Source organism: Spirosoma profusum (genome assembly GCF_014699005.1).
In the GTDB taxonomy this organism is placed as follows: domain Bacteria; phylum Bacteroidota; class Bacteroidia; order Cytophagales; family Spirosomataceae; genus Spirosoma; species Spirosoma profusum.
The window spans coordinates 173,015-213,988 of sequence record NZ_JACWZY010000010.1; the positions used below are offsets into that span (position 1 = coordinate 173,015).

The 40,974-nt window shown below is 46.0% G+C and carries 39 protein-coding genes and 1 pseudogene (1 of these 40 running past the window's edge); 27 read left to right on the forward strand and 13 right to left on the reverse strand.

The features are described 5' to 3' along the window. The 3 genes in view from IC229_RS14265 to IC229_RS14275 are tightly spaced (at most 7 nt apart) and all read left to right on the forward strand, a layout consistent with a single transcriptional unit that may run on beyond the window. Positions 1-247: the 3' end of a hypothetical protein gene (locus tag IC229_RS14265; protein WP_190887664.1), read on the forward strand. The gene continues 404 nt to the left of window position 1, outside the view; 247 of the gene's 651 nt are visible here — the last part of the coding sequence; its start codon lies off the left edge, out of view; its stop codon occupies positions 245-247. Further along, entirely contained in the window at positions 223-1,056 is an 834-nt protein-coding gene (locus tag IC229_RS14270) for a sensor histidine kinase (protein ID WP_190887665.1), read from the forward strand. The genes IC229_RS14265 and IC229_RS14270 overlap by 25 nt, the downstream gene beginning before the upstream one ends. A gap of 7 nt (positions 1,057-1,063) precedes the next feature. Further along, positions 1,064-1,510, forward strand: a complete 447-nt coding sequence (locus IC229_RS14275; RefSeq protein WP_190887666.1) for a response regulator — start codon at positions 1,064-1,066, stop codon at positions 1,508-1,510. Positions 1,511-1,615: 105 nt separating this feature from the next. Here IC229_RS14275 and IC229_RS14280 read toward each other — a convergent pair whose 3' ends face one another. Next, positions 1,616-3,214 carry a SusD/RagB family nutrient-binding outer membrane lipoprotein gene (locus tag IC229_RS14280; RefSeq protein ID WP_223833993.1) on the reverse strand — a complete coding sequence of 533 codons (1,599 nt, stop codon included), beginning with the start codon at positions 3,212-3,214 and terminating at the stop codon, positions 1,616-1,618. A gap of 19 nt (positions 3,215-3,233) precedes the next feature. Further along, the gene (locus IC229_RS14285; RefSeq protein WP_190887667.1) at positions 3,234-6,557 is read right to left on the reverse strand and encodes a SusC/RagA family TonB-linked outer membrane protein; all 3,324 of its coding nucleotides are present in this window, start codon (positions 6,555-6,557) and stop codon (positions 3,234-3,236) included. 534 nt (positions 6,558-7,091) lie between these two features. Here IC229_RS14285 and IC229_RS14290 point away from each other — a divergent pair. The 3 genes from IC229_RS14290 (at position 7,092) to IC229_RS14300 (ending at position 11,079) form a co-directional block, all read left to right on the forward strand. After that, a complete protein-coding gene (locus tag IC229_RS14290; RefSeq protein WP_190887668.1) occupies positions 7,092-8,318 on the forward strand; it encodes an ROK family transcriptional regulator in 1,227 nt (408 codons plus the stop codon). Between the two features lie 60 nt (positions 8,319-8,378). Beyond that, on the forward strand, positions 8,379-8,525 hold the full coding sequence (locus tag IC229_RS14295) for a hypothetical protein (protein WP_190887669.1): 147 nt from the start codon (positions 8,379-8,381) through the stop codon (positions 8,523-8,525). 91 nt (positions 8,526-8,616) lie between these two features. Continuing rightward, entirely contained in the window at positions 8,617-11,079 is a 2,463-nt protein-coding gene (locus IC229_RS14300; RefSeq protein ID WP_190887670.1) for a carboxylesterase family protein, read from the forward strand. A gap of 213 nt (positions 11,080-11,292) precedes the next feature. Here the strand turns inward: IC229_RS14300 and porX are convergent, their stop codons facing one another. Together porX and kdsB are read right to left on the reverse strand one after the other, a co-directional pair. Continuing rightward, positions 11,293-12,858 (reverse strand): T9SS response regulator signal transducer PorX, encoded by a 1,566-nt coding sequence (porX, locus tag IC229_RS14305; protein WP_190887671.1) that lies wholly within the window; start codon positions 12,856-12,858, stop codon positions 11,293-11,295. Positions 12,859-12,993: 135 nt separating this feature from the next. Next, positions 12,994-13,734: a 3-deoxy-manno-octulosonate cytidylyltransferase gene (gene kdsB / locus IC229_RS14310; protein ID WP_190887672.1), complete on the reverse strand. Its 741-nt coding sequence runs from the start codon at positions 13,732-13,734 to the stop codon at positions 12,994-12,996. Between the two features lie 288 nt (positions 13,735-14,022). Between kdsB and IC229_RS14315 the strand changes: the two genes are divergently transcribed. From IC229_RS14315 to IC229_RS14325, 3 genes are read left to right on the forward strand one after another with little or no spacing between them, the layout of a single operon-like run. Beyond that, positions 14,023-15,129 carry a LysM peptidoglycan-binding domain-containing protein gene (locus tag IC229_RS14315; RefSeq protein WP_190887673.1) on the forward strand — a complete coding sequence of 369 codons (1,107 nt, stop codon included), beginning with the start codon at positions 14,023-14,025 and terminating at the stop codon, positions 15,127-15,129. A gap of 10 nt (positions 15,130-15,139) precedes the next feature. Next, positions 15,140-15,358 carry a hypothetical protein gene (locus IC229_RS14320; RefSeq protein WP_190887674.1) on the forward strand — a complete coding sequence of 73 codons (219 nt, stop codon included), beginning with the start codon at positions 15,140-15,142 and terminating at the stop codon, positions 15,356-15,358. Then, a complete protein-coding gene (locus IC229_RS14325) occupies positions 15,358-16,152 on the forward strand; it encodes a TIGR02757 family protein (RefSeq protein ID WP_190887675.1) in 795 nt (264 codons plus the stop codon). The genes IC229_RS14320 and IC229_RS14325 overlap by 1 nt, the downstream gene beginning before the upstream one ends. Positions 16,153-16,170: 18 nt before the next feature. Here the strand turns inward: IC229_RS14325 and IC229_RS14330 are convergent, their stop codons facing one another. Continuing rightward, complete coding sequence (locus tag IC229_RS14330) at positions 16,171-17,454, reverse strand: DoxX family protein (protein ID WP_190887676.1); 1,284 nt, start codon at positions 17,452-17,454, stop codon at positions 16,171-16,173. Positions 17,455-17,692: 238 nt separating this feature from the next. Here IC229_RS14330 and IC229_RS14335 point away from each other — a divergent pair, with 238 nt between their 5' ends. Then, positions 17,693-18,742 carry an aldose 1-epimerase gene (locus IC229_RS14335; protein WP_190887677.1) on the forward strand — a complete coding sequence of 350 codons (1,050 nt, stop codon included), beginning with the start codon at positions 17,693-17,695 and terminating at the stop codon, positions 18,740-18,742. A 68-nt stretch (positions 18,743-18,810) separates the two neighbouring features. Then, positions 18,811-19,677, forward strand: a complete 867-nt coding sequence (locus tag IC229_RS14340; protein WP_190887678.1) for a polysaccharide deacetylase family protein — start codon at positions 18,811-18,813, stop codon at positions 19,675-19,677. 84 nt (positions 19,678-19,761) lie between these two features. Here the strand turns inward: IC229_RS14340 and IC229_RS14345 are convergent, their stop codons facing one another. From IC229_RS14345 to amaB, 4 genes are all read right to left on the reverse strand, one after another. Continuing rightward, a complete protein-coding gene (locus IC229_RS14345; protein ID WP_394355942.1) occupies positions 19,762-20,496 on the reverse strand; it encodes a 3-keto-disaccharide hydrolase in 735 nt (244 codons plus the stop codon). Between the two features lie 614 nt (positions 20,497-21,110). Next, positions 21,111-21,566: a hypothetical protein gene (locus IC229_RS14350; RefSeq protein ID WP_190887679.1), complete on the reverse strand. Its 456-nt coding sequence runs from the start codon at positions 21,564-21,566 to the stop codon at positions 21,111-21,113. Next, the gene (locus IC229_RS14355; protein WP_317171574.1) at positions 21,563-21,976 is read right to left on the reverse strand and encodes a hypothetical protein; all 414 of its coding nucleotides are present in this window, start codon (positions 21,974-21,976) and stop codon (positions 21,563-21,565) included. Before IC229_RS14355 ends, IC229_RS14350 begins: the two co-directional genes overlap by 4 nt. 71 nt (positions 21,977-22,047) lie before the next feature. Further along, positions 22,048-23,583 (reverse strand): L-piperidine-6-carboxylate dehydrogenase, encoded by a 1,536-nt coding sequence (gene amaB, locus IC229_RS14360; protein WP_190887680.1) that lies wholly within the window; start codon positions 23,581-23,583, stop codon positions 22,048-22,050. A gap of 135 nt (positions 23,584-23,718) precedes the next feature. On the opposite strand from amaB, the gene IC229_RS14365 reads away from it, so the two are divergent. The 7 genes from IC229_RS14365 (at position 23,719) to IC229_RS14395 (ending at position 33,090) form a co-directional block, all read left to right on the forward strand. Continuing rightward, positions 23,719-24,162 carry a hypothetical protein gene (locus IC229_RS14365; protein ID WP_190887681.1) on the forward strand — a complete coding sequence of 148 codons (444 nt, stop codon included), beginning with the start codon at positions 23,719-23,721 and terminating at the stop codon, positions 24,160-24,162. Between the two features lie 177 nt (positions 24,163-24,339). Continuing rightward, a complete protein-coding gene (locus IC229_RS14370; protein WP_190887682.1) occupies positions 24,340-24,894 on the forward strand; it encodes an RNA polymerase sigma factor in 555 nt (184 codons plus the stop codon). Beyond that, positions 24,891-25,706, forward strand: a complete 816-nt coding sequence (locus IC229_RS14375) for an anti-sigma factor (protein WP_190887683.1) — start codon at positions 24,891-24,893, stop codon at positions 25,704-25,706. Before IC229_RS14370 ends, IC229_RS14375 begins: the two co-directional genes overlap by 4 nt. Before the next feature lie 144 nt (positions 25,707-25,850). Next, the gene (gene msrB, locus IC229_RS14380) at positions 25,851-26,366 is read left to right on the forward strand and encodes a peptide-methionine (R)-S-oxide reductase MsrB (RefSeq protein ID WP_190887684.1); all 516 of its coding nucleotides are present in this window, start codon (positions 25,851-25,853) and stop codon (positions 26,364-26,366) included. A 268-nt stretch (positions 26,367-26,634) separates the two neighbouring features. Next, positions 26,635-29,235, forward strand: a complete 2,601-nt coding sequence (locus tag IC229_RS14385; RefSeq protein WP_190887685.1) for a penicillin-binding protein 1A — start codon at positions 26,635-26,637, stop codon at positions 29,233-29,235. A 346-nt stretch (positions 29,236-29,581) separates the two neighbouring features. Next, positions 29,582-30,307: an outer membrane beta-barrel protein gene (locus IC229_RS14390; protein ID WP_190887686.1), complete on the forward strand. Its 726-nt coding sequence runs from the start codon at positions 29,582-29,584 to the stop codon at positions 30,305-30,307. 296 nt (positions 30,308-30,603) lie between these two features. Beyond that, a complete protein-coding gene (locus IC229_RS14395) occupies positions 30,604-33,090 on the forward strand; it encodes a TonB-dependent receptor (RefSeq protein ID WP_190887687.1) in 2,487 nt (828 codons plus the stop codon). Positions 33,091-33,252: 162 nt separating this feature from the next. Here IC229_RS14395 and IC229_RS14400 read toward each other — a convergent pair whose 3' ends face one another. Next, on the reverse strand, positions 33,253-33,783 hold the full coding sequence (locus tag IC229_RS14400) for a DUF6252 family protein (protein WP_190887688.1): 531 nt from the start codon (positions 33,781-33,783) through the stop codon (positions 33,253-33,255). A 350-nt stretch (positions 33,784-34,133) separates the two neighbouring features. Here IC229_RS14400 and IC229_RS14405 point away from each other — a divergent pair, with 350 nt between their 5' ends. Next, positions 34,134-34,499 (forward strand): hypothetical protein, encoded by a 366-nt coding sequence (locus tag IC229_RS14405; protein WP_190887689.1) that lies wholly within the window; start codon positions 34,134-34,136, stop codon positions 34,497-34,499. A 76-nt stretch (positions 34,500-34,575) separates the two neighbouring features. Here IC229_RS14405 and IC229_RS14410 read toward each other — a convergent pair whose 3' ends face one another. Beyond that, complete coding sequence (locus tag IC229_RS14410; protein ID WP_190887690.1) at positions 34,576-35,037, reverse strand: GNAT family N-acetyltransferase; 462 nt, start codon at positions 35,035-35,037, stop codon at positions 34,576-34,578. A gap of 209 nt (positions 35,038-35,246) precedes the next feature. On the opposite strand from IC229_RS14410, the gene IC229_RS14415 reads away from it, so the two are divergent. Continuing rightward, entirely contained in the window at positions 35,247-35,648 is a 402-nt protein-coding gene (locus IC229_RS14415) for a T9SS type A sorting domain-containing protein (RefSeq protein WP_190887691.1), read from the forward strand. A gap of 541 nt (positions 35,649-36,189) precedes the next feature. On the opposite strand, the gene IC229_RS36085 is transcribed toward IC229_RS14415, so the two are convergent. After that, positions 36,190-37,200 carry an acyltransferase family protein gene (locus IC229_RS36085; protein WP_190887692.1) on the reverse strand — a complete coding sequence of 337 codons (1,011 nt, stop codon included), beginning with the start codon at positions 37,198-37,200 and terminating at the stop codon, positions 36,190-36,192. Positions 37,201-37,842: 642 nt separating this feature from the next. On the opposite strand from IC229_RS36085, the gene IC229_RS14425 reads away from it, so the two are divergent. After that, positions 37,843-38,091 carry a transposase gene (locus IC229_RS14425; RefSeq protein WP_190887693.1) on the forward strand — a complete coding sequence of 83 codons (249 nt, stop codon included), beginning with the start codon at positions 37,843-37,845 and terminating at the stop codon, positions 38,089-38,091. Positions 38,092-38,107: 16 nt separating this feature from the next. Continuing rightward, complete coding sequence (locus IC229_RS14430) at positions 38,108-38,260, forward strand: transposase (RefSeq protein ID WP_394355943.1); 153 nt, start codon at positions 38,108-38,110, stop codon at positions 38,258-38,260. A 73-nt stretch (positions 38,261-38,333) separates the two neighbouring features. On the opposite strand, the gene IC229_RS36090 is transcribed toward IC229_RS14430, so the two are convergent. After that, the gene (locus IC229_RS36090) at positions 38,334-38,474 is read right to left on the reverse strand and encodes an integrase core domain-containing protein (protein WP_190887695.1); all 141 of its coding nucleotides are present in this window, start codon (positions 38,472-38,474) and stop codon (positions 38,334-38,336) included. Positions 38,475-38,503: 29 nt separating this feature from the next. On the opposite strand from IC229_RS36090, the gene IC229_RS14440 reads away from it, so the two are divergent. The 5 genes and pseudogenes from IC229_RS14440 to IC229_RS36105 all read left to right on the forward strand — a co-directional run bounded on the left by IC229_RS14440 (position 38,504) and on the right by IC229_RS36105 (position 40,842). Further along, the gene (locus IC229_RS14440) at positions 38,504-38,962 is read left to right on the forward strand and encodes a helix-turn-helix domain-containing protein (protein ID WP_190887696.1); all 459 of its coding nucleotides are present in this window, start codon (positions 38,504-38,506) and stop codon (positions 38,960-38,962) included. Next, positions 38,938-39,567, forward strand: a pseudogene (locus IC229_RS14445) (IS630 family transposase); the annotation flags it as partial. The gene IC229_RS14440 and the pseudogene IC229_RS14445, both read left to right, overlap by 25 nt. A 108-nt stretch (positions 39,568-39,675) precedes the next feature. Beyond that, on the forward strand, positions 39,676-39,963 hold the full coding sequence (locus IC229_RS36095; protein WP_394355939.1) for a transposase: 288 nt from the start codon (positions 39,676-39,678) through the stop codon (positions 39,961-39,963). Further along, the gene (locus tag IC229_RS36100; protein ID WP_394355944.1) at positions 39,960-40,703 is read left to right on the forward strand and encodes an IS3 family transposase; all 744 of its coding nucleotides are present in this window, start codon (positions 39,960-39,962) and stop codon (positions 40,701-40,703) included. The genes IC229_RS36095 and IC229_RS36100 overlap by 4 nt, the downstream gene beginning before the upstream one ends. Next, positions 40,681-40,842, forward strand: coding sequence for an IS3 family transposase (locus tag IC229_RS36105; protein ID WP_394355940.1), 162 nt, complete (start codon positions 40,681-40,683; stop codon positions 40,840-40,842). Before IC229_RS36100 ends, IC229_RS36105 begins: the two co-directional genes overlap by 23 nt. Positions 40,843-40,974 lie beyond the last annotated feature (132 nt).

Sequence of the window (40,974 nt, forward strand, 5' to 3'; positions counted from 1 at the left end):
CTATTTTAAAGTGCTTTACCAAAAAGATGAATTATTAGCATTATCGAATCAACCGTTATTCTGGCTAAGCATTGGCAATTTTATATTCTGGCCAGGCATTTTTTTTGTCATGGGTTTTACGTCAATTCTTGTCAATATCGATAAAGAACTAAATGCCAAATTATTTCTATTAAATCCATTACTTAATGCGTTTTATTACGGTACGTTCATTGCCGGATTCTTATGCAACAGGACACCCAAAAAATAGTAATTATCGTACTTTTGGGTACACTGCTCTTCATGGTTCAGGGTGGCTTTATTATATTTTACCTGCTTTTCTTCAAACGAAAACAACGCACAAACCAACAGGAGCAAATAGCCATTCGCGCTACGTATGAACGTGAAATTCTGCAATCGCAGATGGAGGTAAGGAATCAGACTTCACAGTATATCGGTGAGGAACTCCACGATAATATTGGCCAACTTCTAACCATTGTGCGACTAAATCTGGGTATATTGGAAGAATCGGATTTAAGGGACGATTATAAACAGACAGTTAAAGACACTAATGAAACACTAGGCACCGCAATCAACGATTTGAGAGCCATCTCTAAAAGTTTAGATAGCGACTCAATTAAAGATTTCGGCCTTCAGAATGGCTTAGCCAATGAAGTGTTACGTATCCAAAAAACTGGAAAATATCAGATCGAATTAAAGAATAATGGTCATTCTTTTTCACTGGGTTTTCAAATCGAAATCGTCCTGTTTAGAATCTGTCAGGAAATTCTCAATAATGCGCTCAAGCATTCAGGAGCCTCGCACATTACCATTCAACTTAGTTACGAACCTGACCTTTTTCAGTTAAGCATTGTCGATAATGGAAAAGGATTTGACTATGCAGGCATAATGAGTGATGTAGATGAAAAACGGGGGTCAGGCCTTCGAAACATTAATCGAAGAGTGAATCTCCTGGATGGGCAAGTCGTATTTCGTTCTAATGCCGGAGCAGGTACTTCCATTATTATTACGTTACCAATTTCGTCAGATTCGTCTAAACATGGCTACGGCACCAATTAATAAAAACATGAAAAAAATTAGCTTAGCCATTGTCGATAACCACCAGTTGGTTGCGCAGGCGTTATCTAAATTGTTAGCTCGATTCGATGAATACTCGGTCTTGTTCGAAGCAGCAAATGGCAAAGAAATGATTAACTACGTTCAGGCGGGGCGTATTCCTGATATCGTTCTGCTTGATGTTAATATGCCCGAAATGAACGGTTTTGAAACGGCCACCTGGTTAAAAAATAATGTGCCTACAACAAAAATATTGGCCTTATCGGTGAATGATAAAGTGGAATCGATTATTGGTATGTTGCGAAACGGGGCCACCGGTTATTTATTAAAAGATAGTCGGCCATCCGCGATTAAAGCAGCGCTGGACGATCTGGTCGAGAAAGGGTATCATTACACTGATTTTGTCGCGAATTGTCTTGTAAAAAACTTGCAGTTGGAAGAATCAGGAGTTCTCTAGAAAATTAATTGTCTGATTTGCTTTGAACGTACGTGTATATAAATCGAAGGGGCAAACCAGTTGGTTTGCCCCTTCGATTTATACTTTATCAAACGACTTCAATAGCTATTTGGTATCCCAGAAAAGCTTGGTTGTCAATTTATCAGTTGCCCGAATTGCTTCATAATTGGCCGTGTTGTAGGTAATTTCATTACCCGGAACGGTCCATTTTACAGGCGGAAGCGTTTGGTTGTTAGCATTATCCGTCTGGAAACTCAGCACTGGATAATCCAGTCGGCGGAGGTCGGCCCAGTTTTCATAGGGCTGAGTCAGGTTATAATGCAGCCATTTCTGCGTGGCAATTAACTTCAGCTTATCTGCCGACGTGGTCGCACTGCTCCAGCTTACTCCTTTTCCTGCTACGTATGCCGTAACGGAAGCTGCCGTTGCAGGAGTGGGTTTCGTTGAAGTAACCCCTGTAGCGTTGGTAAGAGCCAGAATGTCATTATAGAACTGAACCGACTGCGAAATGGCCGTTTCATAAGCCGTTTTTGCCGACGCATCATTACCGGTGCGCAAATAGTACTCTGCTTTAATCAGATTCATTTGCGCAGCATTGATAATTATGCCTGGGAAAAACTGATTATGACTAAAAGTCCACCGGTTGTAGATAGCTATCCGCCCCGCGTTATACAAAGAGGTCTGAGTTGCTTCGGGTGTCGTAGGGTCAATGCCAAGGTATTCACCGGCGGCATTAGCTCCTGGTTCGAAGATAACCTTCAGGCGCGGGTCGTTATTGGTTTTCATGTTGTCAATAATTGCTTTGCCAGCCGTATTGCCAAACCAGTTGCCATCCGACGCAATTCCATCCTTAAACCCTTTCGAGTTGATGTCCGTATTGAGATCAAATACGTTAACCTGAATATTCTGGGCGTTGGTTTCCACAATTGGATACGTAGTAGGATTACCCAGAATTTCAGCGATTTCCGTATTCGAGCGGCTCTGAAAACTGCTTACGTCAGATACCCGATTCAGCATCCGGACACGTAGTGAATTACAGTACCGTTTCCAGGCAGCCAAATCGCCCTTATTTATATAGTCCTGCGTTTGGAATGATTTCTGATAGCCCGCAATCAACGTAATACCGTTGAGTTCAGTGGCGATACTCTTCAAATCATCAAGCATGAACGTATAGATAGACTCCGGCGTATCGAATTTCGCATTGGCAGCAACGTAGTCACCATTTTTAGAACTCAACGTACCAGCTTCAGTGAACGGAATGGCGCCAAATAGATCGACCATTTTCTGGGTTTGATCGTACACGTAAATGGCAGCGGCCAGCATAAAAATTCGACGATCTTTCTGCTCAGTAGCCGGTTTCGACGCATTTATTTTTTGCAGTTCCCGATACTGCGCCATCATGTCGTAATACGCATACCAAAGATCTTCCACGCCCGACGAACCCGGAACGTACTGACCCGACTCATTGATCCAGCCCGTTGCCTGATTATAATGGTTCAGTGAGGTACGTAACGTAACAAAATAATGGCGATAGCCCGGTAATACGTAGTCACGATTGGCATAGAAAATACCCGTAAACTGCTTCTCGATGGTCGTTTCAGCAATCTTAGCCGGATCAGGATACGCTTCTGTGAACTCCGATTCTTTACAGGAAATGTTTCCCAACAGAAGTCCGCCTAAAAGCAGGAAAGTTATTTTTTTCATAGTTATGATGTCGTTAAGATTAGAAACTGCCACGTAGCATTACCCCCATTGTGCGGAAGGCCGGGCCGTTACCAGCATTATTGATGTTTTCGTACCAGCGCGTACTTGCATTCGTCTGTTCAGCATCCAGGTCTTTAATGCTCCGGTACAGGAAGAACAGGTTCCGCCCAAACACCGACAGGGTCAGATTCTGAAGGCCGACTTTACGGGTCAGGTTGCCAGGCAGTTGGTAACCCAGCGATAACTCCCGCATTTTGATGTACGTATTTTCTTTCACGTACAATTCATAGCGGGCATTACCGTACTGAGGGCCACCCCAGTTATACGTAGCGTTATAGTATACGGCTTGAGAAATCACATTGGAATTGGCTTCACCAGTAGCCAGCACACCGTTCATCAGCATACCGTCGTTGTAAACTACTTCGCCGTTGGGGCCAGCCGCTCCCGTTGTCTGAACGCCTTTTCCGCTTGCGTTAATGTAATAGCTGAGGCCGCCATGTTCTTTATCCATCGCGTTAAGGCTCTCTTCGGTCAGGCCGCGCGAGGTCAGCCAGTTGATACCCGTTGGCATAATGTGACCGCCAATCCGGAAATCTGTAACGATATCCAGCGAGAATCCTTTGTACCGCAAGCTATTCAACAGGCCACCGGTCAATTTCGGCATAGCGTTGCCAGCCTTAATCCAGTTATTAGCATCCAACTGATAAAGTCCATTGGGACCTACTACGTTCTGTCCATTCGCATTTTTCAGGATACCGTGTACGTAGATATCGCCCATCGGCTGCCCAACTATCGAACGTATCTGAGCGGCATTACCGTCCAGATCAGAGTGTAGCAGTTCGGTTGAGTTGTTAGCCAGTTTTTCAACTTTGTTTATGTTTCTGGCCAGATTCAGGGTCAGATCCCAGTTTAATCCATTCGGAGACTGTGCTTTTATGGGCGATACGTTCAGGGCCAGTTCTAAACCCTGATTCCGCAACGTACCGATGTTAGCCAGAATCGAGCGGGCACCCGAGCTGGCAGCAATCGTTAACGGCAGAATCTGGTCAACGATTTGGGCGTTGTAATACGAAATGTCGACACTTAAACGATCTCTGAAGAACCGAGTTTCCAGACCGAACTCGAATTCGCGCTTCTGCTCCGGACGAATTTTATCGTTGCCATAGCTGCTGCTGATGGTCGTGTACAATACCGAACTTCCGCCCGTCTGCTGAAGGCTCAGGTTACCCTGGGTATAGGCATTATTGGCCCGGTAAATTTCTGGATAGTTACCCACTACGCCCCACGACGCCCGCAACTTAGCGTAGCTGACAAACGCAGGAAGTTTCAGTAAATCACCGAATACAAAACCCGAATTGACCGACGGATAATAGAACGTATTGTTACCCGGCGCCAACGTAGAAGTCCGGTCGCGACGTAGCGTTCCTTCAACAAATAAGATGTTTTTGTAATCGAAGTTCAACGTACCAAACAAAGCATCACGTATCAGACGAATACGGGAATTGCTACCCCTGGCTGTGTTTACTGAAGCCGATATATCGAAGAAATTCTCGGTGCTCAGTCCACCATCCGTGTTACGTGTCACCAGCGTATTCAATTCTTTCCGAGCTGTATAACCAACAGATGCCGTGAGCTTTACGTCCTCAGTCAGTGGCTGGTCGTAGGTAAGAATGGCATCGCCATACGTATTGTTGTACTGGTTATTCGACATGGAGAAACTGCCTGAATAACCGAACACCAGCGGAGTGGCGCTACGTTGCTTGTCTTCAAGCCGTTCAGAAGTTAAGTCGGCGGCAATCCGGCCTCTAAGTTTCAGATTATCCAGAATATCCCAGTGCTGCGTGAGGCTCGAAATAACCCGGTTGCTGTATTCATCATAGGTGTTGGCGCGGGTGTTCCAGATATAATCACCAATGTCGGTTTTAAAACCATTCCGAATAATGTTCTCGTTCGGCGTAAGGCTTTGGTTAGTTCCCGTCACAAACTTGTAGCCCTGGCTGGTCTGGTATTTATTGAAGTACCAGTCAGCCGCTTCGAAACGGTTCATCATCCCCGTAAAATTGTTGATCATCCGATCAACTTTGAAGGGGCGATTGTGCGTGTACTGATTGATATAATTAACCATCAGATCCGTACGCAACTTTTTACTCGTCGAAAAGCTGGCGTTCAGGTTCATGATGTTCTTTTCATTTTTTGCCGCATAGCTAATCATCCCGTTATCCTGACGGGTGTAGGAAAAACGGATGTTCGAATTTTCAGAAGCTTTTGAAACGGCCAGGTTAATGTTCGACGTACTGGCGCTCTGAAACAGATCAGCGTAGCTGTTGCCCGATGGTGAATACGGCCGGATAACACCGTCGAACGCCATAACCGGCTGTCCATCGAATTTTGGCCCGAAGTTGACCGTAGCGTTCAGCAGACCGCGCGTATCGCCTTTGCCGTCGCCGTTGGTATCATAGGAAATAAAGCCGTTGGCATCCTGCCCGCCATTCGAGTAATTGAGCATATAGCCAGGTCCGCGCACGTTCTGGTAGCGCGGCAGGTACGCAATTTTGTCGACGTTATAACTAGCGCTGAAGTCGACGCCGAATCCTTTCTTACCTTTTCCGCTTTTGGTGGTTACCAGCACAACGCCATTCACGGCCTCCGACCCGTAAAGAGCTGCTGCCGACGCTCCTTTTAGGATAGAAATATTTTCAATATCAGCTGGATTCAAATCCAGTAAGCCATTTCCCCTAATACGTTGGTCGCCCCAGTAATCGCCGTTTCTGGCTTCGCCATTCCGGATTGGCACACCATCCATCACGATCAGTGGCTGCGTATTTCCGGTTATGGAGGCAAATCCGCGAATATTAATACTTACGCCACTGGTAGCACCGCCGGGCGTAGCATTAATGGTAACGCCCGGTGCTTTTCCGTACAGAGCAGTTGCGAAGTTTGTATTTGCCGTTTTAACGAGTTGATCGCTCTTCACCACCGACGTAGCATAGCCAATAGCCCGTTGCTCTTTAGTTATGCCAAGCGCCGTAACGACTACCTCATCAAGGGCATTTTCGTTCTGCTCCAACGTAACATCGATTACCGATTTGTTTTGAATTGCTACTTCAGCCGATTTGTAACCGATAAAGGAGTAAACCAGCGTTTTGGTCCCGGGAGCCGCAATACTATACCGTCCGTCGGCGTCAGTTATCGTACCGGTGTTGGTACCTTTCACAACAATTGACACACCCGGCAATGATTGCCCGTCATTACTTGCTGTGACTCTACCCGAAATCGTCTGCGCGAATGCGGGCGTGGCTAGCACCAGGAAAATGGCAACAAGCCTGAGTAGATTTTTTAGCATACAGAAAGGATTAAGAAAATTTTAAAATTTAACGTTGTTACAATATTAATATTATTTTAATTAATCAGCACTCAAATTAAAATATTTAATAAACTGATTAATGCTATGTTGCTCATTTGATCGAGCGAGGTACTGGTCTTGCCAACAAATCAAGAATAGCGTAATGGTATATAGAGTGATTATCGACTTTAACTTCTGTGGTGCCTTAAGTACTATGCTCGTTACGAAACAAACCTACGGAAACAGGCACAATATATAATTGTTGATTTATTATAAAAACTTTTTAGGTAACAGTATGAGATGAAAGAGTGAATTAATCTGATATTTGCCATAAAATTTTACCAGCCATACAATATTAATAATTTTTTTTACAAATTAATCATATTTAAATGTTTCTTTTTTGAAAGTAGTGGCTATTCTTAAAATGTATGGATATTCATTACGCAAGTAGTTCAATACGTATGCTTACTTTGGAAAATATGTCTTTTCTCACCATTACATTGTCTCCTCGTTAACTTTCCTAACTTAATTCGGATGAATCCTGCCATCGAAGAAGAATTACCTATCCTGCAGTCCGTTGTAGATTACAAGAAGCGGCAAAAGCAGCAAACAATTTTAGCCCATCTGTATTCTGAGGGCACCTGTACACTGGCTCAACTCGCTCGTATTCTGCACAGTAGCGTCCCTTCCGTAACAAGTCTTGTTGAAGAATTAACCGCTGAAGGCTGGGTCACGCCCATTGGTACAGCCACTGGCAGCAATGGCCGACGCCCTGTCCTGTTTGGCCTCAACACGAAACAGAATTATATAGCTGTGCTGGACATAAGCACACACGATACTAAAATCCTGTTGATGAATATCCAGCGCGAGGTCGTCTTTCAGGGTAATTATGATCTGCGGCTGGCCGATAATCCTGTGTTTATGGCTTCATTAATGCAGTATTATACGGAAGCAATAGACCAATCGGGCCTAAAGGACAGTCAGTTGATTGCGGTGGGTGTTTCGATGCCAGGCCTGATTGACGCTCGCCGGGGGCAGAATTTAACGTATAAAAACCTCAATCAGACGAATAAACCGCTCAAGCAATGGCTATCGGAGCAGTTTGGAAAGCCGGTTTATGTGATTAATGATACCAAAGCTACTGTGCTGGGTGAGAGTCGGTTTGGCGGTGGACAGGGTAAAAAACAGGTGCTGGCAATTAACATCGATTGGGGTGTTGGTCTGGGCATCGTCGTTAACGGCGAAGTGTTTAAAGGCGCAAGCGGTTTTGCCGGTGAACTTGGTCATATTCAGGTCGATCCGGAAGGCGAATTGTGTTACTGCGGCAAAATCGGCTGTTTGAATACCATTACGTCGGCTTCGGCACTAGTACGTCGGGTGCAGCGCGACATTCTGGCCGGACAGGTTTCTAAACTCGCTACGTTCAAGGATCGCGTTGACCAGATCGATATTGACGAAATCATCAACGCGGCCCATTACGGCGATTCGTATGCCATTGATATTCTACACGAGACAGGTTTCCAGCTTGGCAAAGGGTTGGCAATCGCCATAAGTCTGTTTAATCCCGAAGTGATTATTGTCGACGGCGTATTGACGCGGGCCGCAGCGTTCATCCTGAACACCATTGAACAGGCGATCAGCAAGTATTGCCTGAGCGATTTTCGAAACGATATGACTATTGAACTCACGCAGCTAAATGGCACGGCCAAGTGGCTGGGTACGCATGCTTACGTAATGGAAGATATTTTCGCGAACTATTGACCAACCTATGCGGTGGCTGGCTAGTTTTTGCGGTGAGGCTACTGTTGTCATTTAGCCCGCATGAACCCTACATACTACGTCCAAATTCTCCAGACCCGGCAACCTACGTACCCTCATTTCTCTGGGTCCCAAATGCCCGAATTGCTGGAAAACCACCCATCGAGTATAGGAAATGGCGAATCGGTATCGGGTGTAGACACAGTTTGAAGCTATCTATCTGACCGTAACTGTTACGTTGGCAGAAGTAAAAGCGTAAGCTGCGTTCTCTGAATGTAAAACCTCCGATACAACCATCATTATGAAACAAATACTATTCCTTTTATTTCTTGGAGTTTTAGCTTACCCAACTCAGGCTCAGTCAGTTTATTCGTTTTCTGCTGGTTTAGGCATTGGTCCCTGCCACCACTACGGCCGCGAGGCACTTTATACCGATCAACTAGCTTATCTGCTGTACCAGAATAAATTGCAGACACCCACCGAAGGCCGTCCGCTATCTGAAAATTCGCCCAAAGACGTTACGTGGCAGGCAATTAGTACTGATAAAGACCGGAAGTTTCGAGGTCGTTCGTTCAATAACGGCTATCTCTACCTTACCTACGATGCAAACCGGGAGCAGGCGGCTATTCTGCACATCACCGGCCACAATATGGTGTATGTGAATGGCGCCCCGCACGCGGGTGACCCATACGCCAGCGGATGGCTTCATATTCCCATCTCGCTCAAAAAAGGACGTAACGAATTTTACGTGCGCACATCGGCCTTCTCGCGTTATCAGGGGTTAATGGCCGAATTGATTTTCCCCGAAAAACCCGTCAGTCTGAATATTGATGACCCAACCTTACCGAACGTAGTGCTTGGAAATCAGGCCGAGCCGTTGTGGGGAGCCATTGTTGTGGTGAATACTACGTCCAAACCTTTAATCGGTCTGCAAATTCAGAGTCAGTTGGCGGGGAATAACCTAGTTACGAACGTACCAACGGTGCCACCACTGACAACCCGTAAAGTTGGTTTTCAAATCAACGTAGCAGGTGTTCAGCAGAAGGGAGATATTAAAGCGCAACTACGTCTGCTACAGAGTACTAAACCACTCGATGAAAAAGAGATTAGTTTATCGGTCGTTGATCCGCTAGGGCACCAGGACCATACGTTTATCAGCCAGCTCGATGGCAGTGTTCAGTATTACGGGGTTGCTCCTCAGCAAAAACCGGATGGCAATGCCCCTGCCCTATTTCTGTCAGTACATGGCGCTGGTGTCGAAGCGGGTGGACAAGCCCGTGCTTATCAGCCCAAAGATTGGGGAGTGTTGGTAGCACCGACAAACCGCAGACCCCGCGGCTTCAATTGGGAAGATTGGGGACGGTTAGATGCACTGGAAGTGTTCGACATTGCGAAAAAACGCTATAAGCCTGACCCACAACGTATTTACTTAACCGGCCACTCGATGGGTGGACATGGTACGTGGTATCTGGGTGCTACGTTGCCCGGCAACTGGGCTGCCATTGCCCCTTGTGCCGGTTATCCTACTCTGGCCGACTATGGCTCACACGACGGTAAAATTCCGACGCAGGGTGGTTCGACAGTCGAAAACATTCTGCTACGTGCCAGCAATCCCAGCAACGTAGTGAAGTTGGCAAATAATTACAAACCGCTGGGTATCTACGTATTGCATGGCGACGCCGACCTAACGGTTTCGGTTGAATACGCCCGTCAGATGCGTAAATTGCTTGGTACGTTCCATCCCGATTTTTCATATTACGAATACCCCGGCGGATCACACTGGTACGGCAGCGAAAGCGTAGACTGGAAACCCTTATTCGACTATTTTCAGGCACACCGCATCCAGGCCGACAGTGCAGCAAACTCCATCGATTTCACTACGTCTAATCCGGCCATTTCATCGACGATACGATGGGTAGGTATTGAGCAGCAGCAACAGCCGTTGCAGTTGAGCCGGGTGCAGCTAAAGCGAAATAAGAAAGCGAAAACCATTACCGGAAAAACCGAAAATATAAGTTTATTGACCGTTGGTCTGCACGATTTCCAACCGGGCGAAACCGTCACCATCACGCTTGATAGTACAAAGTCAATCAGCCATACGGTGAAAGGTTCTGCTGATAAATTGTATCTCGCTCGGAAAAATGGCTGGGAAGTCGGCACCAAACCGGCCCTGACACAGAAAGGGCCGCACCGAAGTGGTACGTTCAAGGAGCCGTTTGCCAACCGAATGGTATTCGTGTATGGTACGTCGGGAACCGCTGACGAAAACAACTGGGCTTATAACAAAGCACGTTACGATGCCGAAACCTGGTATTATCGAGGTAATGGAGCTGTTGACATGGTAACGGATAAAGAATTTCTGGCAGGCCAATACGTCGACCGGGGCGTAATTCTTTACGGAAACTCAACCACCAACCGGGCCTGGAGCAAACTGCTCGCCAACTGTCCCATTCAGGCAAGCCGCGACGTATTGACAATCGGCAGCGACCGCCATATGGGCAGCAATATTGGTGCTTACTTTGTCTGGCCCCGCCCCGACAGTCCTACTGCCTCTGTCGCTGTTATCACCGGAACTGGTTTGACTGGACTGAAAGCCACCGACGCCAATCAGTATTTCGCGGGGGGCAGCGGTTTTCCTGACTTCATGATTTTCGACGTATCGATGCTTCAGGACGGCGTAAAAGGCATCCGGCAAGCTGGCTTTTTCGACAACAACTGGGCGCTCTCGAACGAACAAACGGCCAGCCAGACGACCGTTCCTTGATTCTAACGTTACTTTTTGTCATCCTGACGAAGGAAGGATCTTAATGTTTCCCTACCAGAGCACCAAGAAGCCTTAAGATCCTTCCTTCGTCAGGATGACAAAAAGTAACGTTAATTCTACTGCAGAAACGTAACATTATCAACGTAGCAAAACACAAAGCGCACAACCCTGGAGCCGTGCGCTTTATAAAAGCCTAAAAATTTATTCGTTACGTTACCTTGCCTTGAGATAGGCGAACGGAATAATCATTTCTTCGAGCGAAACGCCCCCGTGCTGGAACGTATTGCGGTAATGATTAACGTAGTAATTGTAATTATTTGGATACGCGAAGAAGTAATCTTCCAACGTAAATACGTAGGCCGTCGATACGTGTGGTTTGGGCAGGAATAACCGCTCTGGTTTGCGTCCGACAAACAAATGATCGTCATCGAAACCGAGATTTTTGCCTTGTTTGTAGCGCAGGTTCGTATTCGTTTCGCGGTAACCAACAATTTTAGCTGGCTTCTGCACCCGAATCATCCCGTGGTCGGTTGTTACGATAAGCCGTCCGCCTTTGGCAGCAATCTTCTGAACGAATTCCAGTAGGGGCGAATGCAGGAACCACGACCGTGTAATCGACCGATACGCCGATTCATCGGGAGCCAATTCCTTAATCATGGCCATGTCGGTGCGGGCGTGCGAAAGCATATCCACAAAGTTGTAAACCACGATATTCAACTGATTCTGCATCAGGTTGTTGAAGTTATCGACCAGCGATTTCCCCTGATTCACATTCAGAATTTTGTGGTACGACATCTTGATATTCAGGCGGCTTTGCTCCAATTGCCGACGCATGAATTCGTCTTCGTGGTTGTTAAGTCCTTCGTCCTCGTTATCATCGTTGACCCACAAATCAGGGTGTTTGCGTTCCATTTCGCTCGGCATCATGCCTGAAAAAATGGCGTTCCGGGCGAAACCCGTTGTGGTTGGCAGAATCGAATAGTACGATGATTCTTCTTCCAGCGTAAAATAATCGGCCAGCAGCGGCTCAATCACTTTCCACTGGTCGTAACGCAGGTTATCGATAAGAATAAAAAACAGTGGCCCCGAATTACCACCCTGATCCAGCAGCGGGAACACTTTTTTGCGCATCAGTTGGTGCGACATCACCGGGCTGCTAGCTTTCGGATCGTTGAGCCAGTCTTCGTAATTGTCGATCACGAACTTGCAGAACTCCGAATTAGCTTCGCTTTTCTGCATGTTCATAACTTCCACCATGCTTTTATCCTGCGAGCTGTCGAGTTCTAACTCCCAATAAATGAGCTTTTTATAAACGTCTGTCCATTCATCAAAATCCATGCGGTCGTTGTATTGCATGGAGATATTCCGAAAATCCTGCTGATAACCGATGTTGGTACGTTCGGTCACGAGCCGTTTGTTATCCAGAATTTTCTTGACCGACAGCAAAATCTGATTCGGGTTGAGTGGTTTAATCAGATAATCCGCGATTTTGGAACCGATGGCTTCTTCCATAATATGTTCCTCTTCGCTTTTGGTAATCATGACCACCGGCAGGTTTGGCCGCATCTGCTTAATCTGCGAAAGCGTTTCAAGGCCAGTCATGCCGGGCATCATTTCATCCAGAAACACGACGTCGTAATTGGCCTGCTCCACCTGATCAAGTGCATCGGCTCCGCTATTAACCGACGTAACGTCGTAGCCTTTGTTTTTCAGGAAAAGAATGTGTGGTTTCAGCAGGTCAATCTCATCGTCGGCCCAAAGTATCGAATAGTTTTGCATGCGTTCAACGGGGTTTATTCACTAAATGAATGGTCGATTTATAAGCCGCCATCCGTTATTTGTTTAACTTCAAACGACCGGTTCTGTTCAGGTGGTTCAGAATTAAGGTTTTTTAACAAGCCGTAATTCAGCGGTTTACCTTTGCTCAGAGCGTATCACACGTTCCAAATCGTCGGGCGTATCGATACCCAAACTCTCCAGATCAGTAACGACTGTACGTATCCGATACCCGTTTTCCAACCAGCGCAATTGTTCCAGACTTTCAGCCCGTTCCAACGACGAAGGCGGTAACTGCGTGATAAGTGCCAATACGTCAGCACGGTAGGCATAGAGGCCAATGTGCCGGTAATATCGGTGCTGCTCAAGCCAGTTTTCGGGCAACTGCCCACGTAGATACGGAATCGGGTGGCGACTAAAATACAACGCTTCATTCGACGTATTGACCACCACTTTAGGGGAGTTTGGATTGAAGAGCGTTTCTACGTCGTCGATAGTTTTTATAAGTGTGGCTAGTTCCGTTGCACCGTCCAGTACTGAGGTTAGCAAATCAATCTGGCGAGGCTTAATATATGGCTCATCTCCCTGAATATTAACCACATAATCGGGCGACATATCTAACAAATCTACTGCTTCCTGACAACGGTCGGTGCCGCTTTGGTGATGCACCGAAGTCATAACTACCTCTCCTCCAAAGTCTGCTACGTGTGACCGAATACGTTCATCGTCAGTAGCCACCACAACACGGCTCAGCGAGCGAGCCTGCGTAGCCTGCTCTACAACGCGTTGGATCATACTTTTGCCGTCAATGCTTACCAAAGCTTTCGCCGGAAATCGTGTCGATGCGTAGCGGGCGGGAATAATTCCAAGAATAGTCAATATTGTTACTGGTTGAATTTTATGGGATAAAACTGGTAATGATAGTTGCTCACTCATTAGATAACGCGCTACGTTGGCATTTCGATAAATGAAATGTATTCAGGAAATACATATTGCCGGAATAAACCTCAAAACGTGCCTGTAATCTAAACGGAAACTATCCTATGGACCGTTTGTGAAAAATCCGCTGTAAATTACGTTAATTTTACGTCGATGGCCGTTTTATGAGCAAGCTGTTCTGAAGCCGGAACAGGCATCATGCCAGTACTTTCGGCTGACTATCAACCCATGAAAAAGAATTTCGCGTACACCGTTTTTTGTTTAGTAACCGGCCTTATTTTCCTTCACCACACGCAGGCTCATCCGCTTTTAACGTATCGGAATACCTTCGACTCCGTTGGTGTCGAGAAAAAAGATGGCAAACGCTTCATCCTGCACCGCGTCGATGAAGGCCAGACGTTATTCGCCATTTCCCGAAAATACAAACGTTCGGTTGCAGAAATAAAAGCCGCGAATCCGAACCTGAAAGATGCGGTGAAGTACGATCAGCTGATACGGATTCCCGTACCGGATGGGGCGCTTAGCCGCAAGGAAGAAAAAGCGATGGATAAAGCCATCCGCAAGCAGGAAAAAGAAGAAAAGAAAGCAGCCAAAGCCGCTACAAAATCTGAGGATAAAAAAAATCAGAAAAGCGAAGCTCTCGACCAATCCGGCATCCACGTAGTAGAAGCTCGTCAGACGCTTTACAGCCTGGCCAATCGCTACGGCGTGTCGCAGGCCGACATCCGCAAATGGAACAACCTGTCTGGCAATAACGTATTGATCGGTCAGGCGCTTATTGTTTCCGAAAAAGCGTATCTTGATCTCACGCCCGCTTCACAGGTGGCGGCCGCCAATAACGCAAAGCCAGCTAAAAAATCCACTACAAATACCCCAACTACTACGTCTCCGCCAGCCCAACGTCCTGCCGAGCAACGTAGCAGCAAACCCCGCCGTGATACGCGTGACACGGCAATAACTAGTCGCCCAACAGCTCCCAATAGCCAGACAGCCAGCGATAAACCCGCCGAAGAAATAGAAAAGCCCAGTCCTGGCAATGATGCGCCCATGCCCACGCAGGGTCGACGTATTTCAGACAGTGGCGTAGCCGAAATGATCAGCAGCAATGATCATTCGAATAAGTTTCTGGCGCTTCATCGGAGTGCTCCGGTTGGTGCCCTGGTGAACGTACGTAACGAGTTTAATAATCAGAGCCTTTGGGTAAAAGTGATTGGTCGATTACCGAATACAGGCGTGAACGACAAGATTCTTATTAAGTTATCGACGCAGGCTTTCGCGAAACTTTCGCCCGAGGATAAGCGTTTTCGGGCTGAGGTCAGTTACATGGTCCGCTAGTAAATCACGTATGGAAAAGGAAACCAAAGAAGAACGTATCGCACGTCGGCACCGCGAGCGCGATGAGCAGATGAAATCGACGCCAGGCTACGTTACGTTCAGCATTATGTTCACGCTTGCTTATCCGTTCATTGCCGTATTCACGTTCATCATGTCGACGGTATTATCCATATTCTCAGGTATTTCGCGGGCAATGGCGTGGGTCGTTAGCGGAGGACGTAGTAAGTGATGAATGATGAACTAGTACGAATAAACAAGTTTGTTTCCATCAGGGATTTTTTAGATGCAAAGGCCGATCAGTACAATCGGCCTTCGTTTATTGAGCGCGATCCGATCAGTATTCCGCATCGCTTCAGCCGGAAACAGGACATCGAAATTATGGGATTCTGGGCGGCAGTACTGGCGTGGGGGCAACGGCCTGTCATTCTGAGAAAAACGAGCGAACTGGTCGACCTCATGGACGGCACTCCCTACGACTTTATCCGCTATCATGAAGAAAGCGATTTGAAGCGATTTCTGGCGTTCAAACACCGCACGTTCAACGCTACCGACGCGCTTTATTTTCTGCATTTTTTCCGGCATTATTATGGGGAAAACGAATCACTGGAAGATGCTTTTCTGACGGATGCTACGTCGGATACGGTCGAAGCATCGCTCATTACGTTCCATGACCGTTTTTGCGGGCTGACCGATTTCTTCCCCGAACGTACGCGCAAACACATCGCTACGCCCGCCCGAAATGCTACGTGCAAGCGATTGCTGATGTTCTTGCGCTGGATGGTACGTAGTGACAATCGGGGCGTTGATTTTGGCTTGTGGACACGCCTGAAACCAAGCCAGTTAGTTATACCGATTGACGTTCATGTGAACCGCGTATCCCGGCAACTCGGTTTGCTGACTCGTCCACAAACTGACTGGAAAGCTGCCATTGAATTGACCGAAATGCTACGTCAGTTTGACCCCATCGACCCGGTACGTTACGATTTCGCGCTGTTTGGCTTGGGGGTTGAAGGCGAGTTGTAGTTTAAGGTTGTGACAAAATCATCTATTAAATGGGTATTCATTGATCCAGTGGAAGCCCCGATTCACGAGCAGAAAGTTGCCTATTTGTTGTTTCTGCAATCGGGCATAAATCGAATCCTGATTGATACGTCCTCGAAGAATTATTGAATTGGTATCAGGCCGGAGATACGTCAGATGATGCTTGTGAGCAGTGTCAAATCGGACGTAGAGCACCGCTTTCGACGTAGCAGAATCGGGTTCAAACTGATAGCGACGCAGCGTATCATTGGCAAATCGGATGGAGAGTGTAGGAGCACCTTTATATCCCGATATAATCACCTGTCGCCAGCGAGTACTATCTGCCACCAGCGAATCGCCATTCACCGCAAACCGGTCGATCCGGTACAAGCCATTCAGAGGTGGTTCAGAAGCTGTATCTCCATAATTTTTCTTTGTGTAATAACTTATCTGAACAGTACCCCAAAGCGAATATAAAATCACTAATGTTTTGACAATAAGTCGGCCAATACGTTGCTGCCGCTCGGGAAAAAATGGGGTTAATTTTCGGTTCGGCACCGGGCGATTAAGTATAAACAAATCGACGAGTCGACCAGCGTCGGGGGCTAGTAGGAACAGCGTTATCGCCAATAAATGCGATGAGAATAATTTGACCGGGATGTCGTAGAAGAAGTTCATTGCTACGATGTTTCCAATCACACCAATCAGCATCAAACACCCCAGCATGATGGTACGTCGAAACAGAAGCAATGCCCCACCAACCACTTCCCCCATTCCCGTAAATATGTTGTAACCCGTCGAATAGCCCATAAACGCCCAGGCTAGCCCCATCGGCGACGATTCGCCATAGGGTTCCATCAGTCGGCTCAGGTTGGGAAATGGGAACTGCGTCTTGAAAACCTTGGCAAAACCATAGCTAAACATTGTAAACGCCAGGTAATAGCGAAGCAGTACGAAAAGCCAGTATAACGCGACATTGTAATTCGGTCGGCGTCGGTCTAGTATCGTCAAGATAATAGTCGTAATCAGGGCCAGAACAGCCAGGCACAGTACGTAAACGTAATTGTACGTTGTGTCACCGCTACCATTCGGAAATACCGTAATTTCATACGGCAAATGCAGGATTGTTTTGCCTACCCAGGGAACAATCAGATGCCACAAATTGGTATAAAATTCCAAACCCAGTCCTGGCACAATACTGATGGGAAATGGGAATGTATATAAGACAAAATAGGCACAAAAAAACCGGAACGCTATCTTGTGACCTACCGACCAGATTGGTGATTCAACAAGCGTATTCTGCATAAGGAAGGTTTAGCATAAGGAATTGGAAATATAGGGTCAATACCTCAAGGACCGATTGAATTATGCATACTTTAAATTGTATTCAAAAATTTTAACAAACAATAATAGAGCAGAACCGATTACAATTATGTGTTTTAGTCATTTATCAGGAGTGCCAGAAGACGTAACTTATTGTTACTGAAGCAACTTTCTCGCGCTCATTGACAGATGGCATACTCCCTACCAGCTCCTTTAAGATATGCCCTTTCAGATTACAACACAGCCGTTCGGCCCGCTCCCAACTGGTGCTGCCCCGCTTACTGAATACATCCTCGAACATACCGAAACCGGCGAATTCATTACGGTGATTCCCGAATACGGGGCCGTACTTCGGCGGCTGGTGCTACGTAAAGGTCCAAATCTGTTTGCCTTGCTGAAAGCGCCCGAGTCGCCCCAGGCATTGCTTTCCGACGAAGGTTACGCCAGCGCTCTACTATACCCGTTTCCAAGCCGGATTCATCACGGCATTTACCACTTTGAAGGCGAAGATTACGCGCTGAAAATGAACGAAGTTCACCGCGACAACGCGATTCATGGATTCGTTCACGGACGTCCTTTTTCGGTAATTGAGCAGGACGTAACCGATACGTATGCGCGGATAACCATGCGCTACGACCATGCTGGCGATACGATTGGCTATCCATTTCCGTTTGCGCTAACTGTTACGTATGAGTTGATTCAGGGAAACGTATTGCTTTACGGTAGTAATCCCGCTGGCGACAAAATGTGCGCGCTTCGAGTTAGTTATTCTGTCGAAAATACGGGGACGTCCCGCAGCCCGATGGCTTTTGGCTGGCATCCCTATTTTATGTTCACCGAAGATCGTGAAGACTCCGCCGAATCGGTCGACAACATGATTATCTCGCTACCCGGCCGAACGCCAATTGTTCTGGACGAGAAAATGATTCCGACAGGCGAAAAATCGTTTGAGGAAGCCGCTACGTTGCCGTTACGTGAGGTTCAACTGGATACAGCGTTTCGAATCGAACCAACGGGCGTCCACCCAAATGGCGAGTCATACGCCGAAACCATTCTGACATCCATGAAAACGGGGGTTCGATTAATTGTTGGGCAGCAAACCGGTCAAGGTAAATTCAATTATCTGGTCTGTTACACGCCCACTCGACGTAACAACATCGCCATCGAACCGCTTACGGCCAACGTCGATGCATTCAATAATGGGCAAGGGTTAACGATTCTGGAGCCTTGGGAAACAACGTCAGGAACCATCTGGGTACGACTGGATTAGATAGGTAAATGGCGCTACGTAGGTTCCTTTAGAACGTAACGGTTTCAAGTACCATTCCCGAAATATTCATGAACGTAACGCGGCTTCTTACTCTGATTTGTGTTTTTCTAATTCACTACGTTGTTCAGGCTCAGTCATCCCCTCCCCGGCTCATTGTCAGGGGCGATGATATGGGTTACTCGCACGCGGGGAACGAAGCCCTACTGAAATGTCACAAAGAAGGCGTCGAAACCTCGATTGAAGTGCTTGTGCCTTCGCCCTGGTTTCCGGAGGCTGTTACGTTGCTGGAGCAAATCCCAAACGCGGATGTTGGTCTTCACTTGACATTAACCAGCGAATGGGACAATATAAAATGGCGTCCTTTGTCGGACTGCCCCAGCCTGCGCGACGCTGATGGCTATTTCTACCCGATGCTGTATCCGAATAAAAATTATCCGAAGCGGTCGGTGGTTGAAAATGACTGGAAACTGGCTGATGTAGAAAAGGAATTTCGCGCGCAAATCGAGCTGGCGCTTAAGAAAATCCCTCGAATCAGCCATTTTTCGGGCCACATGGGCTGTACTTCGTTCGACAACGATGTAAAGGCACTGGTTAAAAAGTTGGCGCTGGAATACAAGGTTCCGTTCTACGACACCAACCTTCAGGATGCGGGCGTCAGTCGGGCCAGCTACGTCGGTGCGCACGTAACGTCTCAGGAAAAAATAGACAGTTTCATTAAGATGCTCGAAAGTCTTGAATCCGGCAAAACGTATCTATTTGTCGATCACCCCGGTCTTGATACGTCCGAAGTACAGGCCATTCATCACATTGGTTATGAGAACGTAGCACAGGATCGGCAGGGCGTAACCGATGCGTGGACCAATGCGCGTGTGAAAGTGGTGATAAAAGAAAAAGGGATTCAGCTAATTGGCTATAACCAACTGCAAACCAAGTAGCGATTTTCTGCTACGTTAACGTGAATACTAGCGTCAGCAACGCACTGTAAACGACAGAATTAATTCATTAATCCCATTACGTTACTACATCGAATAGCGTTTAGGCAAGGATCGGAACTTAATGTTTCGATACGAAACTTCGCTACCCCAATCCTGCAAACCGATACGTCCGTAGAAACGCCCTTTGCTGATGGGTGCGTTTTTTAGTTTGCTCGACGCGATACGTTGCTTCCAGTCGTCGCTGGTCAGGTCGTGCTCCTGAATCATCGTACCATTTAGCCAGACAGTCAGTTTATTATTCCTGACTTTACAATGTACCTGATTCCACTCACCTACAGGCTGTAGTTGGCGAACCCTCGCTGTAGCCACGCAGAACAGGTCGCCCGCACGATGTTTATTTTCGGCAGTTCCCTGATAAATGGCATCGTCCAGTACCTGAATTTCGAGGCCAGTATCGTAGCTATTTTTATACTGCGACTCTTCCTGCACAAACAGAAAGATGCCGCTGTTAGCGAATTTGCTGATTTTCCATTCGACTTTTAACTCAAAATCGCCGGTAAATACGGCATCAGTCATTAAATCGCCCCCGTTTTCAGATTTATTACCAACCCGATTAGGTCCTTCCAGTTTCAACGTACCCTGCTCAACTTTCCAGGCTTTTGCTACGTCCTTACTGCCATAGGAGTGCCAGCCCGAAACGTCATGTCCATTAAAAAGGAGTTTCCAGCCTCTTTTCTTTTCCTCTGACGACAATGTATTTACTGTTTGTGACCACACATTCGCACAGGTAAGGCTGAAGAATAAACCCAGCGAAAGCATTGTGTGCGTCATTACCTTTTCAGTAGATTGGTAGGTTTTCATAAACTAATGGATAGTATAAACCAGATGGTTCAACCAGGCTAACAGAAACGCCAGAAATTGTATTGACTGAACTGGTCAATGCATTTTACTGAACTTTCGATCCGCCATTTTCTTTTCGACATCAATAGCCTTATCCTGTAGAAATTTAAGGTCTATTGCATTAGAAAGCGGTTTATTCGCTCATCCTCCTCACTAATATAAGGCAAATTTTTGTGCCTGCCGTAGCCTCATTTTCAGCTTTCAACGTACTGATTTGGGAATTCTACTTAATACACTATGCATGCACAGACCGACTACTTAAGCAACGTAAACTCACCGTTCAGAACAGGAATTGATACGGGTAATATCGGGCACTATTTTAGTCTGGTAAGTGCCCATTTTGCTACGTTAGGGAATAATACTTATTGCGGTTGGACAAAAAATTTTCCATTCGGTCGAAAAAATTATACCACAATTTTCCGAAAGCTTATTTCTCGCCAATATCGACAGGAGAGAAACCCTGACAGTGGCCCAAAACACGTACTATGAGCGATAACCTATTCTTTTCGTTGACAGGAATAAATAAGCCTGATCTATTTTTTGACCCGTATATATTTTTCAATAATTATTCGGTCGATAGCCAGCTTCTCAACTTTTTCGACGCCCTTCTGCACTAACGTATCACCGTCAAAGCTGACTACAAACTGAAACCTGTGATTCTCCCAGGCTTTATCAACAAAGTAGTCCAGATTTTCGGTGTAGTTGCTATCAACCAGCGAATACGTACCGCCACCACCCGTAAACTCATTGGCCGACGTAGTATCTTTCTCCGGCCGTATTTTATGGTTAAGAAATGCGAAATGAGTTTCGTTAATGATTTTGATCATTTTGTGGCTGGCGTCGAATGTAGAGAACGTAGTATCTCCTTCTATTGTCGTTGCCGACACTAGTTCCCAGGTTCCGATTATTGGTACGTTGGTCTGTTTCGTCTGACAACCGGCTAACCCAACTATAGCCACCAGCAGTATACGTAACGTTTTGATTTTCATTGCTTCAGTTTCCCGTAACTATTCTTATAGATTTTGCCTTCTTTAGGATGCGTAAACTTTATAGCCGACCACATTTCGTTAATACTCAGCGTTTTGCTTTCAACCAGGCCATATTCATAGCCGATTTCGATTACTTTGGTTAAAGTCAGATCGGTTCCATTCTTCCCGCCTTTCGGCCAGGATACCCAAAGTGTACCTGTTGCCTTGAGATGATTTTTGAGCGTAGCAAACTGCTCGTGCATTTCCTGCTGATACGTTACAAAGAAATGAATGTAATCGAACGTACCCTCAAGGGTTGATTGACGATCAAGAACTGGTAACTCAATGACTTTTAGGGCTTCCTCAGGCGCATTCATGAAGAAAGCACGCGCTTCTGCTTTGATACCCATTTTAGCTGCGACTGACTTCACGATACGTATCGATACTTATTTGTTTGTGTTTAAATCAATAAAGGAAAATCCGTTGGCAACTACTTTAAACCTCACAACTCGAACGTAATGCCCTGATCCAGTGGCATGGTGGTGCCGTAATTAATAGTATTGGTTTGCCGGCGCATATAAGCTTTCCAGGCATCGGAGCCTGATTCGCGACCGCCACCCGTTTCTTTTTCGCCCCCAAAAGCCCCGCCGATTTCGGCTCCCGACGTACCAATGTTTACGTTGGCAATGCCACAATCGGAGCCAATGGTCGATAAAAATCGTTCGGCTTCACGTATGTTCAGCGTAAAAATAGCCGACGATAATCCCTGCGGAACAGCGTTTTGCTGCCTGATCGCGTCTTCTAACGTACTGTATTTGAGTAGATAAAGAATTGGGGCAAAGGTTTCTCGTTGCACCACTGGCCACTCATTTTTGGCTTCGGCAATGCACGGACGAACGTAGCAACCCGACTCAAATCCTAATCCATCGAGTATGCCCGGTTCTATCAAAAATTGCCCACCCAATTCGCGTATTTCCTGAACCGTCTGCTGGTAACTGGTTACGGCTGCTCTGTCAATCAACGGCCCTACGTGATACGTCTCATCGAGCGGGCTGCCGATACGTAGTTGCGCATACGCCTTTTTGAGCCGGTTTTTCACATCGCCGTAAATGCTTTCCTGCACAATGATACGCCGGGTAGTTGTACAGCGCTGTCCGGCTGTGCCCACCGCCCCAAACACAATGGCCGGAATCGCCAGATCCAGATCGGCGTGTTCCGAAACGATGATGGCATTATTGCCGCCCAATTCCAGTAAGGTTTTTCCCAGTCGTCCTGCTACAGTTTCGGCCACGGATTTACCCATGCGCGTACTTCCCGTAGCCGATACAAGTGCAATACGTGGGTCGCGCGCCAGCCATTCACCCGCTTCACCTCCGCCGGTAATTAGGCACGAAACGCCTTCTGGTACGTCGTTGTTACGTAGCACGTCGCCAATAATCTGCTGACAGGCCAGTGCCGTCAGGGGTGTTTTTTCGGAAGGTTTCCAGACGCATACGTTGCCGCAAACCCAGGCGATCATGGCGTTCCAGGACCAGACCGCCACCGGAAAGTTAAAGGCCGAAATAATACCGATGACCCCAAGCGGATGCCATTGCTCCAGCATTCGATGCGCCGGGCGTTCGGACTGCATGGTCAACCCATACAGCTGCCGCGACTGACCGACGCCAAAATCGCAGATGTCGATGATTTCCTGAACTTCTCCCAGCCCTTCCTGAAGCGATTTGCCCATTTCATAACTCACCAACGTACCAAGTTCGCGCTTATACCGCCGGAATTGTTCGCCCATTTGCCGCACAATTTCGCCCCGACGTGGCGCAGGTACCAGTCGCCATTCAGCAAAAGCGGCCTGCGCCGTTTCCACAACCTTGTCGTAATCTGAACGAGTTGATACGTGAACACGGGCAATTAGCTGTCCATCAGCGGGCGAGTACGAATCGAGTACGTTCAGGTTTTTCCGGGTTTCATCATGCCAGAAATGTAAGCCCGTACTGGTTCCGGGTTTCACAGGTTGTGTAGGAAGCGGAAGAATCGACTGCATAAAGCGTAATTGGTTTGTTGACAGAAGGCAAATCTACCGGCAAGCGGCAAACAATTATGTTACTGTTCAAAAACTTTTTACTTAGAAACAGGTTAAAACGTACACAATCATTGTCATATTCTAATACAGAACGTTATGAAAATCAAGGAAACTTTGGGTCTTTTTGTCGTTGGCGTCGCGCTGGGTATTACCAGCAGTTGGGCCCAATCGACACCTAGTACGCCAACTGGAGTCGCTACGTCGACGACGTATCCGCAGGGGGCGGTTGCTCCGGATTCGATGTCAGAAAAAGTATCACGTAGCCAGAAAAAGGCCATGCGCGAAAATCGCCGGATGATGAAGCAAAACGCCCGTCAGAACCGTACAAACACGAATACGTCGGTGCAGGATGCTGAGTATAAGCAAAGTTCGGCCAGTGATGGTACGTCCATTAACAACAGTAATACAACGAATTACAACAGTAACAACGTAACGAATGCCCCAACCGGTGCGGGTAGTAATCCGAATACGCAACGTACGATGAGCAACACAACCGATTCGACAAAAAAGAATAGCTCATCGACACCGCCTAAACCATAGGCTGACTCACTTCGGATTGCCAAAGCGTTTCAAGGATTGCGTGACAGATCATGAATATATCTGCTCCAAATCTCTGGAACGCTTTAGTATTCGGCCCAGTCAAATACGTACTCTAACGCTTTATCAGTATACGTTTTTAAAATTCTCTCTATATTTGACTCACTTAATACCCTCTGTGTGAAACGTCAGTCTTCCTTAGTCTCAGAAGATGTCCTGATTGAAAAACTCGCCCGGCGCGACAAGCAGGCTTTTCAATGGCTTTACGACCAATACTCGCCCGCACTCTATGGTGTGGTGCTCCGTATTGTACGTGAAGAAGAACAGGCGCAGGACCTTTTACAGGATATTTTCGTTAAAATCTGGAAAAGCCTCGACGCCTACGATGCCAGCAAAGGCCGTTTATTTACCTGGTTGCTCAATATAGCTCGCAATACAGCGATCGATTCGCTACGTGCCCGCAAAACCCAACCCTCCGGAGCAATCCGAACTGACGACGAGAACGTACATATTGTTGATCGTCAGCATAACACGGAGCAACCTAATCCTGAACATATTGGAATTCGGGAAGTTGTGGATCAACTCAGACCCGACCGGAAGCAATTAATCGATCTGGTGTATTTCGGCGGATATACGCACGAGGAGGCTGCCGATGAATTAAAGCTTCCGCTCGGTACAGTGAAGACAAGGGTTAGGGCTGCCTTGCAGGAGTTAAAGCAATTATTCAAGTCATGAACGTAACAGAGTACATAGAATCAGGCATCTTAGAATCTTACGTAATGGGCGCCGTCAGCGACCAGGAGCGACGTGAGGTACAGTGTCTATCCTCTATATATCCTGAAATAAAAGCAGAACTCGATCAGCTCTCGGAGGCTTTCGAGCAATATGCGCTGGCTTACAGTGTAGAACCACCAGTGTCCATTAAAACCAAATTACTGAACGAATTGGATTTTAACGAGCAATCGGAAGAAACCGTTGTTCGCCCATTACCGGTTGATCGTCCATTTATTTCGAGTTTTCGTGCCACCTGGATCGTAGCAGCGTCGGTAGGATTATTTTTGCTGCTATTTTCGCTATTCCTTCTATCCGAACTACGTACCAACCAGAAAACGCTGGCTTCGATGCGTGAATCGAATACCAAGTTGCAGGGAGATATTCAGGAGTTGCGCGAAGAGCAATCGCAAAACGATCAGATGCTTGCTTTACTACGTCAGCCTGGCACTCGAACAATAGCACTACGTGGCAACGAGAAAGCGCCTGATGGTAACATGCTGGTTTTCTGGAATAGGCAGACTCATGAGGTGGCTATTCAGGTACAATCTTTGCCAACATTACCACCCGACAAACAGTACCAGCTCTGGTCGCTGGTGGGTGGCAAACCGGTGGATGCGGGTGTCTTTGATCCGACAAATGGTAATCAGTTACTACAACGCCTGAATCGTTCTATAACCCAGGCCGACGCTTTTGCTGTAACTGTCGAAAAACGCGGAGGTAGCCCCTCGCCTACCCTCACAACGCTACTCGCTATGACACCCGTCAATAGCTGAACGAGCTCCCCTTTTTTGGTGTTAATTAAGTGGGCATGTATTGCTACATACCCTATTTTGATTGTGGTTTAAAATTGGAATTTTCCGCGATTTCACAAATCCAGACGTACGCTGAAAACGTATATTTATATAAACCTTATAACCATGAAATACGCTTCATTAATTGTCTTAATAGTCTGTTTGTTACCAGGCTTTTCATTTCTCAACGCCTGGTCGGGGCAACCGTTTAACCAGGTAATTGCCAAAGCGCTGATTGATGATAAACCACCCCGCCGGGTCGTTAAGTCAAATGCTGAATGGAAAAAAATCCTCACGCCCGACCAATACGCTGTGTTACGTGAACACGGCACGGAGCGAGCTGGTACCAGCCCATTGAACGACATTCACGAGCATGGTACGTTCTATTGTGCAGCCTGCCACAATCCGCTGTTTTCGTATGATACCAAATTTAATTCGGGAACGGGTTGGCCAAGTTTCTTCGCACCGATTGCCAAAAACGCAGTAAAAGAAGAATCGGATAAATCGTACGGGATGATACGTACCGAAGTTCTTTGCAGTGTTTGCGACGGCCACCTGGGACACGTTTTCAACGATGGCCCTAAACCGACCGGCCTGCGTTATTGTATGAATGGCGTTGCTATGACGTTTGAGAAGAAATAGATTGTATTAAAACAAGAAGAGGAGGCTGAAAAGGCACTAGAAATAGTCTTTTTCAGCCTCCTCTTCTTGTTTTTCCCCTTTTCAGGAAAATTGTTCTATATCACATCGCCCGAAAATACGTTATATTTGGTGCCCGGTCGGGCCTGATTGAGTGATTTATTCTGCTCCGACTGGTACTTAATTTATACCTTGTTTGTCCACACTCCGGGCCGGTTGATAGCTTTCGGGTGACCTTTTGCAGAATACAAGGTTTTTCATTTAAAAACGCATGAGTCAATACAGAAAGCGATTCCGCACTGTACGGCACGCTTTTGGCGCTTTCCGACGACGTATTAAAGAACGGGGATTACGCCTGGGCGATGTCAGACGTGGCGTGGGTCGCCAGCTATATAAACAGACGGCCCGAATTGCTGGTGAAGAACGTGTCAGTTCATGGGCAGCCGCTTATAGAGGTTATCAAGAGCGGTTTTGGACGTTTGTTCATCAATACATCGACCCCGAATCCTGGTACTACCCTTATCTAAAGTTTCTGACCAAAGGCTTTCTCTGGGGGTCACTCCTGTTGGGTATTTACGTTTTTGTGCTCAACTACAACTTCCTGTACCTGACCGGCACTATGCCGAGTGTTGAAGAATTAAAGAATCCGAAGCTGAACCAGGCGTCGGAAATATATTCGCAGGATAAGGTATTGATTGGCAAGTTTTACGCCGAAAACCGCACGCCAATTAAATTCGAAAATATCCCTAAGCCATTAATCAACGCCCTCATTGCTACTGAGGATGCCCGTTTTTATGAGCACGGTGGCATCGATCCCCGCGCCCTCGGTCGTGCGATCATTAGTTTTGGTCGTGATGGAGGTGGTTCGACTATTACACAACAGTTAGCTAAAAACCTGTTTAAAACCCGGCGTAAATCAGAAACGGGCATCCTGACCCGGATTCCGTTTGTCCGAAAAATCATTTATAAATCGAAAGAGTGGCTCATGGCCCTCAAACTGGAACGTAATTTTTCGAAGAACGAAATTATTACGTATTATTTCAATACGGTCGATTTTGGCAGCAATGCCTTTGGGCTCAAAACAGCCGCACGAACCTTTTTCAATAAAGTGCCCGACAGCCTGAACGTACAGGAAGGAGCAGTTTTGGTGGGACTTCAGAAAGCGACAACAAGCTACAATCCGCTTCGAAATCCGAACCGTTCCAAAGTGCGCCGGAACGTAGTGATTGGCCAGATGGCTAAATACAACTTCCTCACCAAAAACCAGGCTGATTCGATCAGCGCGTTGCCGCTCGAAACTGACTATACGCCCGAAAATCCGTATTCAGGACCAGCCAGTTACCTGAAAAACGCGGTTGAGGACTACGTATCAAAATGGGGTGAAGAAAACGGATATGACCTCAATACCGATGGATTACGTATCATTACGACCATCGACTCGAAAATGCAGACGTACGCTGAAGAAGCTACGGGCGAGAAAATGAAGCAGTTGCAGCGCACGTTTGATAATCACTGGCGTGGTCGTAACCCCTGGACTGATGAAGATGGGAACGAACTGCCCGGTTTTATCGACTCAGTTGCCCGGCGTACTGAACGGTACAAAACATTAAGCCGTCGGTTTATGCCCCTCTACCCGGATTCGATCATGTATTACATGAAGAATAAGAAGTATAAAATGCGGGTATTTAGCTGGAACAATAAAAAGGGTTACGATTCAACGTTCATGACGCCTTACGACTCCATCGCTTATTACAAGCATTTTCTACAGGCAGGTATGGTAGCGATGGACCCGCATACGGGCTACATACGCGCCTGGGTTGGTGGTCTGGACTACGATTATTTTAAATACGACCACGTAAAACAGGGAAAACGTCAGCCGGGCTCTACGTTCAAGCCGTTTGTGTATACGACCGCCATCGACGATACGCTCATCAACATGGCCCCCTGCGACCGGATTCAGGATAAACCATTCCGAAAAGAATACCGCGAAAACGGTGAAGATAAAGTCTGGGAACCTCGGAATTCGGTGGGCTATTTCAGTTATTCGAACATGACGCTACGTCGGGCTATGGCACGATCGGTCAATTCGATAACGGCCCAGTTAACCGATCAGGTAACGCCCGAACGTGTGGTGCAATACGCCCGTCGCATGGGAATAAAAAGTCGGCTTCAGGCGGTACCTTCCATTGGATTAGGGTCATCCGACGTATCGTTGTATGAACTGGTTGGCGCCTATTGCACATTTGCCAACGACGGCGAAACGACCGATCCTCTAATCGTACAACGTATCGAAGATCGAGACGGGAATGTTATTGAAACATTTACAAGTCCCCATAAACGCGCCATCAGCCCGGAAACGGCGTTTTTGATGCGGTATATGTTACAAGGTGGTCTACAGGAATCAGGGGGAACCTCGCAAAATCTTTGGTCTTATAATCTGTTCAGAAACCGCAATGAGATAGGTGCCAAAACCGGTACTACGTCCAACAACTCCGATGGCTGGTTTGTAGCGGTATCCAATCAACTGGTGGTCGGCGCCTGGGTCGGTGGTGACGACCGAAGTATCCATTTCCGGTCGACTGATTTGGGCGAAGGGGCCAAAACAGCCCTGCCATTAGTCGGACGTTTTCTGGAGAAGGTATACACTGATCCGAAATTCAAATCGCTCCAGCAACCGTTTCCCAAGGGAGTCGGCATAACGAAGAATTATCTGGATTGTGGCTACGACGATGAGGAAGAAAGCACGGAAGAATCAGATTCGACGGATACGGGCGAAATGATTGATTCTACGTTCTTCCAGCCAGTTCCAATCCCCGACGCGATTCCGCTTCAGAAAGAGCAGAAAGATACAACGACGAAAAGTCAGCCTTAAAACGTTTGTATCAATGCAAAAACGGCCAGCTCACTTACATGGGCTGGCCGTTTTTTATAGTATCTTTTATATCGTTTTTGTCATGCTGACGAAGGAAGCATCTTAACGTTTCCTAACTAACTCGTTTGGATGACTTAAGATGCTTCCTTCGTCAGCATGACAAAAAAATGCGCCTTATTATCTTGTTTTTCAAGGATTTGACATTCAACTAGCAAAATTTTTCTCATTTTTTTTCACCCCATGCAACCAACGTACTGACGTCTTACATCTACTAGTCAAATAACGAAAGGAGACAGTAACAACAACTGAAAAATGAGTTTCCTAAACCCTTATTTTGACTACAACCATGAACACGTTCAACTCCATACTGACCTCAGCTTTACTTGCTGCATCAACCGTTACGTTCGCACAAACCACGGTTACGATTACCACTACCAACGACTCGACCAATAATACGTCGACGCACGTTATTAAACACGAACTAAATTACCACCGTGTTAGGTCGGACTTCGGAATCTATCTGGGTTTCAACAATTTCGGCGGTACGTTACCGGCAGGTTATGAATTTAGTCCACTGGGTTCACGCTTTTTTGCATTAGCCTGGCAACAGCGGATTCCGCTGCTGGTCAATGGCTCTACGAAGCTTCGTCTGATTACCGGCCCTGAAGTAGCCTGGAACAATTTTATGTTCGAAGGAAACAATACGTTACGTAAACAAAATGACCAACTCGTCATTGAAGCCGCTTCAGTTAATCTGAGTCGCTCAAAACTGGTTACGGCACAACTCAACCTTCCGGTGATGATAAACATTACGTTCCGGTCGCGATTTTCCATCAGTGCGGGGGCCTATTATGGAATGCGACTGGATAGTTACACTAAAGTGAAACCCGAAGGCGGCAGCGCCAGCCGTACGCACGATCGCTACAACCTGAATCCAACACGCTGGGGTTACCTTGCCGAAGTCGGCTTCCGCGGTCACTCTAAACTTTTCTTCCGCTACGAGCCTGACAGCCCCTTCCGGTCGGGTATGGGTCCTGATGCTAGTGTCTGGGCGGTGGGGATTAAACTATAGTCTGAACCGGGATTTCAACAAGATTGGGAAGATTAAACAAGATTAGTTAATAAGCTACTCTTCTTAAAATCCTGTTCAATCTTTCCAATTCTGTTAAAATCCCGGCTCAGAATGCAACATTTCGCTTTTACCTGTGTCTTTTAGACGTACTCTTCCCAGTATTTCTCACAACAAATAGCCACTCATCCATACGTTCAGACCGCTTGTGTAAGAACAGGTACTTTGCGATACATACTACCTACCTTTGCCATGTACTTGAAAACAACATAAGCAACCTTCTGAACAGTCAAGAAATCATGAAAACGCTTGTACCATCCTTACTCCTACTCCTGTTATTGTCGCTGACAACTGCCTTTGGGCAGGTTCTGACACGAGGAACCGTACACGGTAACGTAGGAACGGTAGCTGGGAAGCCACTCGAATTTGCCACACTAATGCTGCTGAAAGCTAAAGATTCTACACTGGTAAAAGGAGCGATTAGTGATATTGACGGAAAATATAGTTTCGAAAACGTGGGCGCTGGTCAGTATCTGGTGGCCGGCCAGCAGGTAAGTTATCGCAAAACGTATAGCCCACCGTTCACTATTGATGAAGCGCATCCAGCCTTCGAATTAAGCCCGTTATCGCTAACCGAAGAATCGAAAACACTGAATGAAGTAAAGGTGATCGCTCAGAAGCCGTTCATCGAGCAGCAGGTTGACCGGACCGTTGTCAATGTCGAAAACAGCATTGTTGCGAGTGGTAACACAGCGCTGGAAGTTCTGGAAAAAGCTCCCGGCGTAACCATCGACCGTCAGAACGACCAGATTATTCTGAAAGGTAAATCAGGTGTTATTGTGTACATCGACGGCAAGCAGACATATCTGTCTCAGCAGGAAGTGTCGAATCTGCTGAAAAACACGCCCAGCGATAACATTGCTTCGATTGAGATTATTACCAATCCTGGCTCTAAATACGATGCAGCCGGTAATTCGGGGATTATCAATATCAAGATGAAGAAGAATAAGAATTTCGGTACCAACGGAAACATCATTGTAGGCGCTGGCTACGGCTGGGTAAAATCGCCGAGTGGCATCCGCGACGACCTGCCGAAATTCAATTCATCGATAAACCTGAACCACCGTGAAGGTAAAGTCAATCTGTTTGGCAACTATAGCTATACGAACCGTCAGAGCGCGCAGCAAAACGAACTTAACCGAGTCATAAAATACAACGGAGCCACAAATTATTTCGACCAGGCATCGTTCCGGCCCAACCAGTTTGTGGGTCATTCGTACCGGGCAGGTGCCGATTATTTTATCAATCAGAAAAGTACAATTGGCGTATTGGTTAATGGTTTTGTGAATGAATGGAGTCAGACAGGTGTAAATAATACGCTCATCAGCAATGAAAATCGCCAGTTGACCAGTAAGGCAACGACCCAAACCGGTATCCAGAATCTGTTCAACAACGTAACGACCAACCTCAACTACAAATATGAGTTCGGAAAAGGGCGTGAGTGGACAGTCGATGCTGACTACGTTCATTATGGCGGACGTAACAACAACACGCTGAGTACCAGTTACGTTAATGCCGAGAACGTATCAACGCGCCCGAATCAGGACGTAGTGAACCGAATGCCATCGGCGATTAACATCCTGGCTTTCAAAACGGATTACATTCATCCGCTGAAAAACGGTGCCAAATTCGAAGCCGGTCTGAAAAGCAGTTTTGTGAACGCCGATAATAACACGCTGTACGATACGTTGCAGCAGGAAACTCGTCAGTGGCTTCCCGACGCCAGCCGCTCGAACCAGTTCAAATACGACGAAAACATCAATGCCGCCTATATTAACTACGCCGGCAAATTGGGTAAGAAAACCAAAATTCAGATGGGGCTGCGGGCTGAACATACCCACTCGATTGGTACGTCGGTTACGCTCAACCAAACCGTTGACCGGAACTACCTGAACGTCTTCCCGACACTGTTTCTATCACGGCAACTGGATACCAACAACGTACTGAACCTGTCGTACAGCCGACGTATCGACCGCCCCGATTACCAGAACCTGAATCCGTTCGTGTTTTACCTCGACCCCTATACGTATCAGCAGGGTAACCCGTTCCTACGTCCTCAGTACACGAATTCGGTAGAGTTGACGCACGTATTCAAAAGCGCGTTTACTACGTCGATTAACTTCAGCCGAACCACCGATTTCATCAACCGGGAGACACCTCGCCAGATCCCAGAGAAAAACACTACGTACGTGATCGCTGAAAACCAGGGACATCTGGACAATATCGGCCTGAATCTGAGCTTCCCAGTAACGGTGACGAAATGGTGGCGGATGCAGAATAACATTAATGGCTACTACCAAAACTATCAGACGTTCTATTCGGGAACGCCATACGAAGTGAAACTAGTCGCCTACAATCTGTATACGTCTCAGAACTTCACCTTTAGCAAAACCGTATCAGCGGAGGTATCGGGCTGGTTTAACTCAGCATCGCAATATGGGTTCTACCGGGCACAGCCAATGGGCGCGTTCAACGTGGGTGTTCAGAAGAAGTTGATGGATGGAAAAGGGAACCTGAAACTCAACGTGAGCGATCCCTTCTGGCTGAATAAGTTTAACGGTCGGGCAGTAGTGCAGGACATTGACTTCCGTGTCATGTCGCGGTGGGAGAGCCGTCGGATCATGTTAACGTTCACGTATCGATTTGGTAATCAGAATGTAAAAGCTGCACGCCAGCGCAATTCGGCCACGTCTGCTGAACAAAGCCGGGCTGGCGGACAGAACTAGATATAATATGTATGAAGTATGATGTATGATATGTAGCTCAAGAAATTACAGCATATATCCTACTTCATACAAAGGACTTAGTTTAGGTTAAGAAAACGTGAAAGCCATTTCCAACTTGAGAAATGGCTTTTTTGTATGTTGATAATTTCGAGCAAGTACTGATTACAGATTGTCCATATCTATGTCGAACCGCCCCTCGGTGACTCGCACGATCTCTTTATTGACTATGAATTGTCCATCAAATTCAAACGTCCCTGAAACGATATGATTGATGGTATCCAGACGCGAAATCACTACTTTACCCGGATTTGACTCCATTGAGGTAAAAAGCCTGAATTGGTTATCATAGTAAACGGCGAAGGGGTCATCATATAGATTTTTCAATCTATTAGTACCAATTACCCCTTTGGGGAGCGATAACTGAACCCGGTCTTTGGTGCTGGCATTGGTATGAATCATTAAATAGAAAGTACTGGCGCTCAATCGCTTGAATTCAACTTCGATGGCCTTAGCTGCTGGCCCCTGATCGTTACGAATCCCATTGGCAATCCAAACCTTACCATTGATTCGACAGCCAAATGTATTGAGACCTTCTGTGGTGGGCGCCGGCAAAGGATCTTCTTTGGGTTTACAGCTATTAGCCATAAACATTCCCCATGCAACCAGCATTAATGACTTGAGGAAATAATTCATAGATCAGAAAAGTTAGCACCTGAAAAGCAACACAAAGAAATTGGTTTAAACAAAAGAAGGCAACCAATTTCAGCTATGAATTAATAAAGTGTACAATACCGAGAGCACCACTATACTAGAAAATCTCCCGTTCAATCAATCCTTTTATAGCGTCTACCGAGTAATAAATAAATATAAAAATTATGAAATTAATGAGTATTTATACTTAACAAGTATTAATAATCGTAAAGTTTATATAGTTATAATAACTTAATTATTCAACCTTAAGTTACCAACATACCGTTTACACTAATTATTTGACAGGCGTATTTTTTCTTTGTAGGTTGGTTGCCTGTGATACTAATTAACCTATGGACATTACGATTTACGGAGAAAACCGTCTTACAATTCCTTTTGTATTTGTACTCTATGCTGTTGAAGTAAATACTCAGACGCAGCATATTGAAATCTTTCGCCAGCGTTTCTCATTCATGCCCCGTTATGAGCATGGCGATGTGATCCGATTTAAACGTCCTGGCGAACAAGACATTGAGGACCGGTACGTAGTTGACCGGGTGGTGAACTATGTTGTTTGCATTCCACAGCCTCCTCAGCAACGAGGCAGTACGCAGTATCAGAATCAGGTTTGCGTCATTATGCATCCCCAATCTGTTATGGAAGGGCCGGAGTACGAGGTATATGGCTCAAATAAGGCCAATACGTTTCTACAGGGTTAAGTCGTTTTCTACACTGAACTTCACACATTACTATCGAAACTTTTACACGCAGGACCAACTCACCGCTACGTAGTGACTATTTTCGGGAGCCATTCGCTACACGTCCACGATATTCCCATTCCCAGACATCGCCATCTTCTTCATCCCAAACAGTGCCGAGAAGGACGAAATCATTTTTCTCCAGTATGCGTGTAGAATAATTCGGCTCAGGTAAGGTTCGGGCGGTAACGATCACCGAAGGATCGGTCTGCAACGCCAGCCTGACCAATTGCCCACAAATCTTGGTACCGATGCCTTTCTGCTGATGCCGAGGAAATACGCCATACGCTATTTCGATACGTCCGTCTTTTGGCTTGCCCTTAAATGCCGCGCTACCTACCAACGTATCGTTGAGATTGACTACATAGCCAATCCAGGGTGGCGTATATCCTATCCTGTCAAAAAACTCGATGGTCATAGGTAAACCGACTTCCAAGTCAGGTTCATTCAGAAATTGACTGTTTTCGGCTAAGGTTTGGCGAATGGGAAGGAGATTCATGATGATTAGTTATAAGGGCTTTTTAGGGGTTTGTCTTTACCCCCAAAAGAATCGTTTACGTAGCACCTACCCTCCTGACCGCTCATCATTATTATTTACCGTTCTAGTAGTTTGTATTACATAGTACCGGCCACCACCTATATCTTTGTTTCACCAATCGGGACAAACCCGACCTGCTTAGAACACGAACCAAACAACAATATACTATTATGAAAACGCTCATTAAATCGCTCGCTCTTGCCCTGACACTGGGTTTTGTTACAGTTGCCAATACGTTTGCCGACACCAATCCAGGTCGTCGTGCCGAGAAAGTTGCTACGTTTAAAACCGGCATCTATACCACTACAAGTGGTAAACTGTCGATTGCACTGGATAAAGAAAAAGGTGGCTACGTCGACATTCTGCTGAAGAATGCCGAAGGGAAAGTGCTGTATAGCCAACGGATGAACAAAAACGAAAGCGTGTATCGCACTCGACTGAATCTGAGCGAATTGCCTGATGGTGCCTATCAGCTGGAAATTACCAACGGGGTTGACACAACACGCCAGACCGTCACAATTGCTACCAAAAATCCCCAACGTACCATTGAGGCAGTTGCCATCAATAACTAATCACTCACTACCGACCTACCTTTGCCAGACCGGTTAAATCGGTCTGGCTTTTTTGTTTTGGTCGACTTCAGCTGCCTTCCGTTATTTTAAGTATGAAAGATGAATTACACATACTGATTTGCAGTTATTTTTCCATAATAAATTGTATATCATTTCGGACACGACCCTGCGTTTGAAGCCTTGTAAGCAGATCACTCATACCTACAACTGCGGTCCGGTCATCCAGCTACGCCAGTAGGTAGTCTAGAGGATACAGGTATCAGCAACTTAGCTGCGGGGAATACTATCTGCAAAGGGGATTTCAATATGATTGTAATAGAAATCCGGAGTAGGGGGTCGGGTGGCTGGACGGGGCGAGGGTATACATAGATTTCGTATCTGAGGAACAGTCGGATTGCCGTCGAGTTTATCGATGCTAGGTTGGCGAATTGCTTTGTTTATAGCCAACTATGAGAATAAGAAGCTACAAACATAACAGACCTGTCGTAAACAAAAAACAATCCTGATTATAGAGTTAAACTAACTATGATTTAAAATCAAGCTAGTTGGTTTTCCGTTTCAACCAAGGCTTCTCAATGAAGTTCCAAGATAAAATAGCGACAATCAATACAGTAAATATCAGTAGTGCCATCCCTGGATATAATTTATTTTCCTTAAGCATATTATAATGGATGAAAACCTGTATTATCGGGAAATGATATATATAAATACCATATGAAAAATCACCATATTTACCGAAATTATTGAAGACTGGAAAATTATAGGCTACATAGATTAGTATGACTGTGAAACAAATAGGTCTAAGTACTTCTATATTCATGAAATACTCCATTGAAAAAATACTAATAGATAGTATCAATAGATATGTTCGTATTTTTTTCAGATAAAAATTTCTATAATAATAAAATGAGATGCCACACACGAAATAACAATAAAATCCAGGAGTTTGCCTGCTCAGGAAAAGTAAAAAATCATTACCCGAATTTGATAAATAATATTTATATATAAGTGACAGCCAATACAGAAATGCCAATATAATAATTCTATTATATGACTTACACCTATCTATATAATATAATAGGACTGGCAATGATAAGTAAAATAATAACTCTACTTTAATCGTCCACAAAGCACCATTTACAGCGGGTTGGGGGTTGCTGACAAAAACGCCAGGTAACGTGGGTTGTAAAAAATTTAGAAAAAATAAATTTGAAAGAAAATAAAAATAAAGTTGCCTGTTTGTGAAATAGCTACTTAGCGACAAATTGCTTAGTAATGACAAAAAAATACTAGCCAAAAAAACGAACAATATATAAGCTGGAAGTATCCGTCGGAACCTTTTTTGTAAATAACTAGGTAGGCTATTTGTTCTTTTGTAGCTTTTGGTTATAAGATATCCGCTTATTATAAAAAAACCTGTTACGCTAGTATATGAGTCAAAATAATTTTGTAAACAAGTTATTCTATTTTCTTCGGTTAATTCAATCAAGTGTCTCAATAAAACTGTAAAGGCAAACACAAATCGAATAAGATCAAAATTATTCTTTTCCATAAAAATGTTGATACTTCTAACAGGTAATCGTTTGTTGTATTAACAGGTATTTGCTCTATAAATATTTAGTTTAATGCGATTTTTAATAATACAAATACGCCAATAAACGAAATGAAGACATACCTCTTAATTCTAGTACGGTAGTTTCAACGCACTTATAGAAAATAGACGAGATTATTATTAAAGGTACTTGATTAATTCCTGGTAATCGAGTGAAATTCTCTTTTTATTTATCTATTTGAATTAACACGTCTTAGACAAGCAATCAAACAAAAGTAACACAATAGCTAATAAACAGCGTAACTATATTGAATAATTCCTGAATCGATCGATATAGAAAGCTGCCATTGTAAGCGGAGGAAGTAACGCCCACTGAAACGAAGAGGACTCCTGAGCTGACGCAAAAATGAGTATACTGATTCTGCCAGTGGGGAACTGGATAGTCAGGAGTTAGCTGGCTCGCTCATTTGTAATCGGATACCATCCCCCAAGATTTAGGCCGTTGTTTAGCTTCGCGTGTTGCTGTAAACCCGAAGCGGAAGAATAAATCTAAGAAACTGTCTGAAAACCATGATAACATAGAAAAAGGCATCCGATAAAAGGGAATTTTGTAGTGACCAAACCGCAAAACGTCCTTCTCAGATGCCTTCCCACAAAACTAAGCAGAAAGTCACCAAAAAATTGCCTGCCGAACTCTCTACTCAACAATGGAAACAGCTAAAACCCTTATTACCAGTCCCCAAAAAGCAAGTCGACGGGCCCGGTCGTACTCCACTTGATTTGCGGGAGGTCATTAATGCGATTCTGTATGTGATGCGCAGCGGGTGCTCATTTATACGATTGGGTAGCCAATCTGAGGGGCTGGATTTGGCAGGTGGTCAAGCGAAGTGATGATAAAAACCGGTTTGTGTTATTGCCTCGTCGATGGGTAGTGGAGCGGAGTTTTGGCTGGTTAAGCTTTCACCGTCGGTTGTCCAAAGACGACGAAAAGCTAACCCGCAACAGCGAGTCAGCTTTGTATATTGCCATGTTGCCCATGATGCTCAGAAGGCTCAATTAACTATTTTCAGACAGTCTCTTACAACTACTCTGATTGATACGTTTACTCAATTGTGCTATCCCCTACTAGGTGTTCAGATTTTGAGTAGAGCCAATCCCGCTTGTTTGAACTCAACTGGTGTCATAAAACCAAGCGCCTGGTGAGTCCTCTCTATATTGTAAGCCTTCAACCAAGTTTCAATTACCTTCCGCACTTGAGCTAAGTGATCACGCAAATTTAGATTAAGTTTATTAGCTTAGCGTTATGGGACGCAAACGCCATATCCAACTAACTGATTCTGAACAACTCACCCTACATGAAGCGCTCAAGAATCATCCCAAACATGAGTTTCGTCGATCTGCTCAAGCCCTACTTTGGAACCACCAAGGTTGGGCCGTCAAAACCATTGCTGATGCCTTGGAAGTCTGTCCCCAGAGTGTCAGTAACTGGCTGACGGCCTTTGAGCAAGATGGCCTGGTGGGGCTCAGACGCCATAAAGGACAAGGGCGTAAACCCATTCTGTCGATCACCAACGCTCTTCATCAACAGACCTTAGCTCAGGCAGTAGCTATGCATTATCAGCATACTGGTCGGATACAGGCTCACTTACAGCATACCTTAAACCAGCTAGTTAGCCGCGATACAGTCAAACGGTTCTTAAAAAAAACGACTATGCCTACCACCGCTTACGCCGAAGTACCAAAGCAAACCAAGATTCAGTAGCCTATGCGGATGGACTGCAACGCTGGAAAATCTTGCTCAGTCTGTGGGTCTGTGGTCTCATCGACCTGTATTTTGCCGACGAGACCGGTTTCACCCAGCAACCTTATATTCCCTATGGCTGGCAGAAAAAGGGCAACCCCCTATTGCTACCCGCCCGCACTACCACCAAACGACTTAACCTACTCGGCCTGATGCGCTTAGACAAACACCTGACGGTGTATCACAGTGAGAAATCGTTAACCGGTGCCTTTGTCGTCCAATCACTGACTGATTTTGTTAATCAATCTCACACCAAGCCTGTTGTGATCGTGTTGGACAATGGCCCTATTCATCGTTGTCAGGCTGTTTATGAACGCCAAGCTGAATGGGAAGATAAGGACGTTTACCTGTTTTTTCTACCAGCCTACAGCCCCCATTTAAATCCGATTGAAATCCTGTGGCGCTTTATGAAATACCGTTGGCTGAAGAAAGTGGACTACCTATCGTGGAGCCGCTTGAAAAAATCGGACCGCCGAAGCGGCCATCTTCGCCATCATCAAAGCCTTTGGACAAGAATATCGGATCGATTTCACCGAACTACAGGCCAAAAATATAGTTCACTTTAATTCTGCGTGATTGGAGTTGCTACATTTGACTGGAGACTTTTTTGGGACGTATTTGGGGTATAAACTTCAATTCAACCATGGTAAAACGACCGCAATGGCGGACCATGTGTGTTCGACGAAGCATTCCCAGAGATGGCTGTCGAATTGTCTTACGCTAAGGGATCAATTCAAGAGGCCGCCCGCGAATTGGGCGTTGATCCGGGACGAATCAGCAAATGGAGACAGCGCCACAAAAAAACTGATCAAAACCTACCCCTCAATTCAACACTGACTGACGAGCAGCAACAGATTCGTAGGTTGCAGCGAGAACTTCGAGAAGCTCAAATGGAGCGCGATATATTAAAGAAGGCGGTCAGCATCTTCTCCAAGACCGACGGGAAATATTCCGATTTATAAAGGAGCATGCCAGCGAGTTTCCCGTTGAGAAGATGTGTAAAGTGCTTAAGGTGAGTAGCAGTGGCTATTATTATTGGCGCAAGCATCCCATCGGAGTCCGGCACCAAAACCAGCATCAGTTGGTAAGCCACATCCGACGCGTGCATAAACAGAGTGAATATCGTTATGGTAGTCCCCGGATTGCCGATGAACTCCGGGAGCAGGGTGTGAAGGTATCCCGTAATCGTGTGGCCAGGCTCATGAAGAAGGCTGGTATTCGTAGTATCATTTACAAAAAGTACCGAGTACAGACTACGGAATCAGATCACGAGTATCCGGTAGCAAAAAACTTGCTCAACAGAGAGTTTACCGCTGACAAACCTGGACAAAAATGGGTGTCTGACATCACCTATATTGCCACTGGCCAAGGGTGGCTATATCTGACCGCGATTTTAGATTTAGCCGACCGAAAAGTGATTGGTTGGGCCATGAGCGATACGCTCAAAGCGGTAGATACAACTGTGTCAGCCTGGCGTATGGCACTCAAAAACAGAGCAATAGATAGTCATCTTCTCTTTCATTCGGATCGGGGTATTCAATATGCCTGTACTGAGTTTAGAGATGAATTGAGGGATTTGCCGGTTGAGCAAAGTATGAGCCGGAAAGGAAATTGTTGGGATAACGCGGTTGCCGAGAGTTTTTTCAAGACGCTCAAAAGCGAACGGTCCGCCGTTGCGGTTGGTCTACCATACTCACTTTGAAACGCGAGCAGCGGCTCGGCTAGCGATCTTTGAGTATATCGAGGGGTGGTACAACCGCCGACGGAAACATTCGGTATTGCATTACCGAACACCGAGTCAACAGGAATCTTATTTTTTCACTGCCGCAATGGCCGCCTGAAAAAATCTCCACTATACTGTTGCAAGTCCAGTTGGATAATGGGCCGATTCATCGGTGTCAGGCTGTCTATGATCGGACCGCCGAAGCGGCAGCAAGCCAATTGGGAGGAGCAGGATATGTATCTGTTCTTTC

Coding starts and splice junctions, on each gene's coding strand:
- IC229_RS14270 (WP_190887665.1), top strand. CDS start 223: ATGCAACAGGACACCCAAAAAATAGTAATTATCGTACTTTTGGGTACA.
- IC229_RS14275 (WP_190887666.1), top strand. CDS start 1,064: ATGAAAAAAATTAGCTTAGCCATTGTCGATAACCACCAGTTGGTTGCG.
- IC229_RS14280 (WP_223833993.1), bottom strand. CDS start 3,214: ATGAAAAAAATAACTTTCCTGCTTTTAGGCGGACTTCTGTTGGGAAAC.
- IC229_RS14285 (WP_190887667.1), bottom strand. CDS start 6,557: ATGCTAAAAAATCTACTCAGGCTTGTTGCCATTTTCCTGGTGCTAGCC.
- IC229_RS14290 (WP_190887668.1), top strand. CDS start 7,092: ATGAATCCTGCCATCGAAGAAGAATTACCTATCCTGCAGTCCGTTGTA.
- IC229_RS14295 (WP_190887669.1), top strand. CDS start 8,379: ATGAACCCTACATACTACGTCCAAATTCTCCAGACCCGGCAACCTACG.
- IC229_RS14300 (WP_190887670.1), top strand. CDS start 8,617: ATGAAACAAATACTATTCCTTTTATTTCTTGGAGTTTTAGCTTACCCA.
- porX (WP_190887671.1), bottom strand. CDS start 12,858: ATGCAAAACTATTCGATACTTTGGGCCGACGATGAGATTGACCTGCTG.
- IC229_RS14315 (WP_190887673.1), top strand. CDS start 14,023: ATGAAAAAGAATTTCGCGTACACCGTTTTTTGTTTAGTAACCGGCCTT.
- IC229_RS14320 (WP_190887674.1), top strand. CDS start 15,140: ATGGAAAAGGAAACCAAAGAAGAACGTATCGCACGTCGGCACCGCGAG.
- IC229_RS14325 (WP_190887675.1), top strand. CDS start 15,358: ATGAATGATGAACTAGTACGAATAAACAAGTTTGTTTCCATCAGGGAT.
- IC229_RS14330 (WP_190887676.1), bottom strand. CDS start 17,454: ATGCAGAATACGCTTGTTGAATCACCAATCTGGTCGGTAGGTCACAAG.
- IC229_RS14335 (WP_190887677.1), top strand. CDS start 17,693: ATGCCCTTTCAGATTACAACACAGCCGTTCGGCCCGCTCCCAACTGGT.
- IC229_RS14340 (WP_190887678.1), top strand. CDS start 18,811: ATGAACGTAACGCGGCTTCTTACTCTGATTTGTGTTTTTCTAATTCAC.
- IC229_RS14345 (WP_394355942.1), bottom strand. CDS start 20,496: ATGCTTTCGCTGGGTTTATTCTTCAGCCTTACCTGTGCGAATGTGTGG.
- IC229_RS14350 (WP_190887679.1), bottom strand. CDS start 21,566: ATGAAAATCAAAACGTTACGTATACTGCTGGTGGCTATAGTTGGGTTA.
- amaB (WP_190887680.1), bottom strand. CDS start 23,583: ATGCAGTCGATTCTTCCGCTTCCTACACAACCTGTGAAACCCGGAACC.
- IC229_RS14365 (WP_190887681.1), top strand. CDS start 23,719: ATGAAAATCAAGGAAACTTTGGGTCTTTTTGTCGTTGGCGTCGCGCTG.
- IC229_RS14375 (WP_190887683.1), top strand. CDS start 24,891: ATGAACGTAACAGAGTACATAGAATCAGGCATCTTAGAATCTTACGTA.
- msrB (WP_190887684.1), top strand. CDS start 25,851: ATGAAATACGCTTCATTAATTGTCTTAATAGTCTGTTTGTTACCAGGC.
- IC229_RS14385 (WP_190887685.1), top strand. CDS start 26,635: ATGAGTCAATACAGAAAGCGATTCCGCACTGTACGGCACGCTTTTGGC.
- IC229_RS14390 (WP_190887686.1), top strand. CDS start 29,582: ATGAACACGTTCAACTCCATACTGACCTCAGCTTTACTTGCTGCATCA.
- IC229_RS14395 (WP_190887687.1), top strand. CDS start 30,604: ATGAAAACGCTTGTACCATCCTTACTCCTACTCCTGTTATTGTCGCTG.
- IC229_RS14400 (WP_190887688.1), bottom strand. CDS start 33,783: ATGAATTATTTCCTCAAGTCATTAATGCTGGTTGCATGGGGAATGTTT.
- IC229_RS14405 (WP_190887689.1), top strand. CDS start 34,134: ATGGACATTACGATTTACGGAGAAAACCGTCTTACAATTCCTTTTGTA.
- IC229_RS14410 (WP_190887690.1), bottom strand. CDS start 35,037: ATGAATCTCCTTCCCATTCGCCAAACCTTAGCCGAAAACAGTCAATTT.
- IC229_RS14415 (WP_190887691.1), top strand. CDS start 35,247: ATGAAAACGCTCATTAAATCGCTCGCTCTTGCCCTGACACTGGGTTTT.
- IC229_RS36085 (WP_190887692.1), bottom strand. CDS start 37,200: ATGGAAAAGAATAATTTTGATCTTATTCGATTTGTGTTTGCCTTTACA.
- IC229_RS14425 (WP_190887693.1), top strand. CDS start 37,843: ATGCCTTCCCACAAAACTAAGCAGAAAGTCACCAAAAAATTGCCTGCC.
- IC229_RS14440 (WP_190887696.1), top strand. CDS start 38,504: ATGGGACGCAAACGCCATATCCAACTAACTGATTCTGAACAACTCACC.